Origin of the sequence: Pseudomonas sp. TH21, assembly GCF_016651025.1 — a bacterium.
In the GTDB taxonomy this organism is placed as follows: Bacteria; Pseudomonadota; Gammaproteobacteria; order Pseudomonadales; family Pseudomonadaceae; genus Aquipseudomonas; species Aquipseudomonas aylmerensis.
On sequence record NZ_JAEKEQ010000001.1, the window covers coordinates 1378788 to 1435735 of the forward strand.

Annotated in this window: 49 protein-coding genes and 2 pseudogenes (2 of these 51 cut by a window edge); 23 read left to right on the forward strand and 28 right to left on the reverse strand. The window is 61.6% G+C overall.

Annotation, left to right across the window (positions count from 1 at the left end; translation table 11 throughout):
• Positions 1–262, reverse strand: partial view of a COG3650 family protein gene (locus JFU04_RS06085; RefSeq protein WP_065902972.1) — the 5' portion only. The gene continues 410 nt to the left of window position 1, outside the view; the window shows 262 of its 672 coding nt (coding positions 1–262); the start codon lies at positions 260–262; its stop codon lies beyond the left edge, outside the window.
• Between the two features lie 181 nt (positions 263–443).
• Between JFU04_RS06085 and JFU04_RS06090 the strand changes: the two genes are divergently transcribed.
• Complete coding sequence (locus JFU04_RS06090) at positions 444–824, forward strand: hypothetical protein (protein WP_177343933.1); 381 nt, start codon at positions 444–446, stop codon at positions 822–824.
• Here the strand turns inward: JFU04_RS06090 and JFU04_RS06095 are convergent.
• Complete coding sequence (locus tag JFU04_RS06095; RefSeq protein ID WP_120447802.1) at positions 809–1408, reverse strand: short chain dehydrogenase; 600 nt, start codon at positions 1406–1408, stop codon at positions 809–811. The two genes, JFU04_RS06090 and JFU04_RS06095, sit on opposite strands and share 16 nt — an antisense overlap.
• A 103-nt stretch (positions 1409–1511) precedes the next feature.
• Between JFU04_RS06095 and JFU04_RS06100 the strand changes: the two genes are divergently transcribed.
• Entirely contained in the window at positions 1512–2420 is a 909-nt protein-coding gene (locus JFU04_RS06100) for a LysR family transcriptional regulator (protein WP_201143668.1), read from the forward strand.
• Here the strand turns inward: JFU04_RS06100 and JFU04_RS06105 are convergent.
• The 9 genes from JFU04_RS06105 to JFU04_RS06145 all read right to left on the reverse strand — a co-directional run bounded on the left by JFU04_RS06105 (position 2417) and on the right by JFU04_RS06145 (position 10134).
• Positions 2417–2902 (reverse strand): DoxX family protein, encoded by a 486-nt coding sequence (locus tag JFU04_RS06105; RefSeq protein WP_065902964.1) that lies wholly within the window; start codon positions 2900–2902, stop codon positions 2417–2419. The genes JFU04_RS06100 and JFU04_RS06105 overlap by 4 nt on opposite strands.
• Positions 2899–3675 (reverse strand): HvfC/BufC N-terminal domain-containing protein, encoded by a 777-nt coding sequence (locus JFU04_RS06110; protein WP_201143669.1) that lies wholly within the window; start codon positions 3673–3675, stop codon positions 2899–2901. The genes JFU04_RS06105 and JFU04_RS06110 overlap by 4 nt, the downstream gene beginning before the upstream one ends.
• Positions 3672–4550, reverse strand: coding sequence for an MNIO family bufferin maturase (gene bufB / locus JFU04_RS06115; RefSeq protein WP_201143670.1), 879 nt, complete (start codon positions 4548–4550; stop codon positions 3672–3674). Before bufB ends, JFU04_RS06110 begins: the two co-directional genes overlap by 4 nt.
• A 23-nt stretch (positions 4551–4573) precedes the next feature.
• Positions 4574–4879, reverse strand: a complete 306-nt coding sequence (locus tag JFU04_RS06120; RefSeq protein ID WP_065902955.1) for a BufA1 family periplasmic bufferin-type metallophore — start codon at positions 4877–4879, stop codon at positions 4574–4576.
• Between the two features lie 258 nt (positions 4880–5137).
• Positions 5138–5839: an ABC transporter ATP-binding protein gene (locus JFU04_RS06125; protein ID WP_010212366.1), complete on the reverse strand. Its 702-nt coding sequence runs from the start codon at positions 5837–5839 to the stop codon at positions 5138–5140.
• A gap of 1 nt (position 5840) precedes the next feature.
• Positions 5841–6608, reverse strand: coding sequence for a high-affinity branched-chain amino acid ABC transporter ATP-binding protein LivG (livG, locus tag JFU04_RS06130; RefSeq protein ID WP_012722652.1), 768 nt, complete (start codon positions 6606–6608; stop codon positions 5841–5843).
• Positions 6605–7858, reverse strand: coding sequence for a high-affinity branched-chain amino acid ABC transporter permease LivM (locus JFU04_RS06135; protein WP_065902953.1), 1254 nt, complete (start codon positions 7856–7858; stop codon positions 6605–6607). Before JFU04_RS06135 ends, livG begins: the two co-directional genes overlap by 4 nt.
• The gene (gene livH, locus JFU04_RS06140; RefSeq protein WP_017735932.1) at positions 7855–8778 is read right to left on the reverse strand and encodes a high-affinity branched-chain amino acid ABC transporter permease LivH; all 924 of its coding nucleotides are present in this window, start codon (positions 8776–8778) and stop codon (positions 7855–7857) included. The genes JFU04_RS06135 and livH overlap by 4 nt, the downstream gene beginning before the upstream one ends.
• Positions 8779–9006: 228 nt before the next feature.
• The gene (locus JFU04_RS06145; RefSeq protein WP_065902951.1) at positions 9007–10134 is read right to left on the reverse strand and encodes a branched-chain amino acid ABC transporter substrate-binding protein; all 1128 of its coding nucleotides are present in this window, start codon (positions 10132–10134) and stop codon (positions 9007–9009) included.
• 341 nt (positions 10135–10475) lie between these two features.
• On the opposite strand from JFU04_RS06145, the gene JFU04_RS06150 reads away from it, so the two are divergent.
• Positions 10476–10787 carry a DUF2288 domain-containing protein gene (locus JFU04_RS06150; protein WP_201143671.1) on the forward strand — a complete coding sequence of 104 codons (312 nt, stop codon included), beginning with the start codon at positions 10476–10478 and terminating at the stop codon, positions 10785–10787.
• 251 nt (positions 10788–11038) lie between these two features.
• Entirely contained in the window at positions 11039–12130 is a 1092-nt protein-coding gene (locus JFU04_RS06155) for a hypothetical protein (RefSeq protein WP_201143672.1), read from the forward strand.
• A 36-nt stretch (positions 12131–12166) separates the two neighbouring features.
• Here JFU04_RS06155 and JFU04_RS06160 read toward each other — a convergent pair whose 3' ends face one another.
• The 3 genes from JFU04_RS06160 to JFU04_RS06170 all read right to left on the reverse strand — a co-directional run bounded on the left by JFU04_RS06160 (position 12167) and on the right by JFU04_RS06170 (position 17316).
• A complete protein-coding gene (locus JFU04_RS06160; RefSeq protein WP_065902945.1) occupies positions 12167–14344 on the reverse strand; it encodes a hypothetical protein in 2178 nt (725 codons plus the stop codon).
• A 203-nt stretch (positions 14345–14547) separates the two neighbouring features.
• Complete coding sequence (locus JFU04_RS06165) at positions 14548–16812, reverse strand: putative bifunctional diguanylate cyclase/phosphodiesterase (protein ID WP_201143673.1); 2265 nt, start codon at positions 16810–16812, stop codon at positions 14548–14550.
• 138 nt (positions 16813–16950) lie between these two features.
• On the reverse strand, positions 16951–17316 hold the full coding sequence (locus JFU04_RS06170) for a YkgJ family cysteine cluster protein (RefSeq protein ID WP_065902941.1): 366 nt from the start codon (positions 17314–17316) through the stop codon (positions 16951–16953).
• A gap of 250 nt (positions 17317–17566) precedes the next feature.
• Here JFU04_RS06170 and JFU04_RS06175 point away from each other — a divergent pair, with 250 nt between their 5' ends.
• Positions 17567–18913: a spinster family MFS transporter gene (locus tag JFU04_RS06175; RefSeq protein ID WP_065902939.1), complete on the forward strand. Its 1347-nt coding sequence runs from the start codon at positions 17567–17569 to the stop codon at positions 18911–18913.
• 165 nt (positions 18914–19078) lie between these two features.
• Here the strand turns inward: JFU04_RS06175 and rapA are convergent, their stop codons facing one another.
• Positions 19079–21925, reverse strand: a complete 2847-nt coding sequence (rapA, locus tag JFU04_RS06180; protein ID WP_065902937.1) for an RNA polymerase-associated protein RapA — start codon at positions 21923–21925, stop codon at positions 19079–19081.
• A 219-nt stretch (positions 21926–22144) separates the two neighbouring features.
• On the opposite strand from rapA, the gene JFU04_RS06185 reads away from it, so the two are divergent.
• On the forward strand, positions 22145–22486 hold the full coding sequence (locus JFU04_RS06185) for an aspartate-semialdehyde dehydrogenase (protein WP_201143674.1): 342 nt from the start codon (positions 22145–22147) through the stop codon (positions 22484–22486).
• On the opposite strand, the gene JFU04_RS06190 is transcribed toward JFU04_RS06185, so the two are convergent.
• The 3 genes and pseudogenes from JFU04_RS06190 to JFU04_RS06200 all read right to left on the reverse strand — a co-directional run bounded on the left by JFU04_RS06190 (position 22483) and on the right by JFU04_RS06200 (position 25088).
• On the reverse strand, positions 22483–23664 hold the full coding sequence (locus JFU04_RS06190; RefSeq protein WP_201143675.1) for an aminotransferase class V-fold PLP-dependent enzyme: 1182 nt from the start codon (positions 23662–23664) through the stop codon (positions 22483–22485). The two genes, JFU04_RS06185 and JFU04_RS06190, sit on opposite strands and share 4 nt — an antisense overlap.
• Positions 23661–24131 (reverse strand): RidA family protein, encoded by a 471-nt coding sequence (locus tag JFU04_RS06195; RefSeq protein ID WP_065902931.1) that lies wholly within the window; start codon positions 24129–24131, stop codon positions 23661–23663. The genes JFU04_RS06190 and JFU04_RS06195 overlap by 4 nt, the downstream gene beginning before the upstream one ends.
• Positions 24132–24222: 91 nt before the next feature.
• Positions 24223–25088 (reverse strand): annotated as a pseudogene (locus JFU04_RS06200) (LysR substrate-binding domain-containing protein).
• A gap of 100 nt (positions 25089–25188) precedes the next feature.
• Between JFU04_RS06200 and JFU04_RS06205 the strand changes: the two are divergent.
• Both JFU04_RS06205 and ccoM read left to right on the forward strand, forming a co-directional pair.
• Entirely contained in the window at positions 25189–25383 is a 195-nt protein-coding gene (locus tag JFU04_RS06205; RefSeq protein WP_106804916.1) for a hypothetical protein, read from the forward strand.
• A gap of 143 nt (positions 25384–25526) precedes the next feature.
• Entirely contained in the window at positions 25527–25643 is a 117-nt protein-coding gene (ccoM, locus tag JFU04_RS30460) for a cytochrome c oxidase subunit CcoM (RefSeq protein WP_276145525.1), read from the forward strand.
• Between the two features lie 855 nt (positions 25644–26498).
• On the opposite strand, the gene JFU04_RS06210 is transcribed toward ccoM, so the two are convergent.
• Together JFU04_RS06210 and JFU04_RS06215 are read right to left on the reverse strand one after the other, a co-directional pair.
• Complete coding sequence (locus tag JFU04_RS06210; protein ID WP_065902928.1) at positions 26499–27974, reverse strand: inorganic phosphate transporter; 1476 nt, start codon at positions 27972–27974, stop codon at positions 26499–26501.
• Between the two features lie 309 nt (positions 27975–28283).
• A complete protein-coding gene (locus JFU04_RS06215; RefSeq protein ID WP_201143676.1) occupies positions 28284–28484 on the reverse strand; it encodes a hypothetical protein in 201 nt (66 codons plus the stop codon).
• Positions 28485–29039: 555 nt separating this feature from the next.
• On the opposite strand from JFU04_RS06215, the gene pcaR reads away from it, so the two are divergent.
• From pcaR to JFU04_RS06285, 14 genes and pseudogenes are all read left to right on the forward strand, one after another.
• The gene (gene pcaR / locus JFU04_RS06220) at positions 29040–29882 is read left to right on the forward strand and encodes a pca regulon transcriptional regulator PcaR (RefSeq protein ID WP_065902926.1); all 843 of its coding nucleotides are present in this window, start codon (positions 29040–29042) and stop codon (positions 29880–29882) included.
• Positions 29883–30025: 143 nt separating this feature from the next.
• Positions 30026–31366 carry an MFS transporter gene (locus JFU04_RS06225; protein ID WP_106804913.1) on the forward strand — a complete coding sequence of 447 codons (1341 nt, stop codon included), beginning with the start codon at positions 30026–30028 and terminating at the stop codon, positions 31364–31366.
• 269 nt (positions 31367–31635) lie between these two features.
• Complete coding sequence (locus JFU04_RS06230) at positions 31636–32493, forward strand: CoA transferase subunit A (protein ID WP_201143677.1); 858 nt, start codon at positions 31636–31638, stop codon at positions 32491–32493.
• The gene (locus tag JFU04_RS06235) at positions 32493–33272 is read left to right on the forward strand and encodes a CoA-transferase subunit beta (protein ID WP_065902919.1); all 780 of its coding nucleotides are present in this window, start codon (positions 32493–32495) and stop codon (positions 33270–33272) included. Before JFU04_RS06230 ends, JFU04_RS06235 begins: the two co-directional genes overlap by 1 nt.
• Positions 33269–34471: a 3-oxoadipyl-CoA thiolase gene (pcaF, locus tag JFU04_RS06240; protein WP_201146318.1), complete on the forward strand. Its 1203-nt coding sequence runs from the start codon at positions 33269–33271 to the stop codon at positions 34469–34471. The genes JFU04_RS06235 and pcaF overlap by 4 nt, the downstream gene beginning before the upstream one ends.
• Positions 34472–34488: 17 nt before the next feature.
• Entirely contained in the window at positions 34489–35193 is a 705-nt protein-coding gene (pcaH, locus tag JFU04_RS06245; protein WP_106804910.1) for a protocatechuate 3,4-dioxygenase subunit beta, read from the forward strand.
• A gap of 1 nt (position 35194) precedes the next feature.
• Positions 35195–35761, forward strand: a complete 567-nt coding sequence (gene pcaG / locus JFU04_RS06250) for a protocatechuate 3,4-dioxygenase subunit alpha (RefSeq protein WP_106804909.1) — start codon at positions 35195–35197, stop codon at positions 35759–35761.
• A 181-nt stretch (positions 35762–35942) separates the two neighbouring features.
• Entirely contained in the window at positions 35943–37238 is a 1296-nt protein-coding gene (locus JFU04_RS06255) for an MFS family transporter (RefSeq protein WP_065902911.1), read from the forward strand.
• A gap of 9 nt (positions 37239–37247) precedes the next feature.
• Positions 37248–38612, forward strand: a complete 1365-nt coding sequence (locus JFU04_RS06260; RefSeq protein WP_065902909.1) for a 3-carboxy-cis,cis-muconate cycloisomerase — start codon at positions 37248–37250, stop codon at positions 38610–38612.
• Between the two features lie 10 nt (positions 38613–38622).
• On the forward strand, positions 38623–39414 hold the full coding sequence (pcaD, locus tag JFU04_RS06265) for a 3-oxoadipate enol-lactonase (RefSeq protein ID WP_120447813.1): 792 nt from the start codon (positions 38623–38625) through the stop codon (positions 39412–39414).
• A 285-nt stretch (positions 39415–39699) separates the two neighbouring features.
• Positions 39700–40098, forward strand: coding sequence for a 4-carboxymuconolactone decarboxylase (gene pcaC, locus JFU04_RS06270; protein WP_065902905.1), 399 nt, complete (start codon positions 39700–39702; stop codon positions 40096–40098).
• Between the two features lie 156 nt (positions 40099–40254).
• On the forward strand, positions 40255–41583 hold the full coding sequence (locus JFU04_RS06275) for a TrkH family potassium uptake protein (RefSeq protein WP_201143678.1): 1329 nt from the start codon (positions 40255–40257) through the stop codon (positions 41581–41583).
• The gene (locus JFU04_RS06280) at positions 41573–42268 is read left to right on the forward strand and encodes a potassium channel family protein (RefSeq protein ID WP_201143679.1); all 696 of its coding nucleotides are present in this window, start codon (positions 41573–41575) and stop codon (positions 42266–42268) included. The genes JFU04_RS06275 and JFU04_RS06280 overlap by 11 nt, the downstream gene beginning before the upstream one ends.
• 260 nt (positions 42269–42528) lie before the next feature.
• A pseudogene (locus JFU04_RS06285) lies at positions 42529–42708 on the forward strand (4-carboxymuconolactone decarboxylase); the annotation flags it as partial.
• A 10-nt stretch (positions 42709–42718) separates the two neighbouring features.
• Here the strand turns inward: JFU04_RS06285 and JFU04_RS06290 are convergent.
• The 8 genes from JFU04_RS06290 to JFU04_RS06325 form a co-directional block, all read right to left on the reverse strand.
• Positions 42719–44275, reverse strand: coding sequence for a M91 family zinc metallopeptidase (locus JFU04_RS06290; protein ID WP_201143680.1), 1557 nt, complete (start codon positions 44273–44275; stop codon positions 42719–42721).
• A gap of 120 nt (positions 44276–44395) precedes the next feature.
• Entirely contained in the window at positions 44396–45295 is a 900-nt protein-coding gene (locus tag JFU04_RS06295) for a polysaccharide deacetylase family protein (RefSeq protein ID WP_201143681.1), read from the reverse strand.
• Between the two features lie 83 nt (positions 45296–45378).
• Entirely contained in the window at positions 45379–46629 is a 1251-nt protein-coding gene (locus tag JFU04_RS06300) for an OprD family porin (RefSeq protein ID WP_201143682.1), read from the reverse strand.
• Positions 46630–46770: 141 nt separating this feature from the next.
• On the reverse strand, positions 46771–48390 hold the full coding sequence (locus JFU04_RS06305; RefSeq protein WP_201143683.1) for a J domain-containing protein: 1620 nt from the start codon (positions 48388–48390) through the stop codon (positions 46771–46773).
• A gap of 11 nt (positions 48391–48401) precedes the next feature.
• Positions 48402–50099: a molecular chaperone HscC gene (locus JFU04_RS06310; protein ID WP_065899474.1), complete on the reverse strand. Its 1698-nt coding sequence runs from the start codon at positions 50097–50099 to the stop codon at positions 48402–48404.
• A 314-nt stretch (positions 50100–50413) separates the two neighbouring features.
• A complete protein-coding gene (gene adeC / locus JFU04_RS06315; RefSeq protein WP_065899473.1) occupies positions 50414–51871 on the reverse strand; it encodes an AdeC/AdeK/OprM family multidrug efflux complex outer membrane factor in 1458 nt (485 codons plus the stop codon).
• Entirely contained in the window at positions 51868–55029 is a 3162-nt protein-coding gene (locus tag JFU04_RS06320) for an efflux RND transporter permease subunit (RefSeq protein ID WP_065899472.1), read from the reverse strand. The genes adeC and JFU04_RS06320 overlap by 4 nt, the downstream gene beginning before the upstream one ends.
• Positions 55030–55032: 3 nt before the next feature.
• Positions 55033–56181 (reverse strand): efflux RND transporter periplasmic adaptor subunit, encoded by a 1149-nt coding sequence (locus tag JFU04_RS06325; RefSeq protein WP_106804900.1) that lies wholly within the window; start codon positions 56179–56181, stop codon positions 55033–55035.
• A 286-nt stretch (positions 56182–56467) separates the two neighbouring features.
• On the opposite strand from JFU04_RS06325, the gene JFU04_RS06330 reads away from it, so the two are divergent.
• Positions 56468–56948: the 5' portion of a TetR family transcriptional regulator gene (locus JFU04_RS06330; RefSeq protein ID WP_065899470.1), read on the forward strand. 152 nt of this gene lie beyond the right edge of the window; the window shows 481 of its 633 coding nt (coding positions 1–481); its start codon is at positions 56468–56470; its stop codon lies beyond the right edge, outside the window.

Below are 56948 nucleotides of genomic sequence, written 5' to 3' on the forward strand. Positions count from 1 at the left end.
GCAGGTCGGCAAACAACGCGCCCTGCTGGCCGGCCAGGGAGGCGGCCTCCTGCAGGATGCTGGTGCCGCCGGTGTCGTTGACCACGTAGTTGCGTTTATCGTTGCACGGCTGGAACAACAGCTTGCCACCCACTGCGGTGAGTTCACCCTGCATGCGGGTCATCCCGGCGAGAGACGGCTTGGCCGGCTCGCTTTCGAACATCTGGCAGGCGGCGAACAGGGGGAGCAAGGCAAACAGGGCGAGGGTACGGGCGGCGCGCATATCGGGTCTCCAGACAAGTGCCGCCACGTTACGCAGGCTGGCGCTGCATCACAAGTACGGGACACAGTTTGAATACCTGTTCTCCACGCGTTGGGAAATCAGGCGGTGCAAAGGGGGATGTTTCCTATAGTTAGGGCAGATACGTCGTGAGAAAGTCGAGATCTTTGGGTCGGAGATTGCCATGAACATCAAATGGAGCCTGTGCGTTCTCCTGCTCTGGGCGAGTGCAGCCTGTGCAGACGAGCCCGCCCGGCTCGTCTACTGGTCGGCCACCGACTTCACGAAGATCTCGGTGACGCTGAAAAGACCTGAAGACCCCGACCCGTCTCGCGTTGAAGTCAGTGTCACGTTGAGTCCAGAGGCCAGGGCGAGGACCCAGTCCATCACGCTGCTGACGTATCAGCGGTACCTGACACTCTATGTGGACGGCTACCGGCTGAATACGTCCAGGGTTCAAGGCCAGCTGGGCGGGGAGTTCGTGATGTTTGCCCCGCGCGCGCTGGTGAATGAATGGATGTCTCAATTCTCACGTGAGGCTGTCGCGTCTCAACCGACGATGTAGGTCTGACCGGTCTGCAAGCCTTCCACGCTTTTGGCGTAGGCCAACGCCACGTCGGCGCCGGTCGCTGGCTTGTAGCCACGGAAGTACGGTGCGTAGCTGTCCATGGCTTCCAGCAGCACAGTCGGGCTGACGGAGTTGATGCGCAGGCCACGTGGCAATTCGATTGCGGCGGCTTTGACGAACGCATCCAGCGCGCCGTTGACCAGTGCCGCCGAGGCTCCGGTACGGATCGGGTCGCGGTTCAGAATGCCGCTGGTGAAGGTGAACGAGGCGCCATCATTGGCGTACTCACGCCCGATCAGCAGCAGGTTGACCTGGCCCATCAGCTTGTCCCGCAGGCCGAGTTCGAAGTCGCTGTCGTGCATGTCACCCAGCGGCACGAAGTTCACGCTGCCTGCCGCGCAGACCAGTGCATCGAATTTGCCGGTTTGTTCGAACAGCCGGCGGATCGAGGCGCTGTCGCTGATGTCCACCTGGAAGTCGCCGCTGCTGCGACCGATGCTGATCACGTCGTGACGCTGGGCCAGTTCTGCCTTGACCGCAGAGCCGACGGTGCCGCTGGCGCCAATCAAAAGGATTTTCATGGTGCTGTTCCTCCAGGGGTAAGTGAAGGTTCAGTCTAGTGTGGCTTTTCTGCTGGATAAACGCGCTAATAGGCAACCTTTGGTTTTCAAATGGAAACAATCCATGAGCGAGATGGATGACCTGGCGGCCTTCGCCGTACTGATCGAGGCGGGCAGTTTTACCGTGGCGGCCGAGCAGTTGGGCTGCAGCAAGGGGCAATTGTCCAAGCGCATCAGCCAGTTGGAGGCGCAGTACGCCGTGGTGCTGCTGCACCGCACCACGCGCAAGCTCAGCCTGACCGCTGCCGGTGCGGCCTTGTTACCCCAGGCCCAGGCGCTGGTGGTGCAAGTGGATCGCGCCCGCCAGGCGTTGGCGCGGCTCAAGGACGACCTGGCCGGGCCGGTGCGCATGACGGTGCCGGTGTCGTTGGGCGAAACCTTCTTCGATGGCTTGTTGCTGGAGTTTTCCAAGCAATATCCGCAGGTGCAGATCGAACTGGAGCTCAATAACAGCTACCGGGACCTTGCGCGGGACGGCTTTGACCTGGGGGTGCGGTCTGGGGTGATTGAAAACGAGCGCCTGGTGGCCAAGCCGTTGCTGGCCTGGCACGAGATGACGTGTGCCAGCCCGGCTTACCTCGAGCAATATGGCGAACCCCAGACCCCGGCAGACCTGGCCGCACACCGCTGCCTGCTCAACAGCCACTACAGCGGGCGGGAGGAATGGTCGTACCACCAGCAACACGAATTGCTGCGGGTGCGGGTCAGTGGCACCTTCGCCTCCAACCACTACAACCTGCTGAAAAAGGCCGCCTTGGTGGGGGCCGGCATCGCTCGCCTGCCGTCCTACGTCTTGCCGGCGGAACTGGCTGACGGCCGGTTACGCTGGCTGCTGCGCGATTATCAGACGCGGAGCCTGCCGATGTACCTGGTCCATCCTTACCAGGGCGGGCTGCCGCGCCGCACCCAGGTACTGGCCGACTACCTGGTGGACTGGTTCAAGCGCAGCGGCGAGGCCCTGGACCGGCTTTAACGGTAACGGCGCGCGATCAGGTGATCGATGGACAGGCAACCCGGCCCCTTGGCGACCAACAGCAGCAACAAGGCGATCCAGGTGCCGTGGGTCGGGTAGGCATCGGGGTATACAAACAGCTGAATCACCAGGGTCATGCCGATCAGGGCCAGGGCCGAGAAGCGCGTGGCGAACCCGACCAGGATCAACACCGGGAAAAAATGCTCGGCAAACGCTGCCAGGTGCGCCGCCACTTCCGGTGACAGCAGCGGCACGTGGTATTCGCTGCGAAACAGCGGCAAGGTCGAGGCCGCCAGTTTCGGTGCGCCCAGCTGGAAGGTGCCGCTGACCAGGTCAATCGCAAAGCCTTCGACCTTGGTCTGCCCGGACTTCCAGAACACCGCGGCAATCGAGAAGCGTGCGAGAAAGGCGATCAGGCTGTAGGGGATTTTTTCGAAAAGCGCGATGGCCCGCTTCACCAGGCACGATGGGGATGTGTTCATGGCGATACCTTCGGTTCCAGGTGCAAGTGAGTGATGACGTCGTGGCTGATCAGCAGGGTCAGGCAGTGGTGCAGGTCGAATTCGGCCGAGGCTTCGAGGGCGTCGGTCACGGCCATTTCCAGCGCTGCGCCGTGCTTGAGGCTGTCGATAAAGGCGACTGAGCCGCTGTCGATGGCGAACACCTTGACCGCCAGGCCCTGGCGCAACACCAGCGCGCCTTGGGCATGCCAGGGGTTCAAGGTGGCCATGGCGTCCTCGGTCTGGTGCGCGGCCCACACTGCCACCACCGCATAGGCGGAATTCAGGGTGGCGAGGGACGGGTGCAATTGCAGGCGCAATTGCCCCAGGTCTGTCTGGCCTTGCAGCGCATTGAGAATGGCCGGCTGCTCCAGCGCAGGCGTATCCGCAGCGTGGTAGGCGCACACGCGCAGACGCTCAAGGCGTGCCACGTCAGCGAGGTACGGCACGCTGGCGGCGGGTTCGAACGCCTGGATGAACTCGGCCAGCGTGCTGCCGTATTCACTGATCAGCGGGCTGGCAGGGGGCGACGCTTGCACGTAGAGCCCGGCCATGGCGCGAAAGAACTCATCTCCCACCAGTTGCAAGGTCACCGGGTAGGCTGTCGCCAAGGCGTTGATCAACGCGCTGTGTACATTGTTGCGATACACCGCAAAGCGGCTGGCCGGGTCGGCGCCATTGCTGCTGAAGAGTCCGTCGGGGCAAGCCTGGTCGGGCGCCAGCAGGGCCCTGGCAAATGCGTCGTGAAGGCTCATGGGCGTACCTGCGACAAGTGCCGTTCGGCGTGCTCGGCTTCGGCCAAGAGCACGCTGAAGGCCGGTACCTGGTTGTCTCGCTCGATCAGCGTCGCCACCGGGCCGATGCGTGCCAGTACCTGTTCGTACAACTGCCACACGGCGTTGTCGATGGGCGCGCCGTGGTCATCAATCAGCAGGCGGTCGCCCAGGCTGTCAGTGTCTTCGGCAAAGCCGGCCAGATGAATCTCACCCACCGCGTGCAGCGGCAGGGCGTCGAGATAGGCCTGCGGGTCACGTTGATGGTTGATGCACGACACGTAGACGTTGTTCACGTCGAGCAGCAGGCCACAGCCGGTGCGCCGGATGACCTCGCTGATGAAGTCGGTCTCGTCCAAGGTGGAGCGCTCGAACTGCAGGTATGTCGACGGGTTCTCCAGCAGCATCGGCCGCTTGAGCGTGTCCTGGACTTGGTCGACGTGTGCGCACACCCGGTTCAGGGTGGCGGCATCGTAGGCCAGCGGCAGCAGGTCGTTGAGAAACACCGGGCCGTGGCTCGACCAGGCCAGGTGTTCGGAAAATGAGTGGGGTTGATAGCGTTCGATCAGGGCCGCCAAGCGTGCCAGGTGGTCCCGGTTGAGCGGGCTTTCACCGCCGATGGACAGGCCCACGCCGTGCAGCGACAGCGGGTACTGCGCGCGGATCAACCCCAGGTAGTGATGAAACGGGCCGCCGGCCACCATGTAGTTTTCGGCGTGTACTTCAAAAAAACCGAGGTCGGGCGAAGTCTCGAGCACGTGCGCGAAGTGCTCGGTCTTCAGCCCCAGCCCGGCCCGACAGGGGAGGCCGGGCGCCTGAGCCAGCGAGGGCGTTTGCAGGGATGAAAGCGTCATCATCAGTACTCAGGCTGACCAGGGTTTCAGGACTTGGCGGTGAAGGCAGCTTCCTGGCCGAAACCGGTCGGCGAGGTGGAGCTTGGGGTTTTGGCGCAGGTGCCGGCCGGTACCAGTTTCCAGGCGTTGGCCTGGTCTTTGACTTTCGAGGTGCCGGCGCAGGATGTGCCAGCGCCTGCGGCGCAATCGTTCTTGCCGGCCTCGGCGACACCGAAGCATTTCTGCATGTCGTCGGCGGCGTGGGCAGTGGTGCTCAGGGCGGACAGGCTCAAGGCAGAACCCAGGGCCAGGACGAGGGTAGCGGCGGACAGCGAGCGGGTAGTGGTGGTCATGTTGAATCTCCAGCAGTGGGTTGAGTTGGCGGGCTTGAGTGCCTGCTTGTACCACTAGAGATGTTGGGGGGAAATTCGTTACAAACCCAGCAAAAATAATTTCAGGCTTGGCAACATTCAGGCACCACACAAAGCAAATGTGGGAGCGGGCTTGTCCACGAATGCGCTGTGTCAGCCATTAGATACTTGGCTGATCCAGCGTATTCGTGGGCAAGCCCGCTCCCACATTTTTGATCCGGTTGCTACCGCAACCTTCTCTTAACCGCCCAGGTATGCCTCACGCACCTTTGGATCGGTGAGCAGTTGCTCGCCGGTGCCTTGCATCACCACCCGGCCGTTCTCCAGCACGTAGGCACGGTCGGCGATTTTCAGCGCCTGGTTGGCATTCTGTTCCACCAGGAACACCGTCACACCGTCCTTGCGCAGCTGTTCGATGATGTCGAAGATCTGCTGGATGATGATCGGCGCCAGGCCCAGGGAAGGCTCGTCGAGTAGCAGCAGCTTGGGTTTGCTCATCAGCGCACGGCCGATGGCGAGCATTTGCTGCTCGCCGCCGGACATGGTGCCGCCGCGCTGGCTGAAGCGTTCCTTGAGCCGTGGAAACAGGTGCAGCACCTTGTCCATCTGCTCCTGGTAATCGCCCTTGTCGGTGAAGAACCCGCCCATGGCCAGGTTCTCCTCGACGGTCAGGCGCGAGAACACACGGCGGCCTTCCGGCACGACCGCAATGCTCTTGCGCATGATCTGCGACGACTGCTGGCCCACCAGCTCTTCACCCATGTAGCGGATGCTGCCGCTGTGGGCCTGCGGCGAACCGCACAGGGTCATCAGCAAGGTCGATTTGCCGGCGCCGTTGGCGCCGATCAGCGTGACGATTTCCCCTTGGCGCACTTCCACGTTGACGCTGTGCAGGGCCTGGATCTTGCCGTAGAAAGTGGAAACGTTTTCGAATTGCAGCATTTTACGCTTCCCCCAGATAGGCTTTGATCACTTCAGGATTGTCGCGGATCTGCTCCGGCGTCCCGTCGGCCAGCGGCGTGCCCTGGTTGATCACCACGATGTGGTCGGAGATGCTCATGACCAGTTTCATGTCGTGTTCGATCAACAGCACCGTGGCGTTGTTTTCCTCACGCAACACGCCGATCAGCGCCTTGAGGTCTTCGGTTTCCTTGGGGTTGAGGCCGGCCGCTGGTTCGTCGAGCATCAGGATCCGCGGGCGGGTCATCATGCAGCGGGCGATTTCCAGGCGACGTTGCTGACCGTAGGCGAGGGTGCCCGCCGGGCGGTTGGCGAACTCGGTCAGGTTGACCTTGTCCAGCCAATACTCGGCGTACTCCATGGCCTCGCGCTCGCTCTTGCGAAACGCCGGGGTCTTGAACAGGCCTGCGAAGAAGTTGGTGTTCAGGTGACGATGCTGGGCGATCAGCAGGTTCTCGACCGCCGTCATGTCCTTGAACAGCCGCACGTTCTGAAAGGTCCGCACCACGCCTTTGCGGGCGATCTCGTGACCGGCCAGGCCCTGGATCGGCTGGCCGTCCAGCAGGATGCTGCCGCCGCTCGGCTTGTAGAAACCGGTGAGGCAGTTGAACACCGTGGTCTTGCCGGCGCCGTTCGGGCCGATCAGCGCCACCACTTGTTTCTCTTTCACGGTCAGGGCCACGCCGTTGACCGCCAGCAAGCCGCCGAAGCGCATGCTCAAGTTTTCGACTTTCAGGATCTCGCGGCTCATTTGCGCAGCTCCATGTGTGGACGTTGCATGGGCAGCAGGCCTTGAGGTCGCCAGATCATCATCAGCACCATCATGGCGCCGAACATCAACATGCGGTATTCGCTGAACTCACGCATCATTTCCGGCAGCAGGATCATCACGATCGCCGCCAGAATCACGCCCAGTTGCGAGCCCATGCCACCCAGCACCACGATGGCGAGGATGATCGCCGACTCGATGAAGGTGAACGACTCCGGGGTCACCAGGCCTTGGCGCGCGGCAAAGAAGCTGCCGGCAAAACCGGCGAACGCGGCGCCCAGGGTGAACGCGGAAAGCTTGATGATGGTCGGGTTCAGGCCCAGGGCCCGGCAGGCGATTTCATCTTCGCGCAGCGCTTCCCACGCGCGACCGATCGGCATGCGCAGCAGGCGGTTGATCACGAACAGGGCGGCCAATGCCAGCAACAGCGCCACCAGGTACAGGAACACCACTTTGCTCACCGGGTTGTAGTCGATCCCGAAGTACTCGTGGAAGGTCTGCATGCCTTCGGCTGCGGTGCGGTCGAACGACAGCCCGAAGAACGTTGGCTTGGGGATGCTGCTGATGCCGTTGGGGCCGCCCGTGATATCGGTCAGGTTACGCAGGAACAGACGGATGATTTCACCGAAGCCCAGGGTCACGATGGCCAGGTAGTCACCGCGCAGGCGCAGGACCGGGAAGCCCAGCAGGAAGCCGAACGTGGCCGCGGCCATACCCGCCAGGGGCAGGCAGATCCAGAAACTCCACCCCAGGTAATGCGAGAGCAGCGCGTAGGTGTAGGCACCCACGGCGTAGAAGCCCACATAACCCAGGTCGAGCAGGCCGGCGAGGCCCACCACGATGTTCAGGCCCAGGCCCAGCAACACGTAGATCAGGATCAGGGTCGCGATGTCGACCGCACCGCGCGAGCCGAAGAACGGCCAGATCAGCGCAGCGATGATCAAGGCAATGATGATGTAGCGCTGGGTGCGCGGCAGGGTCAGGAATTGACTGACCTTGGGCGAAACCAGTGGGCCACGGTCGCGCTTGAACAAGGCGCCGACCTGCTGGGTGAACAGCACGCGCAGGAACATCAGCACCGAGCACAGGGCAATGATGGTCAGGGTCACGGGGCCGGTGCCATGCACTTCGAGGTTGATGCCGACAATGCTCAGCTTGAGGCCGAGTACCGGGAAGGCCACGGCCCACACCAGCAAGGCGCTGAAAAACGCCGATTTAAGATATCTGCTCATACTTTCTCAACCTCCGGACGGCCCAGGATGCCGGTCGGACGGAACAACAGCACCAGAACCAACAGGCCGAACGCCACGACGTCCTTGTACTGGTCGCCGAAGATATCGGCGCCAAAGGCCTCGGCCACACCCAGCACCAGCCCGCCGAGCATGGCGCCCGGAATGCTGCCGATGCCGCCCAATACCGCCGCGGTAAAGGCCTTGAGGCCTACCAGGAAACCGGCGTTGGGGTTGATCACGCCGTACTGCATGCTCAGCAGCACGGCAGCCACTGCCGCGAGTGCGGCACCGATGACGAAGGTCAGGGCGATGATGTTGTTGGTGTTGATGCCCAGCAGGTTGGCCATCTTGATGTCTTCGGCGCAGGCCCGGCAGGCGCGCCCCAGACGGGAGCGGGAGATGAACAGGGTCAGGCCCAGCATGGCCACCAGGGTGACGACGAAGACCAGGATCTGCATGTAGGAAATCAGGACTTCTTCCGCGCCACCCGGACCGAAGGAGATGCTCCCCGGGATCAGGTTGGGGATGGATTTATCCTTGGAGTCCTGGGACAGCAATACGGTGTTCTGCAGGAAAATCGACATGCCGATAGCGGAAATCAGCGGGATCAGACGGTTGCTGCCACGCAAGGGACGGTAGGCAACCCGCTCGATACTGTAGCCATAGGCACTGGTCACGACGATCGACGCGATGAACGCGGCGGTCATCAACAGCGGCAGTGAGTGGATACCCATCATGGCCAGCCCGGCAAGGGCGATGAAGGCCACGTAGGAACCAATCATGTACACCTCGCCATGGGCGAAGTTGATCATTCCAATGATGCCGTAAACCATTGTGTAGCCAATGGCTATCAAGGCATAGGTGCTGCCAATGGTCAGGCCATTAACCAGCTGTTGGAAAAAATGATAGATCTCAGGCATTACAGCGCTCCTAAAAACCCGATACGCATTTCACTGGTGGAGTCATGTTCCGGCCCTGTGCTGTGTTCTATGAGCACATTTGCACAAAGCGTTTGCCAGCGAACCGCTGGTGACGGTTTTAAGATTTTCAGGTGAGCCAGCGCCCGGATCGCGGGTGACAGGCCCATAAACCTCGTAAAACAAAGCCCACTGCTCTCACAGTGGGCTTGTTGACCAGTAACGCCTGGCTTACTGAGGGGAAACTTCGGTTTTTGGTTTGCCGAAGTGCCATTCGTAGACCACGAACTTGAAGTCCTTCAGGTCGCCCTTGGCGTCGAAGCTCAGCTCGCCGGTAGGTGTCTTGAAGGTACCCGCGTGGATGGCGGCTGCCACTTTGGCGGTGTCTTCGCTCTTCGCAGCGGCAATACCGCCGGCGATCACTTCAACGGCCGAGTAGGCCGGGAATACGAATGGACCGGTTGGGTCCTGTTTGTTCTTGGCGAACTCTTCAACAATGGCCTTGTTGGCCGGATCGGTGTCGAAGGATTTCGGCAGGGTCACCAGCAGGCCTTCCGAAGCGCCTTGGGCGATCTGCGAGATGGAGTCGTTGCCGACGCCTTCTGGGCCCATGAACTTGGCGTTCAGGCCTTTTTCCTTGGCTTGGCGCAGGATCAGGCCCAGCTCTGGGTGGTAGCCGCCGTAGTAGACAAAGTCGACGTTGGCTTGCTTGAGCTTCTGGATGATCGAGGAGAAGTCTTTGTCACCGGCGTTCAGGCCTTCGAAGACGGCAACCTTGGTGCCTTTCTTCTCGAGAGTCTGCTTGACGGCGGTGGCGATGCCTTCACCGTATTGCTGTTTGTCGTGCAGGACAGCCACGATTTTCGGCTTAACGTGATCGGCGATGTAGTTACCGGCTGCAGGGCCCTGGGCGCTGTCCAGGCCGATGGTGCGGAAGATCAGCTTGTAGCCACGGGCGGTGATTTCCGGGCTGGTGGCCGCCGGGGTAATCATGATCACGCCTTCGTCTTCATAAATATCGGACGCTGGCTGAGTGGAGCTGGAGCAGAGGTGACCGACCACGAACTTGACGCCGTCGTTGACCACTTTGTTGGCGACGGCAACGGCTTGTTTAGGATCGCAAGCGTCGTCGTATTCCTTGGCTTCGAGCAACTTGCCGTCGACGCCGCCCTTGGCGTTGATGTCGGCGATGGCTTGCTTGGCACCCATGAATTGCATGTCACCGTATTGCGTCACAGGACCGGTTTTAGGGCCGGCGATACCAATCTTGATGGTATCAGCTGCGAACGAATGGCCGGCAACCCCAGCCAGGACCATAGCGGCAAACAGTTTGGAAATCTGCTTAGTAGCCTTATTCATAGTGCTCCACTCTTACTGTTGTATTTTTTATAGTTCTAGCGGCCTTGTGAGCTGTAGAACCGGATCAGATATCTCGGATATCCCCCCGGCAGTGCCCTGGCAACTGTACCGGTACAGTGTAGAGCGCCGGTTGATCGCTTGAAAAGCTGGCTGCTGGGGGCAAAACCCGGGTATGTCGCTTAAATGAAAGAAAAAGACAGAATTGCGGCGGGGTGATGCCAGAGTCTCGGGCAATCCTTGGCTTTCCTGACACTTTCAATCGATGCCTCATTTGCAACTGGGTTTTTCTGCCTGACCTGCGACGTTATGATTGCGCCGATTTTTTATTCAGGTGAATTCCCATGACGCAAGAACCTAGCACCCTCTATGCCAAGCTGCTCGGTGAAACCGCCGAAATTTCCTGGAAGGAGCTTGAACCGTTCTTTGCCAAGGGTGCCCTATTGTGGGTCGACGCCGGCCTGGATTTGATCGAGGCCGCCGAGGGCATGGCCGAGGATAACCGTGACAAAGTCGCTGCCTGGCTGGCCTCGGGCAGCTTGGGCGAAGTGTCTGCGACGCGGGCATTGGACCTGGTGGAGCGCGATCCAGGCTTGTGGGCGGTGGTGGTTTCGCCTTGGATACTGATCCAGGAAAGGGCATCGCAGGCGAAGTAAGCACCTTAATGGTGCGTGTTGTTTCGCTGCAAAAGTGTGTAGCGGAGTAACCGCCAGGGCGGTGATGGCATCTTGCCGTGAAGAAAGGTCACAGCCCAAGGTGACGCGCACGTCATGGGAACAGTTCTCCAGGCACTGGATGGCTCCGGGAATTGTTTCTCGGTGTGTATATAAAGCGGGTGGCTGTCAGATCGTAGCGTAGGAAGCAACGAATTCCGGTAAAGTTCGCCGCCTGTCATCCGGAGCCCGTTATGCCCTCAGCGCTGCCCCCTCTAGAGAAAACGTCGCAGCAACTGCTTTACCTCATTTACGGTAATCAGGATGTTTACCGGCGCGAAGCGAAATTCAGCATCCTCACCGCGCTGGCGCAGCTCAAGCAGGGCGAGTCGCTGTGCATCCGGGTCATGACCGATCGCCCGCAGGATTTCGCCGGCTGGCCGGTCGAAACCGTTCACCTCGATGAGCAGACCCTTGCCCAATGGCAGGGAAGCAACGCTTACATCCACCGCCGCAAGGCCTGTGCGATTGCCCAGGGGTTGAAGCTGGCGGACAAGACCCTGTTCGTCGACACCGACACGCTGTTCCTCAAATCCCCCCATCGCGTCTTCGAACTCATCGCGCCCGACCAGTATGTGATGGATGGCTTCGAATACGACTGGAGCTACGTGTGCCAGCGCCCCGACTACCTCAAGTTGGGTGAGCACCTGCAGGCGCATGGCATTTGCGCCGGCAATAGTTTCAAGCTCTATAACAGTGGCCTGTGTGGCGTACGCGCCAGTGACACGCCGCTGCTCGAGGCCGCGATTCGCTGGATCGATGAGTGGACCCAGGGTTCGTTCGATATCCACACCATCGAGCAGATCGCGATTTCCTTCGCGATGCGCGACAAGACGGTGCGCGAGGCGAACAAGTTCGTCCATCACTACTTTGCCGACAAGCGCTTCTTCCACGCCATGCAGGCGCACTTTTTCAGTCTCTACGGCGAAGCGTTCGGCCCTGAGCTGGTAGCGCGTTGCCTGGATGTGCCGCAGGTCAAGCCCGTGCCATCCCCTTGGCAGCGGCTGCGGATCAAATGGAAACTGCGCAATCAGCGCAAACACCTGAAGCGGGTCGGCCGCGACTTGCTCTACGGCAGCTCAGCGCCCAAGCATCCGTACTACGACGTGTGTCGACACGGCTGGTGGGAGTCGGCCTTCAAGGAAATTCGTGGCTGGGACGTGGAAGAACAGCAGAAGGTCTTCGGCACCGACGGTGCAGGCTGGCCCAAGCAGTTGCCCCGGCCGCTGAAGCGCGCAGACGAGCAAGTCATCCTCACCTTCCTGCGCCAGCGCGCGGCCGGCTGATGTCGCGACGGCGCCCTGCGGCGCCGTCGCAGCGGTTCAGGCAGTCTTGCCGGTGTGGTTATTCAGCGAAATAACCTTGGTCTTGCCGATGCGGTGACGGTAGATCTCACGCAGGTACTTGATTGCCTTCTTCACGCAATCGCGCGACAGGCGAATGTCATTGATCGACACAAACTTGTCTTTGTCGTTGATCAACTCGCGGTACTTCTTCTCATACATCGGCTTGATCGCGTACCAGTTGGTATCGAGGATCTTCGCCGGGTTTTCGAACTCGTTGAGCAACTCGTCGATACGGTCTTCGTCGAAGTCCTCGTGGATGATGAAGTCCAGGATCGAGTTGTCCAGCGTGTCGTCGAAACGGTACGGGTTGCGCGCAAAGCAGCGTTTGATAAAGGCCACGATCAGCGTGAGGAAGTCATCCGACAGGCACGGGCTTTTCGCGATCAGGGTGGTCAGCGACAGGTTCGCCGATGCACCGATCACCAGGGCGTAGCGCTTGAGCGTGGTGTTGGGGAACAGGCTGTTGAGGTGAGTCTTGAGCCGGTTCAGGTCCATGTAGGACAGTTTGTAGTCCTTGGGCAGGGACACGATCGAGACCACCGACGAGCAGTTCTTGAAAAAGTGCAGGTCATGCAGCGCGGCCGCGTCGTAGCCGGAGTTCTTGTACTGCTCCAGGGACGCTTTGTAGCGCTTGGATTCGATCGGCAGCAGGCTGATGCCTTCGATGGCCTGGGTGACCTTGTTGAAATGCGGCAGGTCGATGGAGCGGAAGAACAGGTCGTCGATGTTCAGGCGCTGGGGCTCTTTTTCGAACACCTTGAATTTGTCGTTGGTCGGCGCCGGGGTTTCCGGGACCACGGACTCTGCGTAGGCAATCGCCACCGGGCCGGCAAGGCTCATGAACAGGTCGTTGGCATCCAGGCGAATGGTTTCGCCGATGTCGATGCCGGCGCGACGGAAGTAGTTCTGGTCGTAGTCAGTGGTGACCGCCTGGGCCGTCAGAATGTTGAAGATCTGTTGCGAGATGTACTGGTTGGCGTGTTTTTCCATGGCATTGACGTCAATGTTCTGGATATTGCCGTCATCGCTTTCTTCGGCGTAACGCATGATGTCGTTGGAGATCAGCATCATTGCGTTCCACGGGCGGATGCGGCCCTTCACGCTAGCTTCGCTGCTGTCTTCATTGGCGAAGTTGTACGAGAAATCCCATTCTTCCGACAGGTACTTGCACAGCAGGCGCCCGGCGTTGATGTGCAGGGCCTCGGACATTTCGCTGCGGTGATCGGAAATATTCGGCAGTACGCAGATGCCGCTGGTGAAGATCGGCTCGAACACAAAGGCGTGGCCGCTCTTGCTGTCGTGCTCGTCGGCGGGCTTGGTGTCGAACGTCTTGTTCATGTACGAGTGCTGCTGGGCCAGGCCGAATTCCGAGGCCATGCCCGAACCCGTACCGCCGCCGGCGCTGAAGATCGAGAAGTACAGGCGCGACTGGTTGGCCTTGATGCCGCAGGAGTCGATCAAATACGAGTGGATCATCTTCCAGTCGGGGCTGGAAAAACGCTGGGTATCCTTGTTGAGGATGATCTTGGCCAGGTACTGGCCGAGGATCGGCGCGTTACCGGCGCCACCGGCATGGACTTCCGACAGGTCCATGATTTTCATCTTGCTGTAGTCGCGCAAAAAGCCGCTTTTTTCGCCTTTGCGCGAGAAGCGGATGCGCCCGGCGATGTCCTTGTCCAGATCGCCCAGCATCACCAGCGGCTCGACCAGGAACACCGGCTTGCTGGCCTTGCCGCTGCCCAGGCGCAGGTTGTTGCGGATCCACTGGGCCGGGCTGTAGCCCTTGTCCAGCGTCTTGTCTTCGGTACTGAATTCGTTGAGGTAGAACTTGCGGGCGTTGTACACCAACTCCGCCACGTCGAGCGCGATGTTCGAACCGCAACGGCCCAGGCCGATCAGGCACACCGAGGGGAATTCCTGCTCGCTGCGCTGTTCGCCGTCGCCTTCCAGGTGGGGCGGGCGTGGGAACACCATATCGCGCAGGCCGTCGAGGTTATCGAGGATGCGGTCGGTATTGGTCTCGGTGAAGTACAGGTATTGCTGAGTGGCCAGCGGGCGCGCGGTGCTCAATGACTTTGAACCTGAGGGCTTGTCCGCAGGAGCTGGGAGCAACACGTCGGATACCACGGTGGCAGAGTTATTTTTAGAAGTCATTGTGCGCCAAGTGCCTGGGCGGATGGCTGGAAAGAATCAAAGGGCCATCACGGAATGGGAGTTCGCGACTTTACAGTGCGTCCTTGTCCGGAACGATCGGGTTTGACCCTGTATGCTCAGGCAAAACCTGGCCGGACTCTGATGAATCGGCCGTTTGTCGGCGTTCTTTAGGCAAATGATGGCGAAATGCCAAAGTTTAGGCGTCAGCGAATTGGCCTGACGATGGAAGTCGACCCTGGGCGCCCGGTGGAAGGCTCTTTCGCTGGCGGTTTTTCCTGGGTGCCTGCCACGCTGTAAGGGTAGAGCGGGTTACGGATGTCGATGCCCTGGATCACGCCGATGATGTCGCTGGCAGGCACCGCCGGGCTCAACAGGTAGCCCTGGACGAAATCACAGCCATGCTTGAGCAACAGCTCGAACTGGGCCTGGGTTTCCACACCTTCGGTCACCACCTGCAGGTGCAGGGTGTGAGCCATGCCGACAATCGCCTGGACGATCTCGATATCGGCGGTGGACTTGGGAATGTCCTGGATGAACGAGCGGTCGATCTTCAAGGTGTTGAGCGGCAGGCGCTTGAGGTAGGCAAGCGATGAATAGCCGGTGCCGAAGTCGTCGATGGCCAGCGACACCCCCAGCGCGCGGATCTGCCGCAGCAGTGCCAGGGTGCTGCTGATGTTGCCCATCAACGCGTTTTCGGTGACTTCCAGTTCCAGGCGATTGGCGGCGATCCCGCTGAAACGCAGCGCGTCTTCGATCTCGTCCGCCAGTTCGTCGCGGGCCAGGTTCAACGCGGAGCAGTTCACGGACATGGTCAGTTCGGTGTAACCCCTGTCGGACAACAGGCTCAGGTCATGACAGGCCTGGCGCAGTACCCAGTGGTCCAATTCGGCAATCAGCCCGTTGTTCTCGGCGATGCCGATAAACCGATCCGGGGCCAGCAAGCCGTGCTGCGGGTGTTGCCAGCGTACCAGGGCCTCGAGGCGCGTGACTTTGCCCAGCTTCATGTCGAAGATAGGTTGGTAGAACAACACCAATTGGTTACGGGTGCGCAGGGCGCCGCGCAGCTCTTCCTCCAGTTGCAATTCGAGGAAGGCGCGGGTTTTCAGGTTGGAGCTGAAGAAGTTGAGGCTGTTACGCCCGGTGTCCTTGGACTGGTACAGCGCCAGGTCTGCGGTTTTCAGCAACTCTTCGCAGGTCAGGCCGTCATCGGGAAACAGGCTGATACCGATGCTGGTGGTCATCACCATGCGCCGGCCGGCCAGTTCGATGGGTTCTTTCATCTTCTGCATGATGCGCTGGGCCAGGTGCCGTGCCTCGTCGCGGTTGTGGATGCTAATGAGGATGCAGAACTCATCGCCGCCAAAACGCGCGACCACGTCGGCGTGGCTGCGTACCGAGCCCTTGATGTGCCCGGCGAGCACGGTGAGCAGCTGGTCGCCCGCATCATGCCCGAGGCTGTCATTGATGCGCTTGAAATGGTCGATATCGAGGAAGATCACCGCCATCATCCCCTGGGAAGCGGTTTTTTCCGCGAGTTTCTCCGCAAAAATCTGGTTGAAGCCACGGCGATTCAGCAGGCTGGTGAGTGCATCGTAGTGGGCTACTTGCTGCAGCGAGGCGCGGGCCTGGTCGAGTTCGCTGAGCAGCGCGTTGACCCGGCGCAGGTCACGTTCCTTGTGCTGCAGCTTCTTGTCGGCGAGGGCGGCGCTGATACTGCTGCCGATCACCAGCAGGGTGATCACGGCCACCGACAAACCAAGCTGGATCGGGTTGTTATCCTGCGGCAAGGACAGGTCCGCCCCGGCAGGCACCATCAAGCGCAGGGCGGCCATGCCGGTGAAGTGCATGCTGATGATCCCGGCGCCCAGCACGAGGCTGGCGGCATATTTGAGCAATTGGTGAAACACGCCGGCGCCGTTGCGCAGGTAGCTCGACAGCAACAGCGCGGCGAAGCTGGCGCCGATGGCAATCGCGATCGAGGCCATGAACAACCCCGACTCGAAATACGCCTGGGCCTGGGAGCGCATGGCTGACATGCCCACGTAGTGCATCAGCGCAATACCCAGGCCCATCCACACGGATGCCAGCAGGTACTGATGCAGGCGCAGATGGGCGTGACTGAGGGTCTGCATGGCGAACAATGAGGCAATCAGGGCGATCAGCAGCGAGGCGAACGTCATGATCAATTCGTAATGGATGGCGATGGGCGCCTGGAAGGCCAGCATGCTGATGAAGTGTGTCGACCAGATCCCGCCGGCCAGGCAACCGGCGCCGAGCCAACGCCAATGGCGCCTTGCGGTGGGGTCCTCGACATGGCCGACACGCTCAGCCATGTCCAGCGTGCCGAACCCGGCCGCACAAGCGACCAGGTAGGCCAGCAGCACCAGAAACGGGTTATGACTGCAATTGAGTAATAAGTGCCCGCTTTCTGGGAGGTCGGTAAAAAAATGCAGACCCAGCCATTCCATAGCATGTCCCGTCATAGAGTCACGTCACTGCCTGAGGCGATGACCTATGAGGTCGAGTATAGAAGCCTCGCGGGATTCGTCAGCGCTAATGGCACTTTGCTCTCAACCATTTTGGCATGCTCTCCATAGCGTTTAATGCTAAGCGCTGATGGGCAGGTCCAGCTCGAACGGGGCTGGCAGCGGCGCCAGGCCGAACGCGGCGCGGGCGGCGTCGCAATCGACGTTCTGCACGCCCTGGCTCCAGGAGGAATCGAACTCGCGGCACACACTCGAGCGCTGTGCATAAATTGAGCAGCTGGTGCCTTTGCCCACTTCTCCTTCCAGGCTGCAGCAGCGCGCGGGCTTCTGGTCGGTACCGATCATCGCCACGCGGGTGGGGTTGATTTGCACCACCAGCTCATCGGGTACGGTGCCCCCCGACGAGGCGCACTCTCCCCAAAAGAAAGACACGCGGAAGTGTGAACAGCAGGCACCGCAATTCAGACACGGACTGGCTTCGGACATGGGCGTCTTCGATAAAAGAGAGTAAGGGGGATGCTACGGAAGGCTCGCCATTCTATCCGTGCCAAGGCCGTTGGGAAGGGGGGCACTCACTTATATTTTTGTAGGCCAAGTCCCGTGGCGCCGGGTGAAATCATGCCCTATCAGCTTTACGAATCATTACAGACAAGCCTTGCCCGTCTGACTATGTTGCAGGTACCGGGCAGGATGCATCGGGCATCGCAGCTCTCATAACAATAAAAGAGACGGACCCATGCAGAACTCGACCCAAGCGGCGAATGCCTGGCGCATTCTGTTCCTGCTGTTCCTGGCCAACCTGTTCAATTTCTTCGACCGCACCATTCCTGCGATCATCATCGAGCCGATTCGCATGGAATGGCACCTGAGCGACTTCCAGCTCGGCATCATCGGCACCGCCTTCACCATCGTCTACGCCATTGCCGGCCTGCCGCTCGGGCGACTCGCCGACACCGGCTCGCGCAGCAAACTGATGGGCTGGGGCCTGTTCGCCTGGAGCGGGCTGACGGCGGTCAACGGCATGGTTGGCAGCTTCTGGACGTTCCTGCTGGTGCGCATGGGCATTGGTATCGGCGAAGCCAGCTATGCGCCAGCGGCCAACTCGTTGATTGGCGACCTGTTCCCGGCACACCGCCGCGCGCGGGCCATGGGGATTTTCATGCTCGGCCTGCCGTTGGGGCTGTTGCTGGCGTTCTTCACCATTGGCGCGATGGTCAAGGCGTTCGACAGCTGGCGCGCGCCGTTCTTTATTGCCGCGGTGCCGGGTCTGATCCTTGCGGTGTTCATGTTCTATATCAAGGAGCCCAAGCGCGGCGCGGCCGAAACCGTGCAGGTCTCCCAGGAGCGCGTCGACCGCCCGATTCGCCGCGTGCTGGCGGTACCGACTTTCCTCTGGCTGGTGCTGGCCGGGCTGTGCTTCAACTTCGCCACCTATGCCTGCAACTCGTTTCTGGTGCCGATGCTGCAACGCTATTTCCTGATGCCGTTGCAGGAAGCGGCGGTCGCCACCGGGGTGATCGTCGGTATCACCGGTTTGATCGGCCTGACCCTGGGGGGCTGGATTGCCGACAAGATTCATCAGCGCGTCGCCAATGGCCGTCTGTTGTTCGCCGCGTTCAGCCTGATCATCTCCACCGTCACCACTGCCTGGGCCTTGCACGCGGGGCGGATCGAGATCGGCGTGTTCGTGGCGCTGTTCAGTGTCGGCTGGTTGTTTGCCTATAACTTCTACACCTGCGTGTACACGGCAATCCAGGACGTGGTCGAGCCACGCCTGCGGGCGACGGCGATGGCGTTATTCTTTGCCGGGTTGTACCTGCTGGGCGGTGGCATGGGGCCAATTGTGGTGGGCGGTCTGTCCGATCACTTTGCCCATTCGGCGATGTATGCCGATGGGGCTGCGCAGATGACCGAAGCGTATAAAGCCGTGGGCTTGCATGACGCCATGTACCTGATCCCGGTGGCGCTGTTTCTGACCATGCTGTTTCTGTTCCAGGCCTCGCGCAGTTTTGTGCGTGATGCCCAGCGGATGAAGGATGGGTTGGGGGCGGTGGAGGTGCCGGCTTCGGCGGCGACGGCTTGAGACCGAGGTGACCCCTTCGCGAGCAAGCCCGCTCCCCCAGTTGAAACATTCCAACTGTGGGAGCCGGCTTGCTCGCGAAGAGGCAATTACAGGCTCCGATTTGCCCCAAGTGAATAAAAAATGCCCGCATTGCGCGGGCCTTTTTTCAGCGGAGCGGGGCGGTCATCAACCCGCCACCAACACCCGGATCGCTTCCAGTCGCAGCGCTGCCTTGTCGAGCATGGCCAGGCCTTGCTCGCGTTGTTGGCGCAGGGCCACCAGTTCGCTGTCGCGTACGGTCGGGTTGACCGCTTGCAGCGCCGTCAGGCGCGACAGCTCTTCGTCAGTGTCTGCAGCCAGGCGGCGCTTGGCTTCGGCCACACGCTCGGCGTGGCGTGGGGTGATCTTCTCTTCACCGGCGTTGATCCGTGGCGTCAGCTGGTCGCGCTGGGCCTGGATAAACTTGTTGGCGCTGGCCCGTGGCACGCTTTCCAGCTGGTCGTTCAGGGTTTCAAACGACACGCGGCTGGACAGGTCGTTGCCGTTGGCATCCAGCAGGCAGCGCAGGGCGGCCGGCGGCAGGTAGCGGCCCAGTTGCAGCGAGCGTGGGGCAACCACTTCGCTGACGTAGAGCAGCTCCAGCAATACGGTGCCAGGCTTGAGCGCCTTGTTCTTGATCAGCGCCACGGCGGTGTTGCCCATCGAGCCGGACAGCACCAGGTCCATGCCGCCCTGCACCATCGGGTGTTCCCAGGTGATGAACTGCATGTCCTCGCGCGACAGCGCCTGGTTGCGGTCGTAGGTGATGGTCACGCCTTCGTCGTCGCCCAGGGGGAAGCTGGCGTCGAGCATTTTTTCGCTGGGCTTGAGGATCAGCGCGTTTTCCGAATGGTCTTCGCTGTCGATGCCGAACGCGTCGAACAGGGTTTCCATGTAGATCGGCAGGGCGAACTGGTCGTCTTGTTCGAGGATGGCCTCGACCAGCGCATCGCCTTCACCCGCACCGCCGGAGTTGAGCTCCAGCAAACGGTCGCGACCGGTGTGCAGTTCCTGCTCCAGGCGCTCGCGCTCGGCACGGGCCTCGTCGATCAGGGCCTGCCATTCGCCATCGTCGGCGTTTTCCAGCAGCGGCAGCAGGCGCGGGCCAAACTGGTGCTGCAAGGCGTTGCCGGTCGGGCAGGTGTTGAGGAAGGCGTTCAGCGCTTCGTTGTACCACTGGAACAGGCGCTCTTGCGGGCTGGTTTCCAGGTAGGGCACGTGCAGTTCGATCACATGTTTCTGGCCGATCCGGTCCAGACGGCCGATCCGCTGTTCCAGCAGGTCGGGGTGCGAAGGCAGGTCGAACAGCACCAGGTGGTGGGAGAACTGGAAGTTGCGACCTTCACTGCCGATTTCCGAGCAGATCAGCACTTGTGCGCCGAACTCTTCATCAGCGAAGTAGGCGGCGGCACGGTCACGCTCGAGGATGTTCATGCCCTCGTGGAACACCGTGGCCGGGATGCCGGAGCGCACGCGCAGCGCGTCTTCCAGGTCCATCGCGGTTTCGGCGTGGGCGCAGATCACCAGGACCTTGGTGCGCTTGAGCATTTTCAGCTGGTCGATCAGCCACTCGACCCGTGGGTCGAAGCGCCACCAGCGGTTTTCTTCTTCGATGTCCGGCTGCGACTGGAAGCTGACTTCCGGGTACAGCTCGGCGTGCTCGCCCAGCGGCAATTCGAGGTATTCGTCCGGGTTCGGCAGCGGGTAGGCGTGCAGCTTGCGCTCCGGGAAGCCTTGCACAGCGGCGCGGGTGTTGCGAAACAGCACGCGGCCGGTGCCATGGCGGTCGAGCAGCTCGCGCACCAGGCGCGCGCTGGCTTCGGTGTCGCCATCGTTGACGGCGGTCAGCAGCGCTTCACCTTCGTTACCGAGGAAACCCTGGATGGTCTGGTGTGCGGCAGGCGACAGGCGGCCTTTATCCAGCAGCTCCTGCACGGCTTCGGCCACCGGGCGATAGTTCTCGCTCTCGGCGCGGAAGGCTTGCAGGTCGTGGAAGCGGTTCGGGTCGAGCAGGCGCAGACGCGCGAAGTGGCTGTCCTGGCCCAGCTGTTCCGGGGTCGCGGTGAGCAGCAGCACGCCCGGGATGACCTCGGCCAGTTGCTCGACCAGCGCGTACTCGGCGCTGGCCTTGTCTTCATGCCACACCAGATGGTGGGCTTCGTCGACGACCAGCAGGTCCCAGCCGGCTGCGAACAGCGCGTCCTGGGCCTTCTCGTCGTCCACCAGCCACTCCAGGGCGACCAGCGCCAACTGGGTGTCCTCGAACGGGTTGGTAGCATCGCTCTCGATGAAACGTTCTTCGTCGAACAGCGCAACCTGCAGGTTGAAGCGGCGGCGCATTTCCACCAGCCACTGGTGCTGGAGGTTTTCCGGTACCAGGATCAGCACCCGGTTGGCGCGACCCGAGAGCAGCTGGCGATGGATCACCAGGCCGGCTTCGATGGTCTTGCCCAGGCCCACTTCGTCCGCCAGCAATACCCGCGGCGCGATACGGTCAGCGACTTCACGGGCGATGTGCAGTTGGTGCGCAATAGGTTGCGCACGCACGCCGCCCAGGCCCCACAGCGAAGACTGCAGTTGGCGGCTGGTGTGTTCCAGGGTGTGGTAACGCAGCGAGAACCAGGCCAGCGGGTCGATCTGCCCGGCGAACAGACGGTCGCTGGCCAGGCGGAACTGGATGAAGTTGGAGAGTTGGGTTTCCGGCAGGGTGACCTGCTCGTTCTGCCCATTGAGGCCGTGATACACCAGCAGGCCATCGACGTCGTCGACTTCCTGCACGGTCATTTTCCAGCCTTCGAAATGGGTGATGGAATCACCCGGCGAGAACCTCACGCGAGTGAGGGGCGCATTCCGTAGCGCATACTGGCGGGTGTCGCCAGTGGCCGGATAGAGCACGGTCAACAAGCGGCCGTCCTGTGCCAGAACGGTGCCTAACCCCAGCTCTGCTTCGCTGTCACTAATCCAGCGTTGCCCCGGTTGATACTGCTGCGCCATGCTGCCTGACTCCCGCCGTGAAAAAGCCGACTATCTTAACGGAACAAGGCCCCACGCCCAAGGACTCTGACAAAAACTACTCCGTTTGCGCCAGCGTCCGGAAGCCGAATCGACGGGTGGCAGGCACTTGCGAGTGTCGACTGGGTCACAGCTTGGCGAGTGCGCTCTCAAGTCGCCACGCGGCCCGCCGACAGCCTGTTGATCAGGAGAATAACTATTATGCTGCCACCCATGCTGCCCGTCAGCGTTGTGCCGGTCACTTCGCAACTCGACCCGGTACGCCAGAAGCCGGATATCCCGCCCGTGGTGCCAGTACAAGCGGGCTCCAACGAAAGCACGATCGACCTGAAAAAGGGCGATGCCGAGCAGTCGACCTTTCTGCTGCGTGAAGAGCAACGCCGCCAGCAGGAGCAGCAAAAACGCCGGCGCGAAGCCGACGAAGACCCGGAGCAGCACCTGGCGATTCCCGGCGACCTGCTCAATGCCGACAACACCGTGCCGGTGGCGCCGCTGATCGAAGATGCGCCGCGCCAGCGCTTGTGGGTGGACGTCGAGGTCTAGTCGCGCAACGCCTGCAATGCCGCCATCAACTGCGCGATGTCATCGTCGTTGTTGAGCGGGCTGACGGAGATCCGCGCGACGCTGGCCAGCCCGCGCGCCTGCATGTCCAACGGCGTGTAGGCCACGCCATTGGCACCGATATTGATGCGCTTCAAGGCCAGGCGGCGCTTGAGTTCGAAAGCGTCCCAGCCGTCCAGGTTAAAGGCGATCAGCCCTGATTGCGCAGTGCCCAGGTCATGCAGGGAAATACCCGGCATCTGACGCAAGGCCTGGCGAATTCGCTCACTGGTGTGTGCGATCCGTTCCGATACTTGCTCAAGCCCCAGTCGATTCATCTCCTGCAACGCGTTGCCCAGCCCCGCCAACAAGGCAAACGACACTTCGCTGGTTTCAAAGCGCCGGGCGTCGTTGCGCAGGTCGAAACCGTCTGCGCTCCACGGCGCCGAAAACACATCGCGCTGGGCCGGATTCAGGCGCGGCAAAAAGTCCGGGCGCACATACAGCAGCGCGGTACCACGCGGCCCGCGCAGGTGCTTGCGCCCGGCCGATTTGAGCACATCGCACTGCAGCGCCTGCACATCCACCGGCACCTGGCCGACGGCTTGGCCGGCGTCGATGAAATAGGCAATGCCATGACGTCGGGCCACGGCGCCGATGGCTTCGGCGGGGTTGATCAGGCCACCGTTGGCCGGCAGCCAGGTCAGGTCGATCAGCCTGACGTGCGCATCGATCATCGACTCCAGCGCCAGCGGGCAGACCGCGCCGGAGGCATCGCAAGGGATGACCTCCACGCGCGCGCCGGCCTGCACCGCCAGGTCCATGCTGGCGAGGTTGCCCCCCCATTCATGGCGGCCGACCAGGATGCGATCACCCGGTTGCCACGGGCCCAGTGCCTGGAACGCCAGGCTCCAGGCGGCCGAGCCGCTGCTGGCGAAGGCGATCGACGCGGCGGGTGCGTTGAGCAATTGCGCGGCGGCGCGGCGGGCTTTTTCCACCAGCACGGCGCCATGCTCGCCGGCTTCCATGGGGCCATCACGGGCTTCGCGGTGCAGTTGATCGATAATCGCATCGAGGGTCGCCTGGCTTGGCAGCGAGGCACCGGCGTGATTGAAATGCACGATGCCCGACTGGCAGCCGGGCGTGCTGTCGCGCAATTGCTGGACGTCGAGCGGGCTCACGGTTGCAGCTCGAAAATCGCGTCAACCTCCACGGCCACGCCGGCCGGCAGGCTGGAAACGCCAACGGCGGTGCGCACATGCCGACCTTTTTCGCCGAGGGCATTGACCAGCAGGTTCGAAGCGCCGTTGGCAACCCCGCTCTGGCGCTGGAAATCGCCGCTGCTGGCAATGAATACACCCAGGCGCAAAATGCGCACCAGGCGCGACAGGTCATCACCCAGCGCATGGCTTAATTGTCCCAGCAGGCCCAGCGCCGCCAGTTCGGCTGCCTGGGCGCCTTCTTCATCGCTGAGGGATTCGCCCAGGCGGCCGACGTAGGCGGGCTTGCCATCGACCATCGGGATTTGCCCGGAGACGAACAGTTGGTTCTGGCTGATCACATAGTTGATGTAGTTGGCCGCCGGTTGGCTCGGGGTCGGCAGCGTCAGGCCGAGGGCTTGCACGCGTTGGCGCAGGGAGTCGCTCATGATCCATCCTCCTGGGTTTAAGAGGTGCCAGCATGTTGGCCGAGGAGGGCGGCGACAAACGGATAGATCTCACCCGACGTATCGAAAAAACTCACGCGTCGCGGCAGGCTTCCAGCAGCCATTCGCTGAAGCATGCGGCGGCGTCACCGGCCGGGCCGGGCGGCGCGATCAGCCAGTAGCCGATGTCGCTGTGATACGGCGGCCAGTCGAAGGCTTCGACCAGGCTGCCGTCCTGGAGCCTGCGCTGGATCAGGCGATGACGGCCCATGGCGATGCCTTGGCCGGCCACGGCCGCTTCGACCACGATGTTGTAGTCATGCAGCATCACGCGCGGGTGGCGGTCGAGGTCGACGTGGTAGTGCGCTGACCAATCCGTCCATTCGAAGGGGCGGTGCGAGGTGGCCATCAGCAGTGGGCTGTCATGCATCGCTTTGAATGTCGGGCTGCACACCGGGGAGATGACTTCCGGCATCAGCCGCGTCGCCTGCACGTCGGGCCAGTCGCCCTTGCCATAGCGAATCGCCAGGTCGACCTCGGCGCCGGCCACGTCCGCCAGTTGAATCGCCGGTAACAGCTCCACCTGGATATGCGGGTAGCGATTGAGAAACCCGGCCAGGCGCGGTGCCAGCCACAGCGTGGCAAAGGAGGCGAGCAGGCCGACGCGCAGCACGGTGGTGCTGGGCGCTGTTTTTGGGTGCGGGTCGCGGCGGCGATGGCGTCGAGGGCCGGGCGGATTTCGTCGTAGTACTGTTGGCCGTCCGTGGTCAGATCGATCGCGCGGGTGCGACGGATAAACAACGGTTTGCCCAGGTGCTGTTCCAGCTTTTGCACCTGATGGCTGAGTGCACTCTGGGTCACCGACAACTCGCTTGCCGCCTTGATAAAACTCAAGTGCCGCGCCACGGCTTCAAAGGCGCGCAGGGCCAGCAGCGGGGGAAGGTCCTTGTGCAGTGCCACGTGAGCGCATCTCCTGGGGTGGATGGGAAGTGCCGATTTTGGGCGAAGGCCTGCATTTTGTCGCCCGCTCAATTGCCGTGAGGCGCTGGAGCCCGCATTATTGAGCGATTCCCGCCACGACGTAAGCCAAGCCATGAGTGAAGACGACAAGCTGATCGACCTGAACGCCGAACGTGCCAAGCGTGTGCATGACCTCAATGACAAGCGCCTGAATGAAGTGCGCCAAGCATTTGAGCAGGCCATGCCGCTGGGAAAAGCCAAGAAAAAACCGAAGAACAAACCGAAAAAACGTTGAAACAACCTGCATCCGTTGATGCAGGTCAGTTATTGCCCTTCTTTACGCCCCGTCGCGGGCGACATTGATCCTCGTCAATTTTCCAATCCGCCTTCTCCATTAACTTAGCCCTATCGCAACAGGGCAAGTGCAGGAGGCCGGTCATGTTTATCGATAATGTGGTATTTGCCGGGGTGCTGACTGTCAGCCTCATGGTGCTGTTTTTTGTAGGGTTCGGGATTTTTATCTGGAAGGACGCTAATAAGCGTAAAGAACCGTAAGTCTTTCTGGATTACATGAGCACGCAAGGCATTTTGGGCGACTTCGGTCGCCCTTTTTTTTGTTTGTTTTTTGGCATGTCCACTATTGCGGGAATGGCTGAAATGGACCCCGCGTTTATTGCAGATTTGCTTTTGTGTGGGGGCTTGCCTGCGATGCAGATAACTCGGTCTCTCAGTGAGACCCAGCCGATGCCTTCGCAGGCAAGCCAGCTCCCACAGTTGAGCGCATTCCCCCGCACCACTGCGGTCGGCTTTTGGGTTGCTGTGTGAGTAGGCTCAAAGCGTGCGCGCTTTTGTGTGGGAGCTGGCTTGCCTGCGATGCAAACAACTCGGTCTTCCAGTGAGCCTCAGCCGATGCCTTCGCAGGCAAGCCAGCTCCCACAGTTGAGCGTGTTCCCCTGCACCACTTGGGTCGGCTTTTTTGGTTGCTGTGTGAGTAGGCTCAAAGCGTGCGCGCTTTTGTGTGGGAGCTGGCTTGCCTGCGATGCAGGCAACTCGGTCTTCCCGTGAGACCCAGCCGATGCCTTCGCAGGCAAGCCAGCTCCCACAGTTGAGCGTGTTCCCCTGCACCACTTGGGTCGGCTTTTGGGTTGCTGTGTGAGTAGGCCCAAAGCGTGCGCGCTTTTGTGTGGGAGCTGGCTTGCCTGCGATGCAGACAACTCGGTCTTTCCGTGAAACCCAGCCGATGCCTTCGCAGGCAAGCCAGCTCCCACAGTTGAGCGTGTTCCTCCGCACTATTCGGGTCGGCTGTTGGGGCACCGTGCTATAGATCTTGATCCAAGGCGCTTTATCACAAGACAAAAAAAAGGCGCGATCCCAATCAAGGATAGCGCCTTTTTTTCCGAGGGCAGCCTGTCAGCTACCCAGCGCCTTGGAAGCCAACCAGAACAGCCCGGCCGACAGGCCCACGGTCGCCGGCAAGGTCAACACCCAAGCCATCAGGATGGTCTTCACGGTGCCGCCTTGCAGGCCGCTCTTGTTCGCGACCATGGTCCCGGCCACACCCGACGACAGCACGTGGGTGGTCGATACCGGCAGGCTGAAGATGTTAGCCAGGCCAATCATGCTGGCGGTGGTGATCTGCGCCGACATGCCCTGGGCATAGGTCATGCCTTGCTTGCCGATCTTCTCGCCGATAGTCAGTACCACACGCTTCCAACCCACCATGGTGCCCAGGCCCAGGGCCAGTGCGACCGCGAGGATCACCCAGAACGGTGCGTATTCGGTGGTAGCGGTCAGGTCTTTGCGCAGCTTGTCGAGGTCGGCCTTGTCACGTGCCGACAGATTCGGCAGCTTGCCGACTTTCTTCGCGGTGTCGTCCAGGCAGAGCAAATAACGGCGTACTTCAATGCGGTGATCGGCAGTCAACGAATGGTAATCGGAGACACCTTTCAAGGTGTTGACCAGCGCGTTGATGGTCGGCTCTGTCTGCTGCGGATTGCACTGGAACTTGCCAGGCAGGTCGTTCTGCACGCTTTTACCCAGGGCCAGGAACTCGCCGAGGGTGTCTTGATTGCGCTGGTAGAACTGACTCAAATGCACCGTCGCGTCGCGGGTACGCTCGATCTGGTAAGTGGTGCTGCCGAGGTCGAGAACGAATTGCGCCGGCACGATGCCGATCAGCACCAGCATGATCAGGCCGATACCTTTCTGGCCATCGTTGGAACCGTGCACGAAGCTTACGGCCATGGCAGAAATCACCAGCACCAGGCGGTTCCAGAACGGCGGGTGTTTCTTGTCGTCGAGCTTGCGACGCTGGTCCGGGGTCTTGTGCATCTTCGACAGCGGGCGCCACCACTTCAGCGCGATCAGCACCAGGGCGGCAACGAGGAAACCGGCCATCGGCGAGAACACCAGGGATGCGCCGATATCGATCGCTTTCTGCCAGTTCACACCGTCAGCCAAGGGGATGTCGTTGATCAGCGCGTTGGCCAGGCCGACACCGAGGATCGAGCCGATCAGGGTGTGGGAGCTGGAAGCGGGGATCCCGAAGTACCAGGTGCCCAGGTTCCAGGTGATCGCCGCCGCCAATAAAGAGAAGACCATTGCCAGGCCATGGCCGGTATTCACATTGATCAGCAACTCCACCGGCAGCAAGTGCACGATGGCGTAGGCGACACCGACACCACCGAGCAACACGCCGAGGAAGTTGAACACCCCGGAGAAGAACACGGCCAGGTGCGGCGGCATGGCTTTGGTATAGATGACTGTGGCCACCGCGTTAGCGGTGTCATGAAAGCCATTGATGAACTCGAAGGCGAGGACAAAGGCCAGGGCGAGCAACAGGCTCACTAGAACCCAAGCATCCAGTCCGCTGAATAAATCGATCATGAAGGTTTTCTGACCCGGTCGTAAGGGGGCGCGATTATGCCAGAAAACCTCAGTAATCGATGCACTAGCTGCTCATCGGTAACAATCTTCATTGAAAAAGCCGCGGCAAAAGGCGCCCATCCCAGGGTTTTCGGGGGTTGGCAAGTCTTTGATTTATAACGCGGAGGGTGCCAGGGGCCGGGTTTTTTGGCAAAAACCGCATGCCTGAAACATTTGTATGAAATTTCGCTCGCGGCAGTGGGATGCCGAATAGCCGGCTGCTAGCTATGTGCCAGCAGCCTGGCGCACCTGTGGCTCAAACCGAAGCGCTTATGGCTCTTCGGTTTTGAGTTCCTGTTCAATCTTGTGGATTTCCTGGGCAAATGCCTGGTCAAGCAGGCTGGCTCGTTTTCGCCATGGTTTGCGTTCAGGTTCAGGCTGGGCGGCGTAGGTGGTGATTTCCCCGCCGTAAACGTCCTTGTAACGTTGCTCCTGGCGCTCAAGTTCCGCGCGCAGTTCGTCTTTCGTCACATCGTTACCTAATTGAGTTGAGTAATTACATTGCAGCACGGTGCCTGAATGTCGCCCTCGGGCTCTTTCAAGTTAAACCGTTGCAGCGTTGAACTTGAAACAGGCACGAACGGCCATGGATTATTGCTGACATTCGAGGCAGGTAGTTGCGATCAACAATGCACGGCATCTGCATCATCTGGCCAGCTCCCGTCCCGACAGTGAAACCGGGCGGACCTGCGTACAGGGTGCATTATAGCGGCGCATTTGAATAACACTATCGGCATAAAGTTAAAAAGCGTCAACTTTGTGTGAGCGTTTTGTTACACGAGCGCGTCAGTGTTTGCATAAAAGTTGGCGTCATAAAATCCACCCCACTTCGGACGTTAAAACCCCGCCCTAACTTTAGTTGGTTGGCGGGCGGACCCGTCCTCGGTCGTGCAAAATTGCGATTATCGAATGAGCGTCCGATAATCGCCCAATGTTCCCGGTCGTGCCTTGTGCATCCCGGCCGGCGCGGCTTGTAATAGCAGCCAAACCTCCCTTGCGGTTGACAATAAGAGAAAGGATCCCGACATGAACGATCAATTGCGCAACGCTTTCGCCTCAGTGGCGCCGCCGATCGTTGCCTCACCGGCCAAGCGTATCCAGGCCTTTACCGGTGATCCGGACTTCATGACCTCCCTGGCCCGTGGCCTGGCCGTGGTGCAGGCGTTCCAGGAACGCAAGCGTCACCTCACCATCGCCCAGATCAGCCATCGCACGGAAATCCCTCGCGCCGCCGTGCGCCGTTGCCTGCACACATTGATCAAGCTGGGCTACGCCACCACCGACGGGCGCACCTATTCGCTGCTGCCCAAGGTCCTGACCCTCGGCCATGCCTACCTGTCATCCACGCCACTGGCAGTGTCGGCCCAGCCTTACCTGGATCGCATGAGCGAGCAGCTCCACGAAGCCTGCAACATGGCCACCCTCGAAGGGGACGACATCCTCTACATCGCGCGTTCGGCCACCACCCAGCGCCTGATCTCGGTGGACTTGTCGGTGGGCGGGCGCTTGCCGGCCTATTGCACCTCCATGGGTCGCATCCTGCTGGCGGCGCTGGACGATGCCTCCCTGCAGGATTACCTCGACCATGCCGACCTGCAAACGAAGACCAGCCGTACGCTGACCACCCCCGAAGCCTTGTTCGAATGCCTGCAACAAGTGCGTCAGCAGGGCTGGTGCATCGTCGATCAGGAATTGGAGCAAGGCCTGCGCTCCATCGCCGTGCCGGTGTATGACGCGTCCGGCCAGGTGCTGGCTGCGCTCAATGTCAGTACCCACGCCGGGCGGGTCAGCCGCAGCGAGCTGGAGCAGCGGTTCCTGCCGAGCATGCTGAGTGCGAGTCGGGATCTGAGCGCGCAGCTGTTTGCCTAACTGTTCGGTGACCGCACAGATCCCGGTTTGATCAATTGACGATGTTTCCCCTGGCTTATTACTGTGCGGCAGCGCTCTGAGCGCCGCCCAATAATAACGACGACCCCAGGCCGTCAGCCCGCCATCGGTGTGGAATAAAAATAATGAATCAGCCTTCTGTCGGTACCACGCTGGACGTCCAGTCCTTTATCAACGCCCAGCCGCTGTCACGCTACCAGTGGCGCGTGGTTGTCCTGTGTTTCCTCATCGTGTTCCTCGATGGCCTCGATACCGCGGCCATGGGCTTTATCGCGCCCGCGCTGTCCCAGGACTGGGGCATTGATCGCGCCAGCCTCGGTCCGGTGATGAGCGCCGCGTTGATCGGCATGGTCTTCGGTGCCCTGGGATCGGGTCCGCTGGCTGACCGGTTCGGGCGCAAGGTCGTGCTGGTCGGCGCGGTGTTGGTGTTTGGCGCATTCAGCCTGGCCTCGGCCTACAGCAGCAATGTCGACCAATTGCTGGTGCTGCGCTTCCTTACCGGGCTGGGCCTGGGCGCCGGCATGCCGAACGCGACGACGCTGCTGTCGGAGTACACCCCCGAACGCCACAAGTCGCTGCTGGTGACCAGCATGTTCTGCGGCTTCAACCTCGGCATGGCGGGTGGCGGGTTTATCTCGGCCAAGCTGATCCCGGCGTTTGGCTGGCACGCGTTGTTGATGATCGGCGGCATCCTGCCACTGATTCTTGTGGGGGTGCTGGTGCTGTGGTTGCCCGAGTCGGCGCGCTACCTGGTGGTGCGTAACCGTGGGACCGACAAGGTGCGTAAAACCCTGTCACCCATCGAGCCGACCATCGTCGCCCAGGCTACCCACTTCAGCGTGCCGGAGCAGAAAACCGTCAAGGCGCGCAACGTGTTTGCGGTGATCTTCTCCGGCACTTACAGCGCCGGCACCTTGCTGCTGTGGCTGACCTACTTCATGGGCCTGGTGATCGTGTACCTGCTGACCAGCTGGTTGCCGACCCTGATGCGTGACAGCGGCGCCAGCCTGGAGCAGGCCGCGTTTATCGGCGCGTTGTTCCAGTTTGGCGGGGTGTTGAGTGCAGTCGGGGTAGGGTGGGCGATGGACCGGTTCAACCCCCACAAGGTCATCGGCACTTTCTACCTGCTGGCCGGGGTGTTTGCCTACGCGGTGGGGCAAAGCCTGGGCAATATCACCTTATTGGCGACTTTGGTGCTGATCGCCGGGATGTGCGTCAACGGCGCGCAATCGGCGATGCCATCCCTGGCGGCCCGTTTCTACCCGACGCAGGGGCGTGCCACCGGTGTGTCGTGGATGCTCGGCATCGGCCGCTTCGGTGCGATCCTCGGCGCGTGGATGGGCGCCACCTTGCTGGGCCTGGGCTGGAACTTCGAGCAGGTGCTGACCGCGCTGGTGATCCCGGCGGCGCTGGCTACGGCAGCCGTGGTCATCAAAGGCATGGTCAGCCACGCCGACGCCACCTGACCCGCCGTTGCAGGGGCGGGCTTGCCGGCAATGCGGGCGCCTCGGTCAATCATTGAGCGCGGTGATGCGGTCGCTGGCAAGCCCGCTCCTGCAGGGGTGGGGCGCTTCTGATGGCGTGTCGACGAGAAGATTAGCTAGACAACAATCCGTTCGATAATCGAACACTGAGTCGATTATCGGATTGTTCAGCCCATTTACCCGGCTTAATCTTCAAGCACTTCGGCGCCACCTCAGCGCCTTTTTCGATCCACACCGGGAGCCCGAACCCCATGGCTGAAATTCTTGCGCTGCGCGACGCGGTGAAGCAATTCGTGAACGACGGCGATACCGTCGCACTGGAAGGCTTCACCCACCTGATCCCTACGGCAGCGGGTCATGAAATCATTCGTCAGGGCAAGAAAGACCTGACGCTGGTGCGTATGACGCCTGACCTGATCTACGACCAGTTGATCGGCGCCGGCTGTGCGCGCAAGTTGATTTTCTCCTGGGGCGGCAACCCTGGCGTGGGCTCCTTGCACCGCCTGCGTGACGCGGTCGAGAAGCAATGGCCGCAACCCTTGGAAATCGAAGAACACAGCCACGCCGACCTGGCCAATGCCTACGTCGCCGGCGCCTCGGGCCTGCCGTTCGCGGTACTGCGTGCCTACGCCGGTTCCGACCTGCCCAAGGTCAACCCGCTGATCAAGACCGTGACCTGCCCGTTCACCGGCGAAGTGCTGGCGGCGGTGCCGTCGGTGCGCCCGGACATCACCGTGATCCATGCACAGAAGGCCGACCGCAAGGGCAACGTGCTGCTCTGGGGCATTCTCGGGGTGCAGAAGGAAGCGGCCCTGGCGGCCAAGCGCTGCATCGTCACCGTCGAGGAAATCGTCGATGACCTCAACGCGCCGATGAACAGCTGCGTGTTGCCGACGTGGGCACTGACTGCGGTGTGCCATGTACCTGGTGGCGCACACCCTTCCTACGCGCATGGTTACAACGAGCGTGATAACCGCTTCTATCAGGCGTGGGACCCGATTGCCCGCGACCGTGCGACGTTTACCGCCTGGATCGACGAATACATCCACGGCACTGCCGACTTCAGTGAATTCCAGGCCAAGCTGGCCACCGCGCAGGAGGCCAAGTAATGGCTTACTCGACCAATGAAATGATGACCGTCGCCGCCGCGCGTCGCCTCAAGAACGGCTCCGTCTGCTTTGTGGGCATCGGCCTGCCGTCCAAGGCCGCCAACCTGGCGCGCCTGACTTCATCGCCCGACGTGGTGCTGATCTACGAGTCCGGCCCGATTGGCGCCAAGCCTTCGGTGTTGCCGCTGTCGATCGGTGATGGCGAGCTGGCGGAGACCGCCGACACGGTGGTGCCGACCGGTGAGATTTTTCGTTATTGGCTGCAGGGCGGGCGTATCGACGTCGGCTTTCTCGGTGCCGCCCAGGTCGACCGCTTTGGCAACATCAACACCACCGTGGTGGGCGATTACCACCAGCCCAAGGTGCGGCTGCCGGGGGCCGGCGGCGCACCGGAGATCGCAGGCTCGGCCAAGAGCGTGCTGATCATCCTCAAGCAGTCGTCGCGTTCGTTTGTCGACAAGCTGGACTTCATCACCTCGGTCGGCCACGGCGAAGGCGGCGATTCACGCAAACGCCTGGGCCTGCCAGGGGCTGGGCCTGTAGGGATCATTACCGACCTGTGCATCATGGAGCCGGAAGCGGGCACCCATGAATTTGTGGTCACCGCGCTGCACCCTGGCGTGACCCGCGAACAAGTCGTGGCCGCCACCGGTTGGGCGATTCGATTTGCCGACCAGGTCAGCACCACCGAGGAACCCACCGACGTCGAGTTGAGCGCCTTGCGTGACCTTGAAGCACGTACCGCCGCCGCCCATGGCCAAGCCCCCGGAGAAGCCTGATGCGCGAAGTATTTATCTGTGACGCCATTCGTACCCCCATCGGCCGTTTCGGCGGTGGCCTGTCTACCGTGCGCGCCGATGACCTCGCCGCGTTGCCGATCAAGGCACTGATCGAGCGCAACCCTTCGGTGGACTGGAACGCGGTCGACGAAGTCTTCCTCGGCTGCGCCAACCAGGCCGGTGAAGACAATCGCAACGTCGCGCGCATGGCCCTGCTGCTGGCGGGCCTGCCGGAAAGCATCCCTGGCGTGACCCTGAACCGCCTGTGTGCCTCGGGCATGGATGCCATCGGCACAGCGTTCCGTGCAATCGCCAGCGGTGAAATGGAGTTGGCGATTGCCGGGGGCGTCGAGTCGATGTCCCGTGCCCCCTTCGTGATGGGCAAGGCCGACGCGGCGTTTTCGCGCAACATGAAGCTCGAAGACACCACCATCGGCTGGCGTTTTATCAACCCGTTGATGAAAGCCCAGTACGGCGTGGATGCAATGCCGCAGACCGCCGACAACGTCGCCGACGACTTCAACGTGTCCCGCGCCGACCAGGACGCGTTCGCCCTGCGTAGCCAGCAACGCACGGCCGCCGCCCAGGCTGCCGGGTACTTCACCGAGGAAATCGTGCCGGTACGCGTTGCGCACAAAAAAGGCGAGACCGTGGTGGAGCACGATGAACACCCACGGGACACCACCCTCGATGCCCTGGCCAAACTCAAGCCGGTCAACGGCCCGGACAAGACCGTCACCGCCGGCAATGCCTCGGGTGTGAACGATGGTGCGGCAGCGCTGATCCTGGCCTCCGCCGACGCCGTGAAAAAACACGGCCTCACGGCCCGCGCCCGGGTGCTCGGCATGGCCAGTGCCGGCGTGGCACCACGCGTGATGGGCATCGGCCCGGTGCCGGCGGTGCGCAAGCTGGTGGAGCGCCTGGGCCTGGCGGTCAGCGACTTCGACGTGATCGAACTCAACGAAGCCTTCGCCAGCCAAGGCCTGGCCGTGCTGCGTGAATTGGGGATCGCCGACGACGCGCCGCAGGTCAACCCGAACGGCGGCGCCATCGCCCTCGGCCATCCGCTGGGCATGAGCGGTGCGCGGCTGGTGTTGACGGCACTGCATCAACTGGAAAAAACCGGCGGCAGCAAAGGCCTGGCGACGATGTGTGTCGGCGTCGGCCAAGGCCTGGCCCTGGCGATTGAACGCGTCTAATAAGAGAGGATTGCTCCATGAGTGACAAGCCCGGTTACCGGCGCCCGCAAGCGGGCACTCAACCTGATTACCTGCACCCGGCCTACCAGTCGACGAACCTGCGTTCGCCGTCCAAGCCCTTGGTGTTTCTGCCCCATTCGTTGTCGGAAATCACCGGCCCGACCATCGGCGCCGAGCGCGTCAATGCGCAGGACAACGACCTCACCGCCCAACACGCCGGCGAACCGCTCGGTGAGCGCATCATCATTCACGGGCGTGTGCTGGATGAAAACGGCCAACCGGTGCCGGGCATCCTCGTGGAGATCTGGCAGGCCAACGCCGCCGGTCGCTACAACCACAAGCGCGACCTGCACGACGCGCCGCTGGACCCGAACTTCACGGGCACCGGCCGCACCGTCACCGACGCCGAAGGCTGGTACCAGTTCCAGACCATCAAGCCCGGCGCCTACCCGTGGGGTAACCACCACAATGCGTGGCGCCCGGCGCATATCCACTTTTCACTGTTCGGCCCGAGCGTGCTGACGCGCCTGGTCACACAGATGTATTTCCCCGGCGACCCGCTGCTGGAGTACGACCCGATCTACAACTGCGTGCCGGACACCTCGGCCAAGCAGCGCCTGATCGCCCGCTTCGACCTGGAAAAAACCATTCCTTCCTATGCCCTCGGCTACCGCTGGGACATCGTCCTGCGCGGCCGCGACGCCACGCCGATGGAGAAATGAGATGACACTCACTGCGACCACGTCCCACACCGTCGGGCCGTATTACCACATCGGCTTGACCTGGCTGAACCGCGAAGACCTCACCGTGCCCGCCACCCTCGGCGAGCGCGTGGCGATCAGCGGGCAGGTGGTGGATGGCAACGGCGATGTCGTCAACGACGCCATGCTGGAAGTCTGGCAGGCGAATGCCGCCGGCAAGTACGACCATCCCGAGGATGAGCAGGACAAGGCTGTCGACCCCAACTTTGAAGGCTTTGGCCGGGTGCCGGTGGATGCCGAAGGGCGGTTTCGTTTTACCACCATCAAGCCAGGTGCCGTTCCGGGCTTGAAGGGCACGACCCAGGCGCCGCACCTGGTGGTGCTGGTATTCGCGCGTGGGCTGGTGAAGCACCTGCTGACGCGGATTTACTTTGACGGCGAGGCGCTGAACGGGGATGACGCGCTGCTGGCGTGTGTGCCCCAGGAGCGGCGGCGCACGCTGATCGCCAAGGCGGATGCGGCGGGTGTGTATCAGTGGAATGTGATTTTGCAAGGCACAGACGAAGAGACCGTGTTTTTTGATTATTGAGTTGGCTTGAGATTTTTCGCCGGCAAGCCAGCTCCCACAGTGGGATGCGTTCCACATGTGGGAGCCGGGCTTGCCGGCGATGAGGCCGGTTCAGGCAACTGCTGTGCAAAAGTCTGCTTGCGGAACATGGTTGTTGCAAAGTATGTCTAGGCTATAACCGTTCCCACTGAGTAAAAAAAACATGACAACAAAAACCAGCCACTACACCGGAGAAGAACGCAGCAAACGGATTTTTGCGATCGTCGGTGCGTCTTCCGGCAACCTCGTCGAATGGTTCGACTTCTACGTCTATGCCTTCTGCGCCATCTACTTTGCCCCGGCGTTTTTCCCGTCGGACGACCCCACGGTCCAACTGCTCAACACCGCTGGCGTCTTTGCCGCCGGCTTTCTGATGCGACCTATCGGCGGCTGGCTGTTTGGCCGGGTGGCCGACAAGCATGGTCGCAAGAATTCGATGATGATCTCGGTGCTGATGATGTGCGCCGGCTCGCTGGTGATCGCCTTCCTGCCCACCTACAAAGACATCGGCGCCTGGGCGCCGGCGTTGCTGCTGGTGGCGCGGTTGTTCCAGGGCTTGTCGGTCGGCGGCGAATACGGCACCACCGCGACGTACATGAGTGAAGTCGCGCTCAAGGGCCAACGTGGCTTCTTTGCCTCGTTCCAATACGTGACGCTGATCGGCGGGCAACTGCTGGCAGTGCTGGTGGTGGTGATCCTGCAGCAACTGCTCAGCGAAGACGAACTGCGGGCGTGGGGCTGGCGGATTCCGTTCGTGATCGGCGCGGTTGCAGCCGTGATCTCCCTGCTGCTGCGTCGCACCCTCAAGGAAACCACCAGCAAGGAAACCCGCCAGGACAAGGACGCCGGCAGCATCGCCGCGCTGTTCCGTGACCACAAGGCTGCGTTTATCACCGTGCTTGGCTACACCGCCGGCGGCTCGCTGATTTTCTACACCTTTACCACCTACATGCAGAAGTACCTGGTGAACACTGCCGGGATGCACGCCAAGACTGCCAGCTACATCATGACCGGCGCGCTGTTCCTCTACATGTGCATGCAGCCGCTGTTCGGCATGCTGGCCGACAAGATCGGTCGCCGCAACTCGATGCTGTGGTTCGGCGCGCTGGGCACGCTGTGCACGGTGCCGATCCTGCTCAGCCTGAAAACCGTCAGCAGCCCGTTCCTGGCCTTTGTGCTGATCACCCTGGCCCTGGCCATCGTGAGTTTCTACACCTCGATCAGCGGCCTGGTGAAAGCCGAAATGTTCCCGCCACAAGTGCGCGCCCTCGGCGTGGGCCTGGCCTATGCGGTGGCCAACGCGATCTTCGGCGGTTCGGCGGAATACGTGGCCCTGGGGCTCAAATCCATGGGCATGGAAAACACCTTCTATTGGTATGTCACCGGCATGATGGCGGTGGCCTTCCTGTTCAGCTTGCGCCTGCCGAAACAGGCGGCGTATTTGCACCACGATTTGTAAGGGACCGTTATGACGCTGCGCACGAGCAATCAATTGTTCGACGCCTACTTCACCGCTGACAGCATGGCCGAGGTGTTCTGCGACCAGGGGCGCCTGCAGGGCATGCTCGATTTCGAAGCGGGCCTGGCCCGTGCCGAAGCGCGGGTCGGCTTGATTCCGCACGCCGCCGTTGCCCCGATTGCCCAGGCCTGCCTGGCGTCGCGGTACGACGTGGACGCCCTCGGCGTGGCGATTGCCACGGCGGGGAATTCGGCCATTCCGTTGGTGAAGGCGCTGGGCAAGTTGATCGCCAGTGAGGATGCCGGGGCCGAGCGTTATGTACATCTGGGCGCGACCAGCCAGGACGTGATGGACACCGGCCTGGTCCTGCAAATACGCCAGGCGCTGGCGTTGATCGAAGCTGACCTGGCGCAACTGGGCGGCGTGCTGGCCGTGCAGGCGCAGCGTTATGCCGGCGTGCCGTTAGCTGGGCGTACCTGGTTGCAGCATGCGACACCGGTCACGTTGGGGATGAAAATCGCTGGTTGGCTGGGGGCAGTGACGCGCAGTCGGCAACGTCTCGCCGAGCTGAAACCGCGTCTGCTGGTGCTGCAATTTGGCGGCGCGTCCGGCACTTTGGCGGCGCTCGGTGAACAGGCGATGCCGGTGGCCGAGGCCTTGGCTGCCGAATTGCAGCTGGGCCTGCCCGAACAACCCTGGCATACCCAGCGCGACCGTTTGGTGGAGTTTGCCAGTGTGCTCGGCCTGATCGCCGGCAGCCTCGGCAAGCTGGGGCGTGATATCAGCCTGCTGATGCAGACCGAGGCGGCGGAAGTCTTCGAGCCGTCGGCACCGGGCAAGGGCGGTTCCTCGACCATGCCGCACAAACGCAACCCGGTGGGCGCCGCCGTACTGATCAGCGCGGCGACCCGCGTACCTGGCCTGGTGGCGACACTGTTCAGCGCCATGCCCCAGGAACACGAGCGCAGCCTGGGCCTGTGGCACGCCGAGTGGGAAACCCTGCCGGAGATTTGCCGGTTGGTCTCCGGAGCGCTGCACCAGGCCTTGCTGGTGAGCGAGGGGTTGGAGGTCAATCCTGAGCGCATGGCGCAGAACCTCGACCTGACCCAGGGCCTGGTGCTGGCCGAAGCCGTGAGCATCGTGCTCGCCCAACGCCTGGGGCGCGAGACCGCCCACCACCTGCTCGAACAATGCTGTAAACGCGCGGTCGCCGAGGGGCGTCACTTGCGTGCGGTGCTGGCGGACGAGCCGCAAATCACCCACGAACTGTCCGCCGCTGAACTCGACCGCCTGCTCGACCCGGCCCACTACCTGGGCCAGGCGCACACCTGGGTGACCCGCGCCGTCACCGAACATTTTGCCTTGACCGCCTGAGGAGAACGCTGTGGCTTTTGTACAACTCGCCGAGGGCGAACTGCATTACCAACTGGATGGACCTGCGGAGGCACCCGTGTTGGTGCTGTCCAACTCGCTGGGCACTGACCTGCACATGTGGGACATCCAGATCCCGGCTTTCACCAGGCATTTTCGCGTGTTGCGTTTCGATACCCGTGGCCATGGCAAATCCCTGGTCACCGAGGGGCCCTACAGCATCGAGCAACTGGGGCGCGACGTGATTGCGCTGCTGGATGCGCTGGATATCCAGCGGGCGCATTTCTGTGGGCTGTCGATGGGCGGCTTGATCGGCCAATGGCTCGGCATTCATGCCGGCGAGCGCCTGCAGCGCCTGGTGGTGTGCAACACCGCCGCCAAGATCGGCACGCCGGACATCTGGAACCCGCGTATCGAGATGGTCCTGCGCGATGGCGCGGCGGCGATGGTAGCGTTGCGCGATGCATCGATTGCGCGCTGGTTCACCGCCGATTTCGCTGCGGCCAACCCGCACCAGGCCCAGCAGATCACCGACATGCTCGCGGCGACCTCGCCCGAAGGCTACGCGGCCAATTGTGCGGCGGTGCGCGACGCCGATTTCCGCGAGCAACTGGCCTTGATCAAAGTGCCGACCCTGGCGATTGCCGGCACCGAAGATGCCGTCACGCCGCCGGCCGGCAGCCACTTTATCCAGAGCCATGTGCAGGGCGCCGAATACGCCGAGTTCTATGCTGCGCACCTGTCCAATGTGCAGGCGGGTGCGGCGTTCAGTGAGCGGGTGCTGGAGTTTCTGCTGGCGCATTGAACCTGTGGTGAGCGGGATTGCACAGGGTTGGGGGGCGAAGCGGGCTGGGGTTAGTCAGTGCGTTTTTTTCGATGGACCTTGTCGCAGGTTTTGGGGCTGCTGCGCAGCCCAACGCGGGGCAAGCCCGCTCGCCACAACAAGCCCGCTCGCCACAATATGTCCGCTCAGCAAAACAAGCCTGCTCAGCAAAACAAGTCCGCTCAGCAAGACAAGGGTGCTGGCTACGGCAGGTGCGTTTGCTACGGTGGGGCGAGCTTTTATCACATTCAGTCGGGAGTATTTTTTGTGGATGAGAAACAACGTTATGCCGATGGCCTGCAAGTGCGCCGGGAAGTCCTGGGTGATGCGCACGTCGACCGCAGCCTCAATGCCCTGACCGAGTTCAACAGTGAGTTCCAGGAAATGATCACCCGCCACGCCTGGGGTGACATCTGGACCCGCCCGGGCCTGCCCCGGCACACCCGCAGTCTGATCACCATCGCCATGCTGATCGGCATGAACCGTAGCGAAGAACTCAAGCTGCACCTGCGCGCCGCGGCCAGCAATGGCGTGACCCGCGCCGAGATCAAGGAAGTGCTGATGCAGAGCGCGATTTACTGCGGCATACCGGCGGCGAACGCGACATTTCACCTGGCTGAGTCGGTGTGGGATGAACTGGGTGTCGAGTCGCGGGAACAGGCCTGAACGCAGACTCCGCGACGCAGTTGGGGGCGGTAAAATGGGAGGTTGAGTGTTTCAGCTATGCTGACGGGGAGTAGCGGCTTATTCCTACAGCTCCTAAGGGGCATCGTGTTTATCCTGCGCTACGGATCTTCCTATCCGACCTGAGCCCCGGCCCTAATGAAATTACTGCTGCATCCCGCCAGGGTTGTCGCCTTGGTGTTCCTGGCCGCGATAGGGGTCGGAACCTTCATTTTGATGCAGCCGATTTCCCATGCCGAGGGGGGCGCCGTCCCGTGGGCGACGGCCTTCTTTACGGCGGTCTCGGCCGTCTGCGTGACCGGGTTGGTGGTGGTGGATACGGGTACGTACTGGTCGACCTTCGGCCAGTCGGTGATTCTGCTGCTGTTCCAGCTTGGCGGTTTCGGCATCATGACGGTGGCGACCCTGCTTGGCCTCATGGTTAATAGCCGGTTGCGCCTGCGCACCAAGATGGTCGCACAGTTGGAGTCGCGCTCATTGGGGGTGGGCGACATTGCTGGCGTGGCCAAACTGGTGCTGGTGGTGACGTTCGCCTTGGAGCTCATCACGACCGTGTGGCTCACTTTAAGGTTGCATTGGGGCTATGGCCAGTCATGGGCCGATGCGGCTTGGAGCGGCCTGTTTCATGCGGTATCGGCGTTCAACAACGCAGGGTTCTCGATTTATCCCGACAGCCTGATGCATTACGCCACGGATACCTGGATTCTGTTGCCTGTGATGGCCGCCATTATTATCGGTGGCATTGGCTTTCCCGTGCTGTATGACCTGCGCAGCCGGTTCAACCATCCTCATCGCTGGTCGCTGCATACCAAGCTCACCTTGTCTGGCACGGCGATCTTGCTGGTGGTCGGGTTTATCACGCTGTTGCTGTTCGAGTGGGACCATTCCACCACCCTTGGCCCGATGGCCGTGACCGATAAAGTGTTATCGGCAGCATTTGCTTCCGTGTCTGCGCGTACCGCCGGGTTCAATTCGATCGACATTGGGGCACTGACCCCGGAAAGCTGGGCGGTGCATTACTTTCTGATGTTCGTCGGTGGCGGCAGTGCAGGCACTGCCGGCGGGGTGAAAGTCGGTACTGTGGCGATCCTGGTCTTGCTGGTGATTGCTGAAATTCGTGGGCACAGTGATTGCGAGGCCTTTGGCCGGCGAGTCGGCGCTGCGGCCCAGCGTCAAGCGATAACCGTGCTGGTCCTGAGCAGCGCCCTGATCGTGTTGGCAACGCTCTTTATCCTGCGTGAAACCGCGTTGCCCACAGACCAGGTCATCTTCGAAGTCATCTCGGCGTTTGGTACCGTCGGCTTGTCCACCGGTATCACCGCCGAGCTACCCACCTCAAGCCAACTGGTGTTGACGCTGCTGATGTTCGCCGGACGGGTGGGCACTATCACGCTGGCGGCGTCACTGGCCTTGGGCAAGCACCGTATGCCCTACCGTTACCCAGAGGAGCATCCCATTGTTGGCTAACTTTCTATTTTCAGAGAAGTTCTCATTTGCCAAGGGCGACAGCGTGGTGGTAATCGGTCTGGGCCGCTTCGGCGGCTCGGTGGCCCAATCGCTGATGCGGCTGGGGCACGACGTGATGGGCATCGACCGCGACGCGGCACCGGTTCATGAGTGGGCTGACCTGCTGACGCATGCGGTGCAGGCCGACTCCACCAACCAGCAGGTGTTACGCCAACTGGGCGTTGCCGACTTTGCCCATGCCATTGTGGGCATCGGCACCGACCTGGCCGCCAGCCTGTTGACCATCATGACGCTGACCGAACTGGGGATCCCGGATATCTGGGTCAAGGCCCGAACAGCCGAGCACGGGCAGATAGCCCAACGCATTGGCGCTCACCACGTTGTCTATCCAGAGAAGGAAATGGGCGAGCGTGTGGCTCACCTCATTACCGGGCGGATGATTGATTTCATCGAGTTCGACGACGGTTTCGCCATCGCCAAGATTCATTCGCCCGTGTCGAGCCACAACAGCACGCTGGCCGATGGGCAAATCCGCGAAAAATTCGGCGTGACGGTCGTAGGGTTGAAGCGTGCCAGTCAAGATTTTCAGCATGCCACCCCGGGTACGCAGGTACTGCCGGGGGATCTGCTGATCGTGTCTGGGCCGACTCATCTGATTCAAAAATTTGCCGGCCATTCGACATAGGCCGGGAGTTGTGTTGCAGGTAAGCCTGTGGTGAGTGGGCTTGCCGCGTTGGTTTGCGAAGCGGGGGTGAGTCAGTCAGTGCGTTTGTTCAGTGCTTGGATTTTGGGGCTGCTGCGCAGCCCAACGCGGGGCAAGCCCGCTCGCCACAACAAGCCCACTAGCCACAATAAGTCCGCTCAGCAAAACAAGCCTGCTGGCTACGGCAAGTGCGTTTGCCACGGTGGGGCGAGCCTTTATCACGTTCAGTCGGGAGTGTTTTTGTGGGTGAGAAACACCGTTATGCCGATGGCCTGCAGGTGCGCCGCGAAGTACTGGGGGATGCGCATGTCGACCGCAGCCTCAATGCCCTGACCGAGTTCAACAGTGAGTTCCAGGAAATGATCACCCGCCACGCCTGGGGTGACATCTGGACCCGCCCGGGCCTGAGGCGGTCGAGCCGGCTCAGGCCGCCTACGTGGTGTAGACCCTCTTGCGCAATGGAAGCCCCATTTCTTCTTTCAGGCCGTTTTCGGTAAATGCCCGTGGATTGGAGGTGGTTTTCGCGGTGCTGGGGTCACCGTCGAAATCAACCGGGGGGACTGCCGATTGCAGACCGATCGCCTGTCGCTCCCTGTTGGGTTCACCTTGCTGGTTATTGTCGGGTTCTGCGGTTGCGCCCTTTAGATTTTGGCCTGTGGCACCCGCGAAGGCGTGTCCCCTTTCATGCGCGAGACTGATGATCGGGGAGGAACTATCGTCATGCATATACATCGGGTTGTAATTGATCGTGCCCAGGTCAGCTTTTTCTCCGGCTTTACCCTCCACGATATAACCCAACTGTGACTCGCTCAGGGCTTCGACGGCGCCGCCGGCTTGAAGATGCTGTTGGATGGCCTTGGTGTTGAAGCCGTAGGTCATGTCATACCGGGTGTCCAGCTCGCGCAGGGTGACTGGCGCGTTGTTGCTCGCGGCCAGTTCGTCCTCTTTCTTCAAGGACTGCTGGCCTATGGGCGACATTCTCAATAGCTCCAGATCGTCTTCGACGCGCTGTTTGAATTCGGCGGAACCCTCGACCTTATAGGCAGTTTTCCCGGCATCACTGGGCGTTACATCAATCCTGCGTGAGCTGGGCGAGTGGACCACGTTATCCGAAGGTTTGGCGTAGATCACCGTGTTGTCATGGTAAGACCTCACGTTGTTTTTACCCCTGCCGGTGTAAATGACCGAACTGCCATGGCTGACCATCAGGTTGTCACCACCGCCACCGTGCATCACGGTGTGGCCATTTTTGGCGATCATGAAGTCGTTGCCGCGCCCTCCGTCCATATGCACCTTTCGGTGGGCAGGGCCCTGCATGGCCTGAAGGCGGTCATCGCCATTGTCGCCATACAGCGCACTGCTGCCACTGCCCGCGATCAGTGTGTCGTTGCCTTCCCCGCCTGATGCGACCCCACGCCCCCTGCCCATCACGATAAAGTCGTCGCCTGCGCCGCCCTTGATTTGGGTGTTGCCGCCACCACCGCGGGCGTAGTCGTCACCGTCTCCCAAATCGATCTTGATGGGCGTCGTGACGTCTGGAGCCACCACCACGGAGTCGTTGCCGCCGTGGGTCTTGATATACAGGGGCTGGACCATTCCCTGCTCGGGACGATTGAGCAGCTCGAGGTTGTAGGCTTTACCGTTGACCGTCGCGAGCAGCTTCCCATCGGGGGCGCGCTTGATGTTCACCCGGTCTGCATGGTTGCCGGTTTCTAACACCATTTGACTGAATATGGTGCTGGCGTCGCCGTTTTTTGCGGCGCTGAATTCAACCTCCTGGGAGATTTTCACGTTTTTGTCCTGAAACAGGACCTCGCTGTTAACGTAGCTTTTGTGTCCCAGGGCGATTTCCGGAGACGGACGGGAGGCAGGGGTCAGGGCATCGGAGTCAGGGCGTTTGTATTTGATCTGGACGGAGGGTTCTGGCGGCGTCGGCGATGGACTGTGGGTGTAATTCGTCATTACGGGCGTGGACGCAGAGATAGTCATGGTAAGGCTCGATCGTTGCTGGCAGATTTTCCTTTGAGTGGTGGGCAGGGAAGTGTTGTTCCGAGGAGAGGGCAGTCAAACACTTGTCTTGATGTTGCGTGCCTTGCGAGCGGCCTGGATTTAGTGGGAGTCGGCGTCCCACACCCAATTCCACACGCCGGGCAGATGCACGGGCTCGCTGACATCCTTGACCGTACGCGCCAGCGCGGCGCGTTGCAGGGCGCCGGTGTCGGTGTAGAACGGCTCGGCGGCCGTCGGCATGCCATTGATGCGGGCGCTGTCGAGCAGGATCTGCAGGTACTCCTGCAGGTGCCGCGCGGTGTAGCGGTTGATATCGTGGAAGGTCACCACCACCGGTATCACCCCGTCCACCGTCGGTAGCTCGCCGAGCGCGATGTGTTCGCGCACCACCGACAGTTGTCGATACAGATTGGCGCGGCGGCGCGGGCTGCCGTTGAAGCCCCAGATCTTGCCGTCATTGGCACTCAAGTCGGTCAGCAACACCTGCATGCCATGGCGCTGGTAGGCGGCGAACGTGCGGCGGTCGTAGTTCCAGAACGGTGGGCGCACCAGCACGGGCGGCGTGCCGGTGATCGCGGCAATGTCCGCCGCGCCTTGGGCGAGGGTGCTGTCCAGCTCGGCGTCATTCAGCCAGCGATGGTTGGTATGAAACGCTGTCGCCGTGTGAAAGGCCAGGATATGCCCGCCCGCGTACTCACGCTCCATGGTCTTGCGGCCCCGGGAGCTACCGCCGGAACGGCTCGCTTCGGTCTGCAGGAAAAACACCGCCTTGATCCCCGACAACACCGGGTTGTGCGCCAGGTCGGCGACCACGGAACGGCTGGGGTTGTTGTAGCCCGAGGCACTGGGGCCGTCGTCGAAGGTCAGCAGGAAACGGATCGGTGCCTGGGCTTGCAGGCGCTGTTCGGTCTGCGGCGTCAGGGGAATCGGCGCACCAATGCAGCCGCTGAGGCTCAGGGCCAGGGCACAGAGGGCGAAGGCGATGACGAAGGATTTCATGGTGTGCGCGGGCCCGGATAAAAGCCGCTGCTGAGTGGATCAGCAGCGGCAGGCGCGCACCATACAGCAAGTCCGGCGGCGGTTTACAGCAGACTTATCGGGTAACTGACGATGAACCGGTTTTCGTCGAATTCATTGTTGCTGTAGTCCCGGCGCATGCTTGAGTTGCGCCAGCGTACCGTCAGGTTTTGCAGGGCGCCGCTCTGCACGGTGTAGCCGATTTCGCTTTCACGGCCCCATTCCTTGCCGTCGGTGATGGTGCCGGTGTGCACGTTGCTGCCGCTGATGTAGCGGTTCATCAGGGTCAGGCCGGGGACGCCGAGGGCGGCGAAGTTGTAGTCATGGCGCACCTGCCAGGATTTTTCCTCGGCGTTGTCGTAGCTCGAGTTGTAGCTGTCGTTGGCCAGGGTGCCGCCGCTGGTGCCGTTGACGCGCATCCAGGCGCTGTTGCCGGTGAGTCGTTGCAGGCCAACGTAGAAGGTGTTGCCGCCGTACTTGGCGGAGAACAGCCCGGACCAGGTCTTATTGTCCAGGTTGCCTGCGCGGGCGCTGCCATCGTCCTTGCCGTAGAAAAATCCGAGGTTGGCCCCCAGCGTCCAGTCGCCGATGGGCTGGCTGTGGATCAGGTTGACGAACTGCTGGCTATAGATGTCCTTGAGCTGGGCATTCCACAGGCCGATCTGGGTGCGCTTGTCGTTGAACGCATACTCGCCGCCCTGGAAGTTGAAACGGTCGGAGGTGAAGGCGGGTTTACCGACCATCGACAGGTCGGTCATGCTGCTGTCGTCGCGCGGGCTGTTGGCGCGGAACTGGCCGCCGTAGAGGGTCAGGCCATCGATTTCCCTGGAGGTGATCTGCCCGCCGCGCAGGGTTTGCGGCAGGGAGCGGCCATCGTCCGAACGCAGGATCGGCAGCACCGGCATCCATTCGCCCACCTTGACTTCAGTCTTCGATATCCGCGCCTTGAACGCCACGCCCAGGCGACCGAACTCGTCCGCCGGGCGGCCATCGTGATCCAGCGGCAACAATTGGGTGCCGCCGGTGCCGCGCCCGCCATCGAGCTTCACCGAGTACAGGCCCAGCACATCCACGCCGAAACCGACCGTGCCCTGGGTAAAGCCGGACTTGGCATCGAGGATGAAACTTTGCGTCCACTCCTGCGCGCCGCCCTGGGTCTTGGTGGGGTTGGTGTAATTGCGATTGAAGAAGAAATTGCGCAGGTTGAGGTTGGCGCTGGCGTCTTCGAGAAACCCATGTTCTTCGGCGACGGCAGGCAACGCAAGACTGGCGACAGCGGTGGCCAGCAAGAGCCGGCGCGGGTGGAAAGTGCTCATGGTGTCGGACCTGTTGTTATTGGGGTTATGCAGGTGGCGGCCATGGTGCGGGGCGCTGCGGGGACGATTCAATCGGGGGAGGGCGGGTTGTGGGCGATGATCGAACGCAAGTTGCCGGGCCGTCGGGCCCGGCAGTCAGGGTCAGCGCTTGGGCAGGTCGAAGTGGGTCCAGGGGACGCTCGGCAGGTAGTGCTGGGCGGCAACGATCAGCGCCACCATCACCACCAGGAACACCGCTTGCAACGGGCTCCAGAACGCCCAGTGCAAGCCGTTCAGCCACGGGTAGCCTTCGGCGAAGGCAGGGCTCATGGAACCGATGCGTTTTTTGTGCAAGACGTGGATCAGGACCATGCCGGCATAGGTGAGCGCGCCGAGCACGCCGAGCATCAGCCCGCAGGCCACCAGCATGATCGCCTGCGGCACGCCGTGGCGTATCACCAGCCAGTATTCATTGGGGTTGATTCGCTTGGGGATCAGGTACTGGCTCAGCCACAGGTCGGGTACCCGATAGGTGGAACTCATCCCGGCCCACAGTTGCGTCACGCGAAAACCGATGGCGGCCGGCACGAACGCCATCAGCATGAAGATCACGAGCGACATCAGGTTCAGGTTGTCGGGTTTGTCGTGCGCGATGCTCAGGCCGAACCCCAGGGCGAACACGGCCCACAGCCGGATAAACACCTGGGTGTAGATGGGCCGGGGCACGAACTTGCGCCAGAAAAACAGCTGTTTGTGGGGCAGGCGTTCGAGCAGTTGCGGGTAGCGCCAGGTGAGCGTTTCGGCCAGGTGCTGGCAGGCCTGCCAGTCGTTTTCGCCGAAGGTGTCGGTCAGGCGTTTTTGTTGCGTGGCCGACATCGGCGTCAGCAGCAGGCGCGCGGCCAGCGCATCGGCCGAGTTGCGCCGCTTGTCCTGGGCTTTGTCGAGCAGGTTGGCGTAGAAGCTTTCCTGCTCGCAGCGGGACACCAGTTGGCGCCATATCCAGGCGGGTTCCGGGTACACGCCTTTCTGGTCGTCCCAGCCGAACGCCTGGCACACCCGTTCAAACAGCGGCACGCTCCATTGGGTGTCGTGGAGCAGGTGCAGGACGATACGTTGCCACTGTTGCTGCAGGTCAAAGACCCGCAGCCAGGGTTGGTTGTTGTAGTGGGTGAGCCGGGTGATGAACTCGCGCTCGGCCTTTTGCTCGAGCAGTTCCTGCAAGGTGCGGCGGTAATCCTGCAGCAGCTCGCTGGTCAGCGCTTCGTATTGCCAGGGGGTCATCGCCACCTGCTGCCACGGCGTCAGCCATTCCAGGTGCTGCACTGCCCAACTGGCGATGGCGCTGCGCTCGCCCGGGGCATCGAAACAATGGCGCAGCAAGAGGGCCTGGAAGGCGTCGGCGCAGCCTTGTTGGCGGGCCTGGGCCCAGCGCTCGTCGAGGTTATGCACGCTGAGGCCGCTGAGCAGCGCCTGGGCCGGGTTCGGCGCCGGCGCCTCGAAGGGGGCAGGGCTGAGCGGGCGAACGTCCATCAGTTCGGCCAGGTCGCTGAGGTTGCCGTAGGCGGCTTCGGCCACAGGCGCCTCGACCCGGTCCTCGTCCTCGTCCTGGTTATCGATGCGCCAGCGGGCTTCACTCAGGGCTTCTTCGTAGGCCTCGCGCAGGCGCTGGAAGCCTTCGGCGTCTTCGTCCGGGCGGCAGCTTTTGAGCAGCCGCGCATAAGTGCGCTTGATGGTGCGCTCGTCGGCATCTTCCGGCAGTTGCAGCACAGTCCAACAATCCATGGAGTGTTCCCTCAGCGCCAGAACCCGTTGTCGAGTTGCTCAAGTTGCCGGGTCAGTTCACTGCGCGCTTCGCGGATGCGGCGTTCGTCCTGGGTGTCGAGCACCTGCTGGAATTGCCCGGCCCAGTGCCCGAGCTGCTCGCGCAACTCACCCAGGCTTTCCTGGTAGAGGCGTTCGAGGCGGGCGACGAGCACGGTGTTGACCTGCTGGTCGCGGGGATGAACCTTCAACTCTGCCAAGGCTTGCAGGCGCTGCTGGATCTCCTGCGGGTTCAGTACGCCGGGGTTGTTCTCGATCACCAGCGAGTGTTGCTCGCCGGTCAGCGGGATCTTCACCTGGGCTTCCAGCAGGCCGTTGTTGTCGTAGGTGAAACGCACGTCCAGCGAGACTTCACCGGCCTTGCGCTTGGGCACGGCAATTTCCAGCTGGCCCAGCTCGATGTTGTCTTTGACCAGGCGGCTTTCGCCCTGGTAGATCTTCAACAGCACGCGGGTCTGGTCGTCGTACAGGGTGAACACACTTTTGACCCGGCTCACCGGCACGCTGCTGTTGCGTTCGATCAACGGCAGGTAGTGGCCGCTTTCGATGTGGCTGCCGTACTGGTTCGAGGTCTCGATACCGAGGGTGTAGGGGCAGACGTCGGTCAGCACGACTTCTTCGAGGGCGGCCGAGCGTGCCTTCAGCGCGGCCTGGATCGCGGCGCCGTGGGCGACCACCTGATCGGGGTCGAGGCTGATGGACGGGAAGCGCCCGAACAGGCCGGCGGCGAGTTTGCGCACCAGCGGCATGCGCGTGGTACCGCCGACCAGCAGGATTTCATCGAGGTCGCCAACGCGAATCCGCGCATCGCGCAGGGCTCGTTCGATCGGCGCGCGCAGGCGTTCGAGCAGCGGCGTGTAGAGCTTGGCCAGCTCCTGTTGGGTGATGGTCGTGACCCATTGCTGGCCGTCGACGCGCAGGCTGAAGTCGGCGCTGTCGTCCTGGCCCAGGGCCTTGCGCACGCGCTCGGCCTCGCGGCGCAGGGCTTGCAAGACGCTGCTGGTGGGCGGGAAACCCTGGGCGTTGCGCTGGCTGTCGACAAAGTGTTCGAGCAGCAGCGTGTCGAAGTCTTCGCCGCCGAGGAAGTTGTCGCCAGCGCTGGCGCGCACTTCCATCACGCCGTCGAACAGCTCGATGATCGACACGTCGAAGGTGCCGCCACCGAGGTCGAACACCAGGAACGAGGTTTCCTTGTCGCGCTGGTGCAAGCCGTAGGCGAGGGCGGCCGCGGTGGGCTCGTTGATCAGTTTCTCGACGTTGAGCCCCGCCAGTTCACCGGCGATGCGCGTGGCCTTGCGTTGGCCGTCGCTGAAGTAGGCGGGCACGCTGATCACGGCTTCGGTGACGGTATGGCCGTAGGTGCGCTCGATGTCTTCCTTGAGACTCTTGAGCACCAGTGCCGAGAGTTCTTCAGGACGGAACGAACGGTCGCCCAGGCGCACTTCGGTGGCACTGCCCATGTAGCGCTTGAACAGCGAAGTGGTCAGGTGCGGGTGCGTGTGCAGCCGTTCTTTGGCGGCCTGGCCGACGAGCACACGGCCTTGGTCATCCAGCCCGACCACGCTGGGGGTGAGCATCTGGCCCAGGGCGTTGGGCACCAATTCAGTGGCATCACCCCGCCATACTGCCGCGAGACTGTTGGTGGTCCCCAAGTCGATTCCTACGATCATTACGACAAGCTCCCTCTGTGGTCTGTAAGAATCTGTTACCAATTTTACCCTGAAAGGTTGAAGGGAGCGCAAGGTGCACGACCGGGGATAGGCGGATCGGTGGGGTTGGAGCGAGATTGGCAACCGAGCAAAAAACACGCGGCTTTTCTGTAGGAGCTGGCTTGCCTGCGATTGCATCGAATGGGTGTCACTGATGTACCGAGGTGCCTGCATCGCAGGCAAGCCAGCTCCCACAGAAAAGCACCGTCGGGAAGTGAACAGGCATAAAAAAACCGCTTCCGGTAAGGGAAGCGGTTTTATCTACACCCGCACTGTCAGAACAACTTCAGCGGCGGTGCTTGTTCTTTCAACGGCTCATTCTTCGCGGTCTGCTCGTTCCAGCCACCGCCGAGGGCCTTGTACAGGTTGACCTCGCTGTTCAGCTGCGCCAGGCGGTCGGTGATCAGCGATTGCTGGGCACTGAACAGTTGGCGCTGGGCGTCGAGGAAGGTCAGGTTGCTGTCGACACCGATGCGGTAGCGACGCTCGGCCAGGCGGTAGTAATCCTGGTTGGCGGCGACGAAGCCACGTTGGGCATCCAGTTGCTGCTTGTAGGTTTCACGCGCGGCGAGGCCGTCGGAAACTTCCTGGAAGCCGGTCTGGATCGCCTTCTCGTAGTTGGCCACGTTGATCTCTTTCTGGATCTTCGAGTAGTCCAGGCTTGCGCGCAGGCTACCGGCGTTGAAGATCGGGATGTTGATCTGCGGGGCAAACGACCAGGTCCCCGAGCCGCCTTTGAACAGGCCGCCCAGGGTCGGGCTGGCAGTGCCGGCACTCGCGGTCAGGCTGATGCTCGGGAAGAACGCCGCGCGGGCTGCGCCGATATTGGCGTTGGCTGCCTTGAGGTTGTACTCGGCCTGCACAATGTCGGGACGACGTTGCAGCAGGTCCGATGGCAACCCGGCTGGCACTTCGCTGAGCAGGTCATCCGACAGCGGCTTGCTGGTGATGTTTGCCGGCAAGCCGGTGCCCAGCAGCAGGGTCAGGCTGTTTTCGTCCTGGGCCACCTGGCGGGTGTAGCGCGCCAGTTGCACACGGGCGTTTTCCACCGAGGTGCGCGCCTGGCTGAGGTCGAGGGCCGAGGCCACGCCGACTTCATTGCTGCGCGAGGTCAGCTTGTAGCTCTGCTCGAACGCGCCGAGGGTGTCCTGGGTCAGCTTGAGCAGTTCCTTGTCGGCCTGCCAGGTCAGGTAGGCGTTGGCCACGCTGGCCACCAGGCTGATCTGGGTGCTGCGCCGCGCTTCTTCAGTGGCGAAGTACTTCTGCAGTGCTTCTTCACTCAGGCTGCGCACACGACCGAACAGGTCCAGCTCATACGAGCTGATCCCGAGGCCGGCCGAGTATTGGCTGGTGATCCCGGCTTCGCCGGTCTGCGACAACTTGGCCGGGGTACGCGAACGGCTGCCGCTGCCCGTGGCCGAGATGGCCGGGAACAGGTCGGCACGCTGGATCTGGTACTGCGCGGCGTAGGCGTCGATGTTCAAGGCCGCAACGCGCAGGTCACGGTTGTTCACCAGCGCGGTCTGGATCAGCTGTTGCAGGGCAGGGTCATGGAAAAACTGCTTCCAGCCCTGCTCGGCAGCGGCCTGGCCCGGTGCCTGGGCCGACGAATACGCCGGCCCCTGCGGGTATTGCGCTGCTACCGGCGCGTCGGGGCGCTGGTAGTCAGGTATCAACGAGCAGCCACTGAGCACGAATGCCGTGACGGCTAGGGAAAGTAGCGACTTGCTCATTGGCCAGCCTCTTTAGGAGTTTCAGTAGTGTCGGTCTTTTTACGCTCGCCAACGGCCGACACGGTTGCAAAGAACAGTGGCACCCAGAAGATCGCCAGGACGGTGGCGGTGATCATACCGCCAATTACGCCGGTACCGATGGCGTGCTGGCTGCCCGAGCCGGCGCCGGTGGAGATCGCCAGGGGCAATACGCCGAGCATGAACGCCATGGACGTCATGATGATCGGACGCAGGCGCATGCGGGACGCCTCGATGGCCGCTTCGACGATGCCCTTGCCTTGTTCGTGGAGCTCTTTGGCGAACTCCACGATCAGGATGGCGTTCTTCGCCGCCAGGCCCACTGTGACCAACAGGCCCACCTGGAAGAACACGTCGTTGGACAGGCCGCGCAGGCTGGTGGCGATCAATGCACCGATCACACCCAGTGGCACTACGAGGATCACCGCGATCGGGATCGACCAGCTTTCGTACAGTGCCGCGAGGCACAGGAACACCACCAGCAGCGACAGCGCGTACAGCGCAGGCGCCTGGGAGCCGGAGAGGCGCTCTTCATACGACAGGCCGGTCCATGCATAGCCGACGCCGGCTGGCAGGTCCTTGGCGATACGCTCTACTTCCGCCATCGCATCACCGGTACTGTAGCCAGGTGCCGGGGTACCGAGGATTTCCATCGCCGCTACACCGTTATAGCGCGAGAGTTTCGGCGAACCGAAGATCCACTGGCCCGACGAGATGGCCGACAGCGGCACCATCTTCCCGGAGCTGCTGCGCACGAACCACTTGTTCAGGTCTTCCGGAGACATCCGGCTGGCCGCGTCACCCTGCACGTACACCTTCTTCACACGACCACGGTCGATGAAGTCGTTGATGTAGCTACCACCCAGGGCAATCGCCAGGGTCTGCTGGATATCCGCCAGGCTGATGCCCTGGGCGCTGGCCTTCTCGTCGTCGACGGTGAGCTCGTACTGCGGCTCATCGTTCACGCCGTTGGGACGCACACCTGCGAGGATCTTGCTTTGCGCCGCTGCACCGAGGAACTGGTTGCGTGCCGCCATCAGCTTCTCGTGGCCGACGCCACCCTGGTCTTGCAGGAACACGTCGAAACCGGTGGCGTTACCCAGCTCCAGTACCGAAGGCGGCACGATGGCAAATACCATGGCGTCCTTGAAGGCCCCGAAGAAGTAACCCTGCGCACGCTTGGCCACCTCGAATACCGACATCGACGAGTCACGCTCATCCCACGGCTTGAGCATCACAAACGCGAGGCCCGAGCTTTGGCCACGACCGGCGAAGTTGAAGCCGTTCACGGTAAACACCGACTTCACGGCCTTGCCTTCGCCCGGCTCGCCTTCCTTGTCGTTCAGCAGGAAGGCGCGCATGTCGTCGATGACTTTTTGCGTACGTTCAGCCGAAGAACCGACCGGTGTCTGCACCTGGGCAAAGATCACACCCTGGTCTTCCTCAGGCAGGAACGCGCTTGGAATCCGGGTGAACATCCAGATCATGCCGGCCAGGATCAGCACGTAGACCAGGAACGCTGGAAACTTGTGCTTGATCATGTTGCCCACGCCGCGCTCGTAGCTCAGTACGCCACGGTCGAAGGTGCGGTTGAACCAGCCAAAGAAACCGCGCTTGGGTTGGCCATGCTTTTCAGGGTCGATCGGCTTGAGCATGGTGGCGCACAAGGCCGGGGTGAAGATCAAGGCAACCAGTACCGACAGCGCCATCGCCGAAACAATGGTGATGGAGAACTGTTTGTAGATCACACCGGTGGAACCACCGAAGAACGCCATCGGCAACAGTACCGCCGAGAGTACCAGGGCAATACCCACCAGGGCGCCCTGGATCTGGCTCATGGATTTGACCGTCGCTTCTTTCGGCGACAAGTGCTCCTCGGCCATGACCCGCTCGACGTTTTCCACCACCACGATCGCATCGTCCACCAGCAAACCGATGGCCAGGATCATGCCGAACATGGTCAGGGTGTTGATGGTGAAACCGAACGCTGCGAGGATCCCGAAAGTACCCAGCAATACCACCGGTACGGTCATGGTGGTGATGATGGTGGCGCGGAAGTTCTGCAGGAACAGGAACATCACCAGGAACACCAGCACGATCGCTTCGACCAGGGTGTGTACAACACCGGAAATCGACTCGGTCACGACCGGGGTGGTGTCATACGGCACCACCGCCTTCATGCCAGGCGGGAAGAACGGCTCCAGGGACGCCACGGTGGCGCGGATGGCCTTGGCGGTGTCCAGGGCGTTCGCACCGGCAGCCAGCTTGATCGCCATGCCGGAAGCCGGCTTGCCGTTGAACTGTGCACTGATGCTGTAGTTCTGGCCGCCCAGTTCGATACGCGCGACATCACCCAGGCGCACCTGCGAGCCGTCGGCGTTCACCTTCATCAGGATCTTGGCGAACTCTTCGGCGCTTTGCAGGCGCGTCTTGCCGATGATGGTGGCGTTCAGTTGGGTGCCGGGCAGGGCAGGCAGGCCGCCGAGTTGGCCGGTGGCCACCTGGACGTTCTGCGCCTGGATCGCGTTGCTCACATCCACCGGCGTCAGCTGGTAGTTGTTCAGCTTGGCCGGGTCGAGCCAGATACGCATGGCGTACTGCGAACCGAACACCTGGAAGTCACCTACACCCGCGGTACGCGAGATCGGGTCCTGGATGTTGGACACGATGTAGTTGGAGAGGTCGTCCTTGGTCATGCTGCCGTCTTCCGACACCAGACCGATCACCATCAGGAAGTTCTTCACCGACTTGGTCACGCGGATACCCTGCTGCTGCACTTCTTGCGGCAGCAGTGGGGTCGCCAGGTTCAGCTTGTTCTGCACCTGGACCTGGGCGATGTCCGGGTTGGTACCCTGGTTGAACGTCGCGGTGATGGTCATGCTGCCGTCGGAGTTACTGTCCGAGGCGACATAACGCAGGTTGTCGATACCGTTGAGCTGTTGCTCGATCACCTGAACCACGGTGTCCTGCACGGTTTGTGCAGACGCACCTGGGTAGGTCACCTGGATATCAATGGCGGTTGGCGCAATGGCCGGGTATTGGTTGATGGGCAACTTCAGGATCGACAGTGCCCCGACCAACATGATCACCAGGGCAATTACCCAGGCGAAAATGGGACGGTCGATAAAAAATTTCGACATGGGTTACTCCCCCTGGCCAGCAGCGGCAGCAGGAGCAGCAGCGGAACCTGCGGGCTTGGCGTTGTCCGCGTCCTTGACCTTGACTTCGATGCCCGGCTTGATGAATTGCAGGCCTTCGGTGATCACGCGGTCACCGGCGTTCAAGCCTTTCTCCACCAGCCAGTAGGCGCCGGCAGTGCGGTTGGCCACCAGTTGGCGCTGCTCGACCTTGTTGTCCTTGTTCACCACCAGCGCGGTCGGGATGCCCTTGATGTCGCGGGTCACGCCTTGCTGCGGGGCCAGGATGGCCTTGCTGTTCACACCGGCCTGCAACTGGGCGTGGACGAACATGCCAGGCAACAGGGTGTGGTCAGGGTTGGGGAACACGGCGCGCAGGGTAACGGAACCGGTGGTCTGGTCAACCGACACTTCGGAGAACTCCAGCTTGCCGTCCAGGCCGTAGTCGCTGCCGTCTTCCAGGGTCAGCTTGACCTTGGCGGCATTGGCGCCGGCTTTCTCCAGCTGGCCGCTTTCCAGGTCGCGGCGCAGTTTCAGCATTTCAGCCGAAGACTGCGTGACGTCGACGTAGATCGGGTCCAGTTGCTGGATCACGGCCATGGCATCGGCCTGGCCATTGCTGACCAGCGCGCCTTCGGTCACCGAAGAACGCCCGATACGCCCGGAGATCGGCGCGAACACTTTGGTGTAGCGCACGTTGATCTGGGCGGTTTGAACGTTTGCTTCGGCAGTCATGCGGTTGGCGACGGCGGTGTCATATTCCTGGCGGCTGACGGCTTGCTCATCGACCAACTGCTTGTAGCGGTCGGTGATGGACTTGGTCTGGGTCAGGCTGGCTTGTGCGCTTTTCAGCGTGGCTTCATAGACCGACGGGTCGATCTGATAAAGCTGCTGGCCTTCTTTCACATCCGCGCCTTCCTTGAACAGGCGCTTGAGAATGATCCCGTTGACCTGCGGGCGAACTTCCGCGATGCGGTAGGCAGTGGTGCGGCCCGGCAGTTCGGAGGTCAGGGTATAGGCTTGCGGTTGAAGGGTGACCACGCCGACCTGAGGGGTTTGAGCGGGCGGAGCCGCTTCTTCCTTTTTACATCCGCTGAGCAGCGATGCCAGGGCGACGGCAGTGACCAGAGCGGTAACAGCTGGCTTAAGTTGCATGAAGATCCTCGGGTCAGGCGCGCAGAGTGCGCACAAGAAGTGTGGAAGGGTAAAAAACAAGCTGTGAGTAGATAAGTAGCTTGCTACGCAATATACTTACGTTCATGGTTGTTTGTAAACTCTTGACAGGCTTCGCGGAATGTTGACAAAGCACCGCCCAAAGCCTCGATTTTAGTACGTTCGGCGCCCATGACGGTGTCGTCCCACAATTATTCAGATGATCGTTACCGCCTATTGATCGTGCGTTACCGATAGTCCCAAGTGTCCTGATTGAGGTTTTACTGCCATGGTTCGTCGCACCAAAGAGGAAGCTCAGGAAACGCGCAGCCAGATTCTCGCCGCCGCCGAGCAAGCCTTCTATGAGCGGGGCGTTGCGCGGACCACGCTGGCTGACATCGCCGCGCTGGCCGGGGTGACGCGGGGTGCCATCTATTGGCATTTCAGCAATAAATCCGATCTGTTGCAGGCGCTGCTCGACACCCTGCATGAGCCGCTGGATGAGTTGGCCCGCGCCAGCGAAAGCGAGGATGAACTCGACCCGCTCGGGTGCATGCGCAAGCTGTTGATTCATTTGTTTCATCAAGTAGCCCTGGACCCGAAAACCCGGCGCATCAATGAGATCCTGTTTCATAAGTGCGAATTCACCGATGAAATGTGCGATATGCGCCGCCAGCGCCAGACCCACAGCCTGGAATGCAACCTGCGCATCGGCCTGACACTGCGTAATGCGGTCCATCGCGGGCAACTTCCGGAAAACCTCGACACTA

What these genes read in the sequence shown, in the direction of transcription:
- JFU04_RS06300 (WP_201143682.1), bottom strand. Translation starts at nt 46,629, where the DNA reads ATGAGCACTTTCCACCCGCGCCGGCTCTTGCTGGCCACCGCTGTCGCC.
- JFU04_RS06235 (WP_065902919.1), top strand. Translation starts at nt 32,493, where the DNA reads ATGGCTTACTCGACCAATGAAATGATGACCGTCGCCGCCGCGCGTCGC.
- livG (WP_012722652.1), bottom strand. Translation starts at nt 6,608, where the DNA reads ATGAGCCGCGAGATCCTGAAAGTCGAAAACTTGAGCATGCGCTTCGGC.
- JFU04_RS06090 (WP_177343933.1), top strand. Translation starts at nt 444, where the DNA reads ATGAACATCAAATGGAGCCTGTGCGTTCTCCTGCTCTGGGCGAGTGCA.
- JFU04_RS06225 (WP_106804913.1), top strand. Translation starts at nt 30,026, where the DNA reads ATGAATCAGCCTTCTGTCGGTACCACGCTGGACGTCCAGTCCTTTATC.
- JFU04_RS06155 (WP_201143672.1), top strand. Translation starts at nt 11,039, where the DNA reads ATGCCCTCAGCGCTGCCCCCTCTAGAGAAAACGTCGCAGCAACTGCTT.
- JFU04_RS06160 (WP_065902945.1), bottom strand. Translation starts at nt 14,344, where the DNA reads ATGACTTCTAAAAATAACTCTGCCACCGTGGTATCCGACGTGTTGCTC.
- JFU04_RS06095 (WP_120447802.1), bottom strand. Translation starts at nt 1,408, where the DNA reads ATGAAAATCCTTTTGATTGGCGCCAGCGGCACCGTCGGCTCTGCGGTC.
- JFU04_RS06295 (WP_201143681.1), bottom strand. Translation starts at nt 45,295, where the DNA reads ATGAAATCCTTCGTCATCGCCTTCGCCCTCTGTGCCCTGGCCCTGAGC.
- livH (WP_017735932.1), bottom strand. Translation starts at nt 8,778, where the DNA reads ATGCCTGAGATCTATCATTTTTTCCAACAGCTGGTTAATGGCCTGACC.
- pcaG (WP_106804909.1), top strand. Translation starts at nt 35,195, where the DNA reads ATGACACTCACTGCGACCACGTCCCACACCGTCGGGCCGTATTACCAC.
- JFU04_RS06195 (WP_065902931.1), bottom strand. Translation starts at nt 24,131, where the DNA reads ATGAGCGACTCCCTGCGCCAACGCGTGCAAGCCCTCGGCCTGACGCTG.
- adeC (WP_065899473.1), bottom strand. Translation starts at nt 51,871, where the DNA reads ATGAGCAAGTCGCTACTTTCCCTAGCCGTCACGGCATTCGTGCTCAGT.
- JFU04_RS06110 (WP_201143669.1), bottom strand. Translation starts at nt 3,675, where the DNA reads ATGAGCCTTCACGACGCATTTGCCAGGGCCCTGCTGGCGCCCGACCAG.
- pcaR (WP_065902926.1), top strand. Translation starts at nt 29,040, where the DNA reads ATGAACGATCAATTGCGCAACGCTTTCGCCTCAGTGGCGCCGCCGATC.
- JFU04_RS06260 (WP_065902909.1), top strand. Translation starts at nt 37,248, where the DNA reads ATGACGCTGCGCACGAGCAATCAATTGTTCGACGCCTACTTCACCGCT.
- JFU04_RS06165 (WP_201143673.1), bottom strand. Translation starts at nt 16,812, where the DNA reads ATGGAATGGCTGGGTCTGCATTTTTTTACCGACCTCCCAGAAAGCGGG.
- JFU04_RS06170 (WP_065902941.1), bottom strand. Translation starts at nt 17,316, where the DNA reads ATGTCCGAAGCCAGTCCGTGTCTGAATTGCGGTGCCTGCTGTTCACAC.
- JFU04_RS06210 (WP_065902928.1), bottom strand. Translation starts at nt 27,974, where the DNA reads ATGATCGATTTATTCAGCGGACTGGATGCTTGGGTTCTAGTGAGCCTG.
- JFU04_RS06105 (WP_065902964.1), bottom strand. Translation starts at nt 2,902, where the DNA reads ATGAACACATCCCCATCGTGCCTGGTGAAGCGGGCCATCGCGCTTTTC.
- JFU04_RS06255 (WP_065902911.1), top strand. Translation starts at nt 35,943, where the DNA reads ATGACAACAAAAACCAGCCACTACACCGGAGAAGAACGCAGCAAACGG.
- ccoM (WP_276145525.1), top strand. Translation starts at nt 25,527, where the DNA reads ATGTTTATCGATAATGTGGTATTTGCCGGGGTGCTGACTGTCAGCCTC.
- JFU04_RS06185 (WP_201143674.1), top strand. Translation starts at nt 22,145, where the DNA reads ATGCTGCCACCCATGCTGCCCGTCAGCGTTGTGCCGGTCACTTCGCAA.
- JFU04_RS06290 (WP_201143680.1), bottom strand. Translation starts at nt 44,275, where the DNA reads ATGACTATCTCTGCGTCCACGCCCGTAATGACGAATTACACCCACAGT.
- JFU04_RS06100 (WP_201143668.1), top strand. Translation starts at nt 1,512, where the DNA reads ATGAGCGAGATGGATGACCTGGCGGCCTTCGCCGTACTGATCGAGGCG.
- JFU04_RS06125 (WP_010212366.1), bottom strand. Translation starts at nt 5,839, where the DNA reads ATGCTGCAATTCGAAAACGTTTCCACTTTCTACGGCAAGATCCAGGCC.
- bufB (WP_201143670.1), bottom strand. Translation starts at nt 4,550, where the DNA reads ATGATGACGCTTTCATCCCTGCAAACGCCCTCGCTGGCTCAGGCGCCC.
- JFU04_RS06230 (WP_201143677.1), top strand. Translation starts at nt 31,636, where the DNA reads ATGGCTGAAATTCTTGCGCTGCGCGACGCGGTGAAGCAATTCGTGAAC.
- rapA (WP_065902937.1), bottom strand. Translation starts at nt 21,925, where the DNA reads ATGGCGCAGCAGTATCAACCGGGGCAACGCTGGATTAGTGACAGCGAA.
- JFU04_RS06145 (WP_065902951.1), bottom strand. Translation starts at nt 10,134, where the DNA reads ATGAATAAGGCTACTAAGCAGATTTCCAAACTGTTTGCCGCTATGGTC.
- pcaH (WP_106804910.1), top strand. Translation starts at nt 34,489, where the DNA reads ATGAGTGACAAGCCCGGTTACCGGCGCCCGCAAGCGGGCACTCAACCT.
- JFU04_RS06120 (WP_065902955.1), bottom strand. Translation starts at nt 4,879, where the DNA reads ATGACCACCACTACCCGCTCGCTGTCCGCCGCTACCCTCGTCCTGGCC.
- JFU04_RS06320 (WP_065899472.1), bottom strand. Translation starts at nt 55,029, where the DNA reads ATGTCGAAATTTTTTATCGACCGTCCCATTTTCGCCTGGGTAATTGCC.
- JFU04_RS06310 (WP_065899474.1), bottom strand. Translation starts at nt 50,099, where the DNA reads ATGATCGTAGGAATCGACTTGGGGACCACCAACAGTCTCGCGGCAGTA.
- JFU04_RS06305 (WP_201143683.1), bottom strand. Translation starts at nt 48,390, where the DNA reads ATGGATTGTTGGACTGTGCTGCAACTGCCGGAAGATGCCGACGAGCGC.
- JFU04_RS06135 (WP_065902953.1), bottom strand. Translation starts at nt 7,858, where the DNA reads ATGAGCAGATATCTTAAATCGGCGTTTTTCAGCGCCTTGCTGGTGTGG.
- JFU04_RS06275 (WP_201143678.1), top strand. Translation starts at nt 40,255, where the DNA reads ATGAAATTACTGCTGCATCCCGCCAGGGTTGTCGCCTTGGTGTTCCTG.
- JFU04_RS06150 (WP_201143671.1), top strand. Translation starts at nt 10,476, where the DNA reads ATGACGCAAGAACCTAGCACCCTCTATGCCAAGCTGCTCGGTGAAACC.
- JFU04_RS06175 (WP_065902939.1), top strand. Translation starts at nt 17,567, where the DNA reads ATGCAGAACTCGACCCAAGCGGCGAATGCCTGGCGCATTCTGTTCCTG.
- JFU04_RS06325 (WP_106804900.1), bottom strand. Translation starts at nt 56,181, where the DNA reads ATGCAACTTAAGCCAGCTGTTACCGCTCTGGTCACTGCCGTCGCCCTG.